Origin of the sequence: Yersinia sp. FDAARGOS_228 (assembly GCF_002073315.2) — a bacterium.
Lineage (GTDB): Bacteria > Pseudomonadota > Gammaproteobacteria > Enterobacterales > Enterobacteriaceae > Yersinia > Yersinia intermedia.
Genome location: NZ_CP020409.2, coordinates 2,076,176 through 2,133,846, shown reverse-complemented (window position 1 = coordinate 2,133,846; position 57,671 = coordinate 2,076,176). Strand labels below are relative to the sequence as shown.

Below are 57,671 nucleotides of genomic sequence, written 5' to 3'. Positions count from 1 at the left end.
TCGATATATTGATTGAAACGCATGGAGCAGTGATAACACTGGAGCAACTCGCGGCCATTTTAAGTAGAAAACCAGAAGGTCTAAGAATGGCGTTATTGCAACCCAAAGAGCCTTGGGCCAAGAAGTTAAATGACAAGAAATTTTATGTCGGTAGAAGAATGTATTTCCCAACAGAAACAGTTTCAGAGGTAATTTCAGGCGACTTTCTATCACCATGAAAAGTTAAATTACGATATATCGTTTGCTCATATTTATATCTTATTTAATTTTCTTGGATATATCCTGGATTAATCTTGATTTCATCTTGGTTCTATCTCGGTTTTATCTTGCTCGAATCTTGGTTTTATCTTGATTGAGAAATATGTCTTGAAAACAAACTGGCAGATACGAGGGCAAGATAGGTGAAGTTAGCTAACCAGCAAGCTGGTTATCAATCTTCACTCTCCCTTATTCGCACCTTCGGCGCTCAACGGGGATCTTGCTCTGCGAGGCAAAAGTATTGGGCCTGTTATCTCCCGACACATGCCCTCATCACAGCGGAGAAAAATATGCATTGCACTAAGTTAGCGATAGCAACCAAGTTCACATTAGTCATCTTCATGGCGTCAACTGCCGTTTTCCCTGTTTCAGAAATTCAAGCGGCAGGGGCGGGTATCCCAGTGATGGATGTCACCAACCTCTCGCAAAACATCATGACCGCGATGGAAAGCGTGGCTCAAACGCTAAAACAAATTGAGCAATATAAAACCCAATTACAGCAGTACGAAAACATGCTGCAAAACACCGCAGCACCTGCGGCATATATCTGGGATCAGGCCAACAGCACCATCAACCAGTTGATGGGCGCAATTGATACTCTGAGTTACTACAAACAGCAGGTCGGCAACATTGATGCTTACTTGGCTAAATACCAGAACATCAATTTTTACCGAACATCCCCCTGCTTCAGCAGCAATAGCTGCACACCCGAACAGATGCAAATCATGCTGAATTCGCAAACCTATGGCTCAGAAGCACAAAAGAGGGCCAATGATGCAGTGCTTCGTGGTGTAGATCAGCAGCAAACCGCCTTACAAAATGATGCACGCCAATTAGTCCACTTACAGCAACAAGCTCAGGGCGCGACTGGACAGATGGCTGCAATCCAGTACGCCAATCAGTTAGCCAGTGCCCAAACTAATCAATTACTGCAAATCAGGGGGCTGTTAGTCGCCCAACAAAATGCTGATGCCACCCGTTCCGCAGTTATTACAGATAGGGAAGCCCAGCAAGCAGCTGCTTCCCTTCATCTACGCAGAGGCTCATTTAAGAAAAGCCCCCCTGGAAGCTGGTGAGGACAACACGATGATCATAAAAATCGGTTTTGCCGTTGCGGTATTAGTCCTTAGCGGATGCGATAACTCAAAAAACAATCAGTCATGCAGTGATGTGCGCCACATGGAGGACTCCCCCCAACGTCGGGAGCTAGCTTCCAAATGTCTTCGTAAGGGCGAATTCAAGAAAAGCCCTTCCCAAAGTTGGTAATGGAGCAAATAAAATGAAAGTGAAAATATGTTCTAAATGGATGTTAGCGTTAGCCAGTTTCCTCATGTGGTATTCCGTTAACGCCACAGCAGCAATTGATAACTCAGGGATAATGAATACGGTATTAGACCGCTTTCAGAGCGCCGCCAGTGGTTGGGGGGCTGTCATGGTTCAATACGCTTCATGGTTATTCTGGGGAATGGCTTTATTAAGCATGGTTTGGACTTTTGGCATGATGGCATTAAGAAAAGCAGATATTCAGGAGTTCTTCGCAGAAGCATTACGTTTTCTGTCCGCCACTGGCTTCTTTTTCTGGATATTGGTTAATGCCCCTTCGATAGCAATGTCGATCATTAAATCGACTCAAATGATCGGAGCTGAAGCCGCTGGCTTAGGTAGCCAACTACAGCCCTACGATATTGTTGATATGGGGTTTGATATTCTCTTTCGTGCGTTTGATCAGTCAACTTTTTGGGCACCAGTCGATGCAACCTGCGCCATTCTTTTCTCGCTAGCGACATTACTGATTTTAACGCTAATAGGTGTACAAATGCTGCTACTGCTCGTGACCAGTTGGATACTTGCATACGCCGGTATTTTTCTGCTGGGTTTCGGTGGTAGTCGGTGGACATCAGATATCGCCATTAACTACTACAAAACAGTCGTGGGAGTCGGGATACAGCTAATGATGATGATTTTACTGGTTGGTATTGGCAAAACATTTCTGGATGAATATTACGTCAAGTTGAGTGATACCATCAGTTTAAAAGAAATGGCCGTAATGCTGGTTGTCACGGTCATTTTATATGCGCTCATCAACAAAATCCCAACGCTACTGGCTGGGATAGTCGGCGCAGGTGCGATACAAAGTGGTATCGGCACTTTTGGGGCCGGGGCTGTAATGGGAGCCGCAAGCATGGCCGCTGCCGCAGTTTCTACAGCTGCATCAGGTGCAATGTCGGCGGCTACCAGTGCCGCAGGTGGCACATCAGCGCTTCAGGCAGCATTTGAATCAGCGCAACAAAGCATGGACGCTGGCAGTAGCCCTAGTGGTGAAGGACATAGCTCTTCAGGTGGCAGCTTTTCAGAAGCAATGGGAAGAACGGGCAGTTTTGCTAAGTCGATGGGATCAAGCCTTGCCGATGCTGCCCGTGATGTTGCTCAAGAAAAAGCTGGAGCTATAAAAGACTCTATTCAGGAAAGAGTCTCTGAAACCACTGGTGGAAAAATGGCTTACTCGATCCGTGAAAGTAGCGGAATGAATAATGGAAATGATAGCAGTCAATTTGATAGTGATGGTCTAGGGGCTGGAAACAATGCGGGAAGTTGCGCTTCTGCACCAGAAACCGACGAAGAAATGATCGATAACTTTGTTAATAAAACGCCAAGGGATGATAGCTAATGAACAACTCACAACCAATCAAGCAGGTTGAAAATTTCATACCCTTTTTAAATGAGTTAATAACAATTATCGCTACACCAGCTGAAAACACTCAGCCAAAAAGCCAAGCCATAGCTTTTGCAGACCTACTGGTTGATATCAGTGTTATGTTGCACTGCCACCTTATCGGTGGCCCTGTGATATCAGCACTACAAATTGACGAGCTAAAAGCTGATGCCAGGAAAATTATAAGATAGTCGAGTAAAAAGATTATTCAGCAAATCCAGCGTAGCAATCAGACGCTGGTTTTTTTATTTCGTAATACCCACCGCTCATGGTTATCCTGGACGTTAAACCAAAACTCGGGATTAGTATCGAAGAATGCTGCTAGCAGAGATATTTCCTTAGCATTTATCTGTATTAGTTCAAACTCGACCTGACAGTTTTCTCGGAAAGAACACAATCAAGTCTGACAGTCGGTTGCGAGCGAGGAAGGGATGTTCGTTTTCGGGTAACATAATCCATATGCAAGAGGATCTCTAAAAGAGAATGGGGCGTCTAAGCGGGATACTTACAACGATTCTTGCCGTATTCACAGCAAGCACTCTGTTTGGCGTATTTTTATTCAAATAGCAAACACCAATAAAGGGAATTTTCATGAACAATATTCCATCTATGCCGCAGTTAGGGATTTATGTCTCAAAAATCGATCCCACCCTTCGCATCACTGTAACCGACGTTGATATTGTTGATGGCGATGATGACTCTCCTGATGATGAATTGTTTTATTTAGTCCGCTGGATCGAGGGGGAAGATGAAAGTGATATGTCTGCGATGGAATTTGAGCTAGATCCAGTCGAGTGGCAGGCTTTCGTTGAGTCTGAGCAATTAGTGTTTGAGCGCGATCCGTACATGGATTCAGTCCCCGAAAATTCAAACCTTGCGAAAATTCGGGATTTACTCATGAAGACTAAACAGAATGACCGTTCGTAAGCACCCATCAGGAAAGAGGCTTAGCGAGTGTTATCTATTTGGAGCAAACGACAAACGAATTCGCAAGCAATTTGCCACCAAAGGTGAAGCACTTTCACATGAATGCTGTTTAATAAATAACGCGTCTGACCTGCTCCCCGTTGATCAACTCAGACTGTTGTTAGCAACGTCCGCTTCAGGTACCGAGCGGACTGGGACTGAGGGTCCGCTTTGAGCGAACAGCAGACGTCAGTGACCGTAATGGCCCCTGCGGCAGGGCAGGATCCGATCTTATTACGTATCACCTCGATTCAGGCCAGCAGCCACTGCCAAAAGTAAGGCTGCAGTCGCTAACCCACAGGCCAGCCAGAGTGTATCTGTCAGGGCCAACATATCTACGATCTGACCCCCGATCCATGATCCCAGCGCAATCCCTGTATTGAATACCCCGACATAAAGCGCTGCAGCGATCTCCACGGCACGGGGTGCGGCTTTCATCATCCAGGTCATCAGTCCGACCGAAAGCCCACCGTAAGCCAGCCCCCAGAAGATGAGGACACCACCACCACCTGTGACCGATTGCCCGGTGGTAATGAACAGTAACGGCGTTAACACAAGACCTGTCGCAATCACAATCAGAGTGAATGTCGTATAGCGTGCTGCAGTGATGCCCGCCAGAAAGTTACCAGTGATACCGGCGACACCGTAGGCAAACAAGATGGCACCTATCCACTGCGCATCAAATCCCGACACTGAGATCAGTAGCGGGCGCACAAAGGTAAACGCTACGAAATGACTTGTTACGAGCAGCAACGTCAGGAATAAGCCCGCTTGTATTTTGCGGTTGCCAAGTTGGGCAGTGAACTGGCTAATGTTAGCCGAACCCGTAACGGGCAACGCCGGAATGACCGCAAGGTGGAATACCAGCACCAATGCGCTGAAAATTGCCATGATTCCAAATGCCCAGCGCCAGCCGATGACATCGCCAATAAACGCCCCCAGGGGCACACCCAATACCGATGCAGCAGCAACACCACCGAAGATAATGGAGGTTGCCAGGCCAATAGCATTCTCCGGAACCAGACGTGAGGCAAGACCGCCCGCGATTGCCCATATTCCCCCCATGCAGAAGCCAACCAGAATCCGGGCTGCGAGCATTAAGATCAGATTTGGTGCCAGCGCGGAGGCAAGATTTGCTATAACCAGCAACGCCAGCAGGCCACACAGTATCCATCGGCGATCTATTCCACCCGATGCAATGACGACGAATGGCGCGAATAAAGCTGCCAGCAATGCTGGCAGGGAAATCATCAGACCTGCGCTTCCGGTGGTAATGTAGAGTGTTCCGGCTATGGATGTCAGCAAGCCCACCGGGAGCATTTCTGTTGTGACAACAGAGAAAGTCGCCAGACCGACAGCAATAACTGCTGTCCAAGAGTTGCGAACAGATTTCATGGTAGAAAATGTATTCATCATTCAGATCCTGGAGAACGCACCGAGCTCAGGCGCGATTATCCTGCTTGTGCAGGGTTAAATGACTTAAAAGTGCCATGAGCAGTACCAGGATTCCGGCACATAAGGCGACGTAGAATCCAACCCGTGATCCACTGCTATCAACAACCTGACCGGCGATTGCGGCGCCCAGCGCAACGCCCACATTCAGCCCGGCCAGCAGCCAGGTCATGCCCTCTGTTAACTGGCTTTCAGAAACCAGGCGTTCAATGAGCGACATGGCCACGATCATGGTTGGGGCGAAAAAGAGTCCCGCCACCAAGACGGCTGCCGCCAGCGCGGTAAGATTTGTGACCAGTATCAGTGGGACAGTGGTTGTGGCAGTTGCCAGCCCGCCCAACCACAACAGCTGATGGAGTGGTGTTTTCAGTTTGAGTGAGCCATAGAGTAATCCGGATAGACACGAACCAACGGCATACGCTGATAAAACCAGGCTGGCAGCTGCCGGGTGCCCCAGTTGTCCGGCGTAGGCGACACTCACGATATCAACAGTGCCGACAATGACGCCCATCGCCACCATCAGCAGCGCCAACAGCCGTACGCTTGCCATACGAATGACCGAACCAGAGCCAATTTTGCAGCAGGAGAGCGCCATAATCGGAGGTTCCGTGCCGCGCTGTATCACCAGTGCAAACACGCCTAAAAACAGCAAAAATGCTGTGAGCAGCAGACCCGCTTGGGGAAACAGCGCGATGGAAAGGCCAATCGAGAGGGGCGGGCCAACAATAAACGTCAGCTCATCGAGCACCGTTTCAAGCGAATAGGCTGTCTGCAAACTCGGCTGGCCCCGGTACAGCGCCGTCCAGCGTGCCCGTACCATGGCAGACATACTGGGCATAAACCCCGCCAGGAATGCGCCGAAAAACAGGGCCCAGTTGGCAACATTCCAATGGGAGCAGGCTATGAGGATGAGAAAGCCGGTGACACTGATAGCCGTAGCCGCAGGCAAAACCCGGTATTGCCCATAAAGATCCACATATCGGGAGATCCGCGGTGACAGCAGGGCGTAGGTCAGAACAAAGGTCGCGGAAATTGCTCCGGCCAGCCCATAGCCACCGCACTGCTGCGAAAATAGAGTGATAATCCCGATGCCTGCCATCGGCAATGGGATCCGCGCAAGCAGACCAGCAACGGCAAAATGTCCCGTGCCAGGGACAGAAAAAAGGTCTCGATACAGATTAGCCATCATAATCTCCGGTAGCATTTGCTTGCCACAATGAGGTGACACAGCGACAATACATACAACGCGTATGAATCCAATCCTATATTCATACGGAGTGTTTGTAAATAATCATTCATGTCGTATGTAAGGAGAAAATTATGGTTCGCCGAACCCGCGCTGAGATGGAAGAGACAAGAGCCACATTGTTAGCAACTGCCCGTAAGGTTTTTTGCGAATATGGCTACGCTGAAACCTCGATGGATGACCTGACTGCGCAGGTAGGGCTGACCCGTGGTGCGCTTTATCATCATTTTGGTGACAAAAAAGGATTGCTGGCGGCAGTTGTGGAGCAGATCGATGACGAGATGGATCAACGCCTGCAGGCGATTTCCAGTAATGCGGCGGATCCGTGGGAGGGCTTTTGCAACCGCTGTCGAACCTACCTCAAGATGGCGCTGGAACCTGAATTTCAGCGCATTGTGTTGCGTGATGCAAAAGCGGTACTGGGCGGTTCTTCACCTGAATCGCAACATCATTGCGTGGAATCCATGCGGTGTCTGATTCGCAATCTGATTCAGCAAGGTGTCGTTGATGACGTCGATCCGGAGGGATTGGCTTCGCTGATTTACGGTAGCCTGGCAGAAGCGGCATTCTGGATTGCCGACGGTGATGAAAGCGAGATGCGGCTGACAAAAGCCATTACCGCGCTGAACCTGCTACTTCGCGGATTGCGACGTACTGGCTGATACTCATGTCGGCACTCGATGGTAGGGGGTGTCCGCTACTGACACTTACCTGCCTCTCGAAAATCTCGGTCTGCTCAGAGCAAAATGCGGACATCAGAACCTGATGCCATAGGGAATGTACGTCATTATTCATTGGTTCTTAAGGGTGTATAACAGCCTGCTACTTATGCCAAAATGATTCAAATTTAGTGATTAGTGGAGACTTACTGAAATGGCTGTTGTATTCATCCCGTCACTTGTTGCGTTGCTTGAAGCAAAAGAGAAAGAGGCCGGTCGTGAACTACTGAGGCATGAGGTTGAGGCGATACGAGATAATGCTACCGCTATTGAATTACCGACACAAATTGCCAGAGACATGACTAAAAGCCGGGGCTATCAAGATATTGATGCGGAGCATGTCTGGAACGAATGGTTAACCCTCAAAAAAAATAAATCATGAAAAATATCCTAGAGTTACGCGCAGAACTTCTCAAAATCGGTGAAAGAATTGGAGGGGGAATAAGACCCAATTATTACTTCACCATCCCTGACAGATCTGATGGTATGGCGACTCCATATCTGGAAATTCATGGCAAAGAATATCATTTCATTGTCAATGAAAGAGGTGCCGAAATAGCGCGTAAAGTGACCCTCAGTGATGATGAGATTCTTTATTGGTTTGTTGAGTGTGGTGTGGTTGGGCTGGCTACAGAGTATGCAGCTATGAATAGCTCACCTGAAACGGAATTCAGGTATGTTTATTTTCGAAAACAATATAGTTTAATGCTCTCCATCAAACCTGAGTGGGCAACAAGGAAGCGCAGAGAATTTACAGAAATCCTGAGTGGACAGGTTTAAAAAGGTTATATAATTTTTCAGAAACGTCGTTATCATCAGTTTGATTCGAGCATCACTGTTCCCACCACTCAGCATCCAACTTCCGCTTCTGGCACAGAGCAGCCTGTCAGATTAGGTATAGATCTGTGATATAATAGTGTCAGGTCGAGTTTGAGCTAATACAATTTATCCGATCAGTTCCTTCACAGATCGCCCTAACCAGCTCAATAGAAAGTCCAAGCCCTTCAGCAAGCATAGGCTGACTAATATTGGTTGGGTTCATAAACTCCTCAACCAGCATGACAGCCAAAGTTGTCGGCTCTCGTGAAATAGTATCCATATCGCTCCTATCGGCTTGTATTTATACTAAACAGTGCTAGGTTAGTATTTATTAACCTTCAAGGGAGAACAATATGGCAAAGTCTATTATCGACCTAATTGGCAGAGAAGAAGCCAACAGGCTGATGGCCGCAGCTGTAGCCAAGGCAGCTCAAGAGAATAGAGATCTTGGATTGCCGGAACCGGTGAAGGTTAATGGGGTGTGGGTTAAAAAATATCCAGATGGAAGCACGCGAAAAATATAATGATGGGGTAGACTCTATCTACTTATTTGGATTCAAAAAATAAATTAAGATAGGGCCAGATAACTGGCCCATCCCAATCTAAGGCAAGTAGTGTGTCTTAATCAAAGGTGATTTTCAAGTTTATCGCGCTACCTAAAAATATCCTTTTCAAAAGCCAACGATTGCTCGTCGTAATTCGGTCCATCAAAAAAATTGATAATACCTTCGCAGCCTTAAGATTTAATAATTTTAACGCTACTCATACGGAGTACGCAACTCTTTTCTATATAAAACTTGCTCTAAATCAGTGTAACCATACCAGTTAAAGAAAAAAAATTCTCATTGTAATAATTAATTATTTCATCTATATTTATATTTGGTGTTGGTTTTTTCTTACTATCATTAAAAAAAATTCTATATATTTTTCTTTTGAATTCCCTATCAAGAACAGGGCAAGACATTGAATCCATAAATATCAGAGTTTTTTCACAATCATTAAATTATTTATCTTTGTTCGCCATCCTTAACTCTATTGTATCCGTGAGGATTTTCATTATCCCTTTATATTCCACATTATCACCAATGTAATATAGGAGACTACATATATGAAAATAGCTGAGTTCATCATCGCATTCTTCATTAATGTTAAGCAAACTAAGTAAATACTCTTCACTCAATGAATACTCATCACCTAACTCTTTGAGACATATTAATAAGTTAGAGAATTCGACTTGTTCACCATCTGAGAGTCTAGTCATTCCTTTAAGGGATATAATAACCTCATCAAGAACATTTTTCTTTAAAACTTCAGAAATTTCTCCGCTCTGTTTTTTAGCAAAGGAATTAATCTCCAAAATTATTTGACATATTAAATATGTCGGTCTAACTCTATTATCCATTGAGTAAACAAAAAATACCACTTCTAAAAAAATAGAAAAAAATCTAATAACGGAATTTTTATGGTTTTCTTCAAACTCAAACTCAAACTCAAACACACTCACTGATTTTATTATTTTAAATAGTTTATTCTTCAATGCGGTTAGTAAATAAGACGAAACATAGTCAAAACTTATTGAGTTTCTTTTAACAATCATCTTTATTGACTTTATAAATTCATTAGCCTCCACTCTCTTGTTTCTAATTCTCCTTAGTGGAAAGAGTAATGTTATATCAACTTCATCTCCAGTGATTTTTTTCTTAGAAAAAAATTCATCATTTATTATTTTAACTTTGTCAACATCAACAAGTTGTTCATATATTTCTTGAACGGCAGTTCTTATTTCTGACTTTGCAATTGTTGTCCCTGTAATAAACGGCCTGTCCATTATTTCTTTTTTTGATTCATTTAGATAAAGCTTATATTTCTCTAACTCAGTGGAAACCACTTTTTCTATTTTATCTAGATTTATATTATCCGTTGAAAAAACAAAAAAATCATCTACATAGCGTCTAATTGAATAATCCTTTTCTAATTCAAGTTCGAACACGTCAGAAAGTTTATTTATTATATTTAGATCTATTCGTTGAAATATTGTTTCCGCAAATATTCTAGACACCTCAGGCCCGATCAAAATGCCATTAGTTTCTCCATAGTTTGAGTTTTGGAAAATCTTATCAAATAGCCCCTCAAAGTGGTTATAACTAGTATTTTTCTTAGCGTATTCTTTAGACTTTACAGCCCAAGATATACTATGCGTATAAATATGGCCAAAACACTTAGAAATATCCAACTTCATCAATTTGCTAAATTTTCTTTCCAATCGATGAAATTCATATGACTCATAAAATTTATAAACAAATGGGTACTTTTTATATGAAAAGTGAGAGGATGAAGTCTGACTTTGCACTTCAAATCCATCACGATTAAACTCAACAACCCCCTCTTTGAATGAAACTCTATTGCTAGAGAAATCTTTTTCATAATAATAGTTTCCAACTCTATTTGGATATCTTAATGATAATGGACTTTTTGTGCATGAGTGTATCATTACATGTTCATATTTTTTATAAAAATCACATATTTTCACCTGATAAATTGGATGTATAATACTTAATGTTCGGAAACTATTTTCTCCTTTCCTTATTCTATAATTATATGGGATTGTTACCACAATATTTTCATTAAAGAAGAAGTTTTTTATTTTCACTGGCAATTCTCTATCTTGTAAAATACCATGAAAATAATCATTATTAAATAATATTGGCACTTCATAAGGAAGTGTGTCAGTTAATAAAACTCTATAATAATCATCTTTTTTTATTTTTATTTTCATATCATCACCAACACGCAGAGATTAATTTCAATTCAGCATATGTGAATTTTGTTTTTCTTCTATTATTATAACCACTCAAGAAAGAATATTTTCTTAAAGATTTCAAATCGGTCTGATTGCAAGAAATTAATCCTTTACCTAAACTTCCTCGTTTTGAAAACAAACACTTACTCTTAAAACCATCCAATTCCAGTAATTGGGTGTACTCTGTTAGATGTATATAATTATAATATATCCCACTATAAAGAGCCCCTCTTTCTTCATCATTTTTATTTTGTTTTTTTTCTATTGCAATATTTGCAGTTAAATATTTAAACCTCTTCCTAGCTAGTTCAACATCTTTGTTTTTTGCATAACTTTTAAGGGTTAAAATTATCCTTTTCTTTAATTTTTTAATTTTTTACTCAGCAATTTTTAATGATAAATCTCTATTATTTTTATCCGTAAAACCATTTTTTACTGTGAAGTTGTATCCTAAATAACTAAATGATTGTGAGGAATTCTTAGATTTTTCATTGTGAATAATAATTTCCCGACATTTATCTTTATTTAAACTCAAACTACCAGGTAATAATTTTTCAAAAAAAGCAATAAAGTCATCAATTTTTTTATGACTAAATATAATTACGTCATCAACATATCTAGAGTAGTAATATATATTGCTATTTATCTTTATAATTTTATCAAAACCCTCCAGAAATAACTCTGACAAAGTTGCACTTAAGCCAACACCTCGTGGCAATCCATTAATATTTTTAATTTCATCAGTTTCAAAGAATTTATTTATAACTCTCTTGGTTCTATAAGAGACTAATGAATTAGAATATATCTTTTTTAGGATAAAACCTCTGTCAATACTTTCATAAAAACTTTTTATATCTAGCTTATATATATAAAATGGTATGGGCTCAGATAGCATTATTTTTACACGAGTAACAATGTCATTTCTATCTGCTTGTTTTATACTAAATATTCTTTTAATATTATCATTAGCTTTCCTTATAGAAATCAAGTCTACAAACTCTTTTAAAATAAATATATTTTTCCCATTTATTTTTGACTGATGACATCCCGAGAATAAATAGGCGTCTTCATTTATTCTATCTGCGCATTGTTTTAAATTTATAATGTACTCATCACTATTTCTACCAATCCTAAATTTTCTCGGATCATCTTTATTCAATAGCCTAATCAAATTACTACTAGAAAATGTTTGATTTAACATTGCTTCTCAAAATCCTTTAGTTAGTAAGAAGTTGATATTTCAAGAATTTGGTTTACGTATAAAAATAGACACAAGAGAAATAGTTACATCTCGGTATTAAGTGACTCAATGAGACGTCATTCAAGCTTTATTAAAATTCTCTGCTAATCGTTTGTCCGGTTGAAATGTAACTAAGTATTTATTACACATAGGTCAATAATATTCAAGGGAACTATACAATTCTGAACTATAGTAACTTCTTAGCCAAATCCTCTGCCCTAGGATGATAGTATCTCATCAACATTCTAGGGTCTTTGTGGCCAGTTATTTTTGTGAGTTCGTGCATGGGAAAGATTTCAGCCAGGCGTGATGTGGCTTCATGGCGTAAATCGTGGAATCGCAAATCCAGTAAATAATCCGAGTTGGCTTTCTTTCCTGAAGCAGCACATTCTTGCTCATACAACTTACGAGCGCGCTTTCTGGCTCTATCGAATGCACAGCTTATTGCGTCAACTCGGGCTTTAAATACCCGATCATCAGTTGAATTCTCGTCCTCTTCCCTGACCTCCGCGATAACCTTTAACTTTTCTAATGCTGCCACCGCCTTTGAAGAAAGCGGCACATCACGCGAATCACCATTTTTTGTTTTGGGCAGATGAGCGACACGCAGCTTTAAATCGACATATTTCCAGCGTAACCCAACAATTTCACCACGTCGCATAGCCGTTTCCAACGCCAGGCAAACCGCTGATGGCAATATCGGAGATTGAGTATTGGTAATAATTCGCTCGATTTCGTCCTGAGCGGTATTTCTTGGCGTTTTAACCTCATTACCCGATTCATCTACGGCTTGAATAGCTTCAACAGCTATACGCCGTGTACGTGCATTATCGGGTTGGGGTTTGCGGATCAGATCAACAGGATTAATCAGGCTTTCCATTCCCCACTCTTTGCGGGAAATATTAAATAAGTGGGAAAGCAGAGATAAGCGACGTAGCACCGTAGCCGGCGCATAGTCTTTTAGCCATTAGTCTCTTAATTTGGCGACATCGGCACTACGAATACTGGCCATATAACATCTGGCTAATGGTTGCCGTTTAAAGATACGGATAATAGACCTATCTTGCACCGCACCCTTTTTGTTGGCGACAATTTCATTTTCATAACGCACAAGCGAGTCATATAGCGTTGTCGATTCCGATTCGCTACGACTAAGCCACACGCCGCGAGCCATTTCCGACTCAACCATTTTTGCCCAGGCATCAGCCTCGGCTTTGGTATTAAACGTTTTAGTTTGTGACGGGAAGCCACGTTTACGGATTTGAGTTTCCCATTGATAGGCACCACGCTTGCGGATCGTCGCCATTCTGCACTCTTTTATTTCTAACTGTGGCAAGAGTGTGGCAAAAAAGATTTTATTTATCTATGCGCATAGATAAGTTATGGCAAATAAGGTCGATTTGAGGAGAGAAAAACAGCTGGAAACAGAAAAATTGGTGGCTGAAATTTTTTAGATAAAGGCTGGAATCACCTTATCTGTTGCTCGGTCATTTCAGCCAGTGGCGCTATCGAATCAAAAGTGAATTTAAAATCAATATCCTTTAAATTCAACCAATTAAACCCTCAATACTCCTGATCCACAATCAGTCGTTTGCCCAGCATAATCGTGTCTTGGGTTTCGTAATCCAGCTTTTCATACATGCCGATCACCGCATCATTGTCTTCGCGCACCATGATATTCAGCTTCGGGCAGCCACGGGCAATTAATTTCTTTTCCAGGCGGCTGATCAGCGCATTGGCAAAGCCACGACCACGGAAATCAGGATGGACCCCCAGATAATAAGCCGAGCCACGGTGACCGTCGTAACCGCCCATGATTGAACCCACAATGGCACCGCTCACTTCCGCCACTAAAAACAGTTCGGGCGAGTGATTCAACTTACGCTCAATATCCATTTCTGGATCATTCCAAGGCCGCAGCAAGTCGCAATGCTCCCACAGCAGAATCACTTCTTCAAAATCGTCTTGCTGAAATACGCGGATTTCCATGGATGTTCGCACCCTTGAGTAATATGGATATTCTGATTATCGTGGCAATATTATATCACGCAATATTAAAGTGATATTTCCCACTGTGATAGTGAGTAATGATATTTGAGAAGAAGCAGATAAATCTTGCCGATCTTGCGGCTTAATACCCGCGAATCCACACAGAAAGTACAATAATGGCGGCGAATCGAGGTATACTTGGCCCCTAAATATTTGCAAGCTAATAGAACCCCCGCTGATGAATTCACCCGATATCGCTCAAATCAAAACCTACCTGCTGGCTTTGCAGGATAAAATCTGTGCCGCACTGACACATGCCGATGGCCGGGCGACCTTCACAGAAGAGACCTGGACCCGCGAAGAAGGTGGCGGTGGGCGCAGCCGAGTATTGGTTAATGGAGCAGTATTTGAGCAGGCAGGGGTGAATTTCTCTCATGTGTCAGGTGCAGCATTACCCGCATCCGCTACCGCACATCGCCCCGAATTGGCCGGTCGTAGTTTTCAGGCATTGGGGGTGTCGCTGGTGATTCATCCGCTAAGCCCTTATCTGCCCACCAGCCATGCCAATGTGCGTTTCTTTATTGCTGAGAAACCCGGCGAAGATCCAGTATGGTGGTTTGGTGGCGGTTTCGATTTAACCCCTTACTACGGCTTTGAAGAAGATGCTATTCACTGGCATCAGACCGCCCATCAGTTATGCCAACCTTTCGGCAAAGAAGTCTACCCGCGCTATAAAAAATGGTGTGACGATTACTTTTATATCAAGCACCGTAATGAAGCGCGTGGCATTGGCGGCCTGTTTTACGATGACTTGAATAGCCCTGATTTTGATACCTGTTTCCGCTTCACTCAGGCGGTGGGCGATGGTTTCCTTGACGCTTATATGCCAATTGTTGCACGGCGCAAAGCATTGAGTTGGGGTGAGCAGGAGCGCCAGTTCCAGCTTTATCGCCGTGGGCGTTATGTAGAATTTAATCTGGTGTGGGACCGCGGCACCTTGTTCGGTTTGCAAACCGGTGGTCGTACCGAATCTATTTTAATGTCTCTGCCACCATTGGTGCGCTGGGAATATAACTATCAGCCGGCAGAAGATAGCGCTGAAGCGGCGTTGTATCGCGATTTTCTGCCAGTAAAAGAGTGGCTAGCGATCGGAGAACAACACTGATGCAAATTTGGGTTGATGCGGACGCCTGTCCGAATGTGATTAAAGAGGTGTTATTCCGTGCCGCAGATCGTACCGGCATGATGGTCACGCTGGTGGCTAATCAGCCATTGAAAACCCCGCCATCAAAATTTATCCGTACCCTGCAAGTCGCCTCCGGTTTTGATGTTGCCGATAACGAAATTGTGCAGCGGGTGGAGAAAAATGATCTGGTGATAACCGCAGATATCCCGTTGGCGGCAGAGGTGATAGAGAAAGGCGGTATCGCCCTGAATCCACGGGGTGAGCGCTATACGCCAGATACCATCCGTGAACGGCTGAATATGCGTGACTTTATGGATACCATGCGCGCCAGCGGTATCCAAACCGGTGGGCCTAACACTTTAAATCAGCGTGACCGCCAGCAATTTGCCAACGAACTGGATAAGTGGTTACAGCAAGCGGCCAGAAGCCTATAAGCAAAAACCCGCCGAAGCGGGTTGAGGTAAGTAATTCGGGTGAGCATTGCCGCTAACAACGCGGCAATGCTAAGGACAAAGCGTATTTATAAAGGTTCGGTCTGCGCTTCAACCACCGCTAACGCCACCATATTCACGATCCGGCGCACCGAAGCAATTGGCGTCAAAATATGCACCGGTTTCGCCACGCCCATCAGCACAGGCCCAACCGTTACCCCTTCCGATGATGTCACCCGCAGCAGGTTGTAACTGATACGTGCCGCTTCCATATTCGGCATAATCAACACGTTGGCAGCACCTTTCAATGGGCTGTCTGGCATCAGGTTATGGCGAATACTTTCCACCAGCGCGGCATCACCGTGCATTTCACCGTCAATTTCCAGCTCTGGCGCCATCTGATTAACCAACTCCAACGTGCGGCGCATTTTACGTGCGGCTGGGCAGTCTGAGGTGCCAAAACTTGAATGAGATAACAGTGCCACTTTCGGTTCAATCCCGAAGCGACGCACGGTTTCAGCAGCCATTAAGGTAATCTCAGCCAACTGCTCAGGTGTCGGATCATCGTTGACATAAGTATCTGCAATAAAGGTGTTACCGGTGGGTAGCAACAGTGCATTCATCGCACCCGCCACATGAGCACCTTCACGGAAACCGAACACTTTCTCTACCACATCGTAATGTTCATGATAGGTACCGATAGTGCCACAAATCATCGCATCAGCTTCACCACGGTGCACCATGATCGAACCAATCAACGTTGGATTACCAATCACGGCGCGGCGGGCTTGCTCTTGCGAAACGCCACGGCGTTTCATGATTTGATAATACTCTTGCCAGTATTCGTTAAAACGCGGATCGGATTCGTTGTTAACCACTTCAAAGTCTTTACCCGCTGTAATTTGTAGGCCCAACTTCTTCAGTCGGGTCTCAATCACACTCGGGCGACCAATCAGAATAGGATAAGCCAACCCCTGCGAGATCAACTCCTGAGTGGCATGCAGCACCCGCTCTTCTTCCCCTTCCGCCAATACCACCCGTTTCATCTCTTTCTTCGCCTGCGAGAAGATAGGTTTCATAAACAGGTTAGTTTTGTAGACAAATTCAGACAGCTTTTCGATGTAAGCACTGAAATCTGCGATTGGCCGGGTTGCCACACCAGAGTCCATCGCCGCTTTAGCCACTGCCGGTGCAATTTTTACAATCAGGCGTGGGTCGAATGGTTTAGGAATTATGTACTCAGGGCCAAAGGACAGATCTTGCTCACCATAAGCGGAGGCCACAACATCGCTCTGTTCAGCCAGCGCCAGATCCGCAATGGCATGGACACAAGCCAGTTTCATCTCTTCATTAATAGTGGTGGCCCCGACATCCAGCGCGCCACGGAAGATGAACGGGAAGCACAGTACGTTGTTAACCTGATTCGGATAATCCGAGCGGCCAGTGCAAATAATCGCATCAGGGCGCACCGCTTTCGCCAACGGCGGCAGGATTTCGGGTTCCGGGTTCGCCAGTGCCAAAATCAGTGGGTTAGGTGCCATGGTTTTCACCATGTCCTGAGTTAAAACGCCCGGACCAGAACAGCCGAGGAAGATGTCCGCACCTGGCATCGCATCACCCAGTGTACGCTGACCATTATCTTCAATCGCATACGCCGCTTTGGTTTGTGCCATATTGGCTTCACGGCCTTTATAAATCACACCTTTGGAATCGCATGCAGTGATATTGTGATGCTTTAATCCCAGCGCCACCAGCAGGTTTAAACAGGCAATCGATGCCGCCCCTGCCCCGGACACCACCAGTTTCACATCGCCGATATCTTTCTTCACCACCCGCAGACCATTGAGTACCGCAGCGGTACAGATAATCGCCGTGCCATGCTGATCATCGTGAAATACCGGGATCTTCATGCGTTCACGCAATTTCTGCTCAATATAAAAACATTCCGGCGCTTTGATATCTTCCAGATTAATGCCACCGAATGTCGGTTCCAGAGACGCGATAATATCAATCAGTTTGTCTGGATCGAGTTCATCCACTTCAATGTCAAACACGTCAATACCTGAAAATTTCTTAAACAGCACGCCCTTGCCTTCCATGACCGGTTTACCGGCCAATGCGCCGATATTACCCAGCCCCAGCACCGCAGTACCATTGGAAATCACAGCGACCAAATTACCGCGAGCCGTGTATTTGTAAGCAGCCAAAGGATCAGCGGCAATTTCCAAACACGGTGCTGCCACTCCAGGCGAGTAGGCCAGCGCCAAATCCCGTTGGGTTGCTAGCGGTTTGGTTGGCGACACCTGAATTTTCCCTGGGGTTGGATATTGGTGAAAATCAAGCGCACTCTGTTTCAACTGTTCGTCCATTGTAGGTTCCCTTTGCTTTTATTATTCAAGGTTATACCCAAGGAACTTGAAATCGCAGGCAGGCAGCAAGCAAACGAATCCCGATAATCTTACTCAGGTAAGTGATTCGGGTGAATAAACGTCGCTAACACCACAGCGACTTCAAGGTCGAAGGGTATATATGACCAATAACAGAACCAGTATAGTGAGTGATTTATCACAATCTATGAAGCAGGCCATACTCTGCATAACATTTTTGCTTCAATTGAAGAATTTACTTATCAATCAGAGAGGATGGTCAACAATAGGGGGAATAAATGCCGCTAATAACACGGCAATATCGGTAAGAAAGGTATTTATTTGAACCAATTATGAATTTGGGCGTATTGCAATAGCATGATCGTCTTACCATCTTTAATGCGGCCATCAGCAATCATGGCAATGGCTTCGCTGAACGGCAATTCAACCACGTCGATCACCTCATCCTCCACGCCGACATCATCAGTGATTTTCTGATCTGGATGATATTCCGCCGCAAAGAAATAGACGATTTCAGTCACGCCACCCGGCGACATATAAGCTTCAAACAGCTTCTGCACCTTATCAACCTGGTAGCCGGTCTCTTCCATCGCTTCACGGCGGATACACTCTTCCGGTGAGTCGTTATCCAGTAAACCGGCACAGGCTTCCAGCAACATGCCACCAGGATTGCCATTCACATAGGTTGGCATGCGAAATTGCTCAATCAGCACCACGGTGCCCTTCTGGCGGTTATACAGCAAGATGGTTGCGCCGTTACCCCGGTCATACACTTCGCGAACCTGTTGTACTGACTTTCCGTTATCGGTAATTAAATTAAAAGTGTATTTGTGTAGCTGGAACCAGTTCTTGGATAATAATTCGCTCTGAATATTTTCAATTTTGACTGACATAAACCCTTCTTTAATCTGGTTAATAGTCATTAGCGTAATCGGTCACTTGCAAGGTTATACACCTCGCTACGATCTCTTTTTCCTACTGCAACCACAGCAACGATCAACACATCATCGATAACTTCATACACTAATCGAAATCCAGAGGATCGTAATTTAATTTTGTAGCAGTTTTTCATACCACGTAGTTTAGCGCTTTCAATATGCGGATTATCGCTGCACTTTTTTAATTTCTTGGCAAATTGCTGTTGTATCGTCTTATCCAGTTTGTGCCATTCCTTTAGCGCTTCTTCTCTGAACTTAACGGCATAGGTCATAGATAGCTATCCAAATCGATATCAAGCAAGGGTTGATGGCGCCGCCTGTTAACCAACTCAGCTAATTCGTGATCATCAAGCGCTTCCATTATTTGTTCATATAGTTCTGCGGGTACACAATAGAATGCGGGTTGATTGCGGTTCAGGATAGCTACGGGGAAACCGGCCCCAGCGTTCACTGTTGCCATTGGATTTTTTTTCAGTTCGCTCACGCTGGCACTGGTATCAGTCAAAATTATACTTGGCATAGGCACCTCAAAAAGACCTGTTAACAGGTCTCATTATGCGAGCAGTGACACAATAAAGCAATAAAAATGCCCTGTCGACACAACGTCAACAGGGCATCTCAACAGCGAAAAGTACGACGAAAGAGGTCGGTTAGAAGCCGGTAGGAACATCCTTCATATCCGGCAACTTATGAGCGATCCCTTTGTGGCAGTCGATACAGGTTTTCCCTTCGGTTATCGCCTGACTGTGCATTTTTGCCGCCACCGTTTTTTGGGCGGTGAAATCCATATTGTCGAAATTATGGCAATTGCGGCATTCTTGCGAGCCATTGGCTTTCATCCGCGCCCACTCATTTTCGGCCATGGTCAGGCGGTGAGCTTCAAACTTCTGCGGGGTATCAATTAAACCAAAGGCCTTGGCATACAGCTCTTTACTCGCTTTGATCTTACGCAGCATCTTTGGCCCCCACTCATGGGGAACATGGCAATCCGGGCAGGTCGCCTTCACACCACTGCGGTTGCTGTAATGGATGGTCCCCATATATTCCTGATAAACGTTATCTTTCATCTCATGGCAGCTAATACAGAATTTCTCAGTATTCGCCATCTCCATACCGGTGTTAAATCCACCCCAGAAAATGATGCCACTGACAAAGCCAATCAGCAGTAAAGTCCCGAGCGCCAGCCGGCTTGGCCTGCGCCACCACTGCCATGTACGTCTGATAACACCGGGCTTTTTAGTTTCGCTCATAACTTATCTCGCTTATCGCTCATTTCGGTTATTGGCCAAAGCCAGGGGCTGGCTGGAAGCTGTTACCGACAATCGGCGCGGCATCGGTTTGTGGCACATGGCATTGCAGACAGAAATAGCGACGTGGTGAGACTTCGCTCGATACTTTGCCATCACGGTCAATAAAGTGAGTTGGGCTGACACGCGGTGCTCCAGTGGTGCGATAGTGCTCCACACCATGGCATTGCAGGCAACGGTTGGTATTTTTACTGATTTGATAGCCATCCACGCTATGCGGGATAAGCGGGGGTTGGTTAACATAGTTCAATGCCATGCGCTGTTGCTGTTTCGGCATTTTCACTTTGCCTTCAGCCGTGCCAGAGACTTCTGGTGATTGAGTCAAGTCCATCTCAACATTGCTGGCAGCAGTGGCTGCACCGGCGATCACCAACACCACCAGCAGCGATATGACTGACAAAAACCGGCGGTTTAATGATTTAAAAATCGTGTTATTCATTATTTTCTCCTGAGTACACCGTCTTTTCCTGAGCATCCCTGGATAAGGGTTATAACTGGCTGCTCATGCCCACCCCGCAGGGCAGGCAATCTCAATTACGCCACTACCCGCGCCAATTTCACTGCACATTTTTTGAAGTCAGTTTCTTTGGATAACGGATCGGTGGCATCCAGCGTCAGGTTATTGACCAATTGTGCAGCATCGAAGAACGGCATATACACCAGTCCTTGCGGTGGGCGGTTACGGCCACGGGTTTCCACCAATGAGATAACTTCACCACGGCGTGAAATCACTTTCACTTTGTCACCACGCCGCAAATCGCGGGCTTTGGCATCCAGTGGGTGAATGAATAGCACCGCTTCAGGGAAAGCGCGGTGTAACTCAGGGACGCGACGGGTCATTGAACCGGTATGCCAATGCTCCAGCACACGGCCGGTAGAGAGCCACAGGTCATATTCCTGATCCGGGCTTTCAGCCGCAGGCTCGTAGGGCAGCGCAAAAATTACTGCCTTGCCATCAGGTTTACCGTAGAAACGCACGTCTTCGCCTTTCGGCACGAAAGGATCGAACCCCTCACGGTAACGCCAGAGCGTTTCTTTACCATTGACTACCGGCCAGCGCAGACCGCGCTCTTGGTGATAACGGTCAAACGGCGCTAAATCATGGCCGTGTCCGCGACCAAAATCGGCATACTCTTCAAACAGCCCTTTCTGAATGTAGAAGCCGAAATCGCGTGCTTCGTCATTCAATTGATCGGCAGGGATTTCACTCAGCGGGTATTTGCTTACCACATCGTTGGCAAACAACACGTCATACAGCGTCTTACCGCGATATTCTGGTTTCTTATCGACCAACTCAGCAGGCCAAACCTCTTCAACCTTAAAGCGTTTGGCGAACTCAATAATCTGCCATAAGTCAGATTTCGCCTCGCCCGGTGCCGGGACTTGCTGACGCCAGAATTGGGTGCGCCGTTCAGCATTACCATAAGCGCCTTCTTTTTCCACCCACATTGCCGTCGGTAGAATCAGATCAGCAGCCAGCGCACTGACCGTGGGATAGGGATCAGAAACCACAATAAAGTTGCGTGGATCACGCCAACCCGGCATGCGCTCTTCATTGATATTCGGACCCGCTTGCATGTTGTTATTACACATTACCCAGTAAGCATTAAGGGTACCGTCTTTCAGCGCGCGGTCTTGCGCCACTGCATGCAACCCCACTTTCTCAGGGATAGTACCGGCAGGCAGTTGCCACTTGGTTTCAGCAATCTGGCGATGTTTTTCGTTGGTAACTACCATATCTGCCGGTAGGCGATGGGAGAAGGTTCCCACTTCACGGGCCGTGCCACAAGCAGAAGGCTGGCCGGTCAGAGAGAATGGACCAGACCCCGGTTTAGAGATTTTGCCGGTTAACAGGTGCAGGTTGTAGCACATGTTGTTGGCCCAAACTCCACGGGTGTGTTGGTTAAAGCCCATAGTCCAGTAGGAGACTAATTTTACTTTCGGATCGGCATACAACTGCGCCAAAGACACCAGTTGGTCCTCCGGCACACCGCTCATTTTAGCGGTTTTCTCTAGGGTATATTCGGCGACAAACGCTTTGAAATCATCAAAACTCATCGGCTCGGAGGCATCACTACCCGGATTCTTGGCAGCTTTTTCCAATGGATGGGTTGGGCGCAGGCCATAACCGATATCGGTGGCACCACGGCGGAAATTCACATGGCGGTCGAGGAAGCCCTGATCAACGGCATTATTCTGGATAATGTAATTGGCAATGTAATTCATGATGGCCAGATCGGTCTGCGGTGTGAAAACGATCGGGTTATCTGCCAGTTCAAAACTACGGTGTTCGAAGGTGGAAAGGACAGCGATTCTGACATTGTCATCGGTCAGGCGACGGCTGGTCATGCGCGACCACAAAATCGGGTGCATTTCCGCCATATTGGAACCCCAGAGCACGAATGCATCTGCTTCTTCAATATCATCGAAGCAACCCATAGGTTCATCCATACCAAAGGTACGCATAAAACCTACCACCGAAGAGGCCATACAATGACGCGCGTTTGGATCCAGGTTGTTGGAGCGGAAGCCTGCTTTCAGCAACTTGGAAGCCGCATAGCCCTCCCATACCGTCCATTGGCCGGAGCCGAACATCCCCACCGAGGTTGGGCCTTTTTCTTTTAGCGCATTTTTGAATTTCAGCTCCATGATATCAAAGGCTTTCTCCCAACTGATCGGAGTAAAATCACCTTCTTTATCATACTGACCGTCTTTCATGCGCAGCAGCGGTTGAGTCAGGCGGTCTTTGCCATACATGATTTTCGGCAGGAAATAGCCTTTGACGCAGTTCAGCCCACGGTTAACCGGTGAGTCCGGGTCCCCTTGCGACGCCACAATGCGGCCATTTTGTGTTCCGACCAATACACCGCAGCCAGTACCACAGAATCGGCAAGGTGCTTTATCCCATTTTATTGCATTTGTGGTCTCACCCACGACGGCTTTAGCGACTGTAGGTATGGTCAATCCGGCGGCTGCGGCTGCGGCTACTGCAGCATTGGCCTTCATAAAATCCCGGCGGCTGAGTTTCATGGTATTTCCTCACCTTGGCTTTCCTGCTGGTGATAAACCAGCGATACGGCCAGCACACCATCCAGATTACGTGCTGACTCAATATGATTCAGGAGCACGTCTGAGCGCGCTGCCTGCATAACCACCACCAATTTGCCCAGAGCAGCATCACTGGTGGGTATTTCTGTTCCCGGAATAGCCAACAGGTCGTCGATCAGTTGTGCAATTCGCGCCGGTTTGGCTTGCAGCACCAATCCACAGACATGCCATTCGTTATCGTCCATCTTCACTCCGGGTAAGGGTTACTGCCTGAACTGGGCAACTGGATACACAGGCACCACATCCGTTACAAGCAGGGAGGTCTAATTCGGGCTGAGCAATGCCGTTTAAGCGCGGACGAAATAGAATTGCCCGGGTCTCACAGCTATCCTGACAGCTACGGCATTCAATATTGTGAAAAGGTAAACAGTGCGCTGAAATGTTGATTTTAAACTGCCACGGCACGCGATCTGTCGCGGTAAACACCCCCGCTTCACATACCTGCACACAGGCTTGGCAAAAACTACATTCAGCACGTTGGAAATCTATTTCGGGGAATCCACCACTGCCCACCCCTAATACACCGGTTTCACAGGCAGTCACACAGGCATGACAACGGGTACAGCCAGCAATAAAATCCGCTTCCATCACCGACCAGGGGGGTCTATGCGCTGAAAGTTCTCGTTTATCTGCTTGCCAAAAGCCAGTCAGCAATTTACGCCGTGATAAATCAGTCATACTGATATCCTTAACATCTACTGGCGCGCCCGCATGTGCGATAGAGAAAGCTCAGATGCCCACACTCTGAATGATAATAATTCTTATTTTTATTAAAAAGATTCCCCAGTGTTGGGGTATTAGATACAGAATAATGAGTAATAAAATAATTACTCTTTAGGGTTAATCAGTAGTAGATATTGAGCAAGATCAATTAATTTAGTGGTTATTTACGCAGTTTGTCGCTGTTAAATCTATTTGCGTTATTACCTTTTTTATATAACGATTTACCTAATGAGAATGGCTATCAAATAAAATGCGTTTTTGGTAATTAATTCTTCAGGTAAACTCTTGCGGTTAAATGAGTTTGGCCTCAGTTTTGAGGTACACTTAGATCGCAGTTTTACTAACAATAATGGATAACGTAGCCAGCTAAATTGGCTATCGAAAATAATCTGTATTCAACAACCAAATATTCAACGTCTATGCCCAATAGATTGCAAAATGCAGGAAGGCGGCAAGCAAGCAATAAATCGGTCGGGAGCAGATTTGCTCACCGTTTACAGGGCGAGTAACGCCAACCGCCAACGCCGCTGCAATTTGTAAGATGAGAGGTATATATCGGTTACAGGGACATTACTTATATGACCAATAGTTACACTATTATGATCGTTGATGACCATCCACTGATGCGCCGTGGTATCAGGCAATTACTTGAGATGGACCACAGCTTTGATGTCGTTGCTGAAGCCAACTGCGGCAGTGAGGCCATTACCGAAGCGGCCAAATGTCAGCCGGATGTGATTCTGCTCGACCTAAATATGAAGGGAATGTCCGGGCTGGATACACTCAAAGCATTGCGACATGACGGGATTGATGCGCGGATTATCGTGCTGACGGTTTCTGATGCTCGCAGCGATGTATATGCCATGATTGATGCCGGTGCTGATGGTTATCTGCTCAAAGACAGCGAACCGGAAATATTACTGGAAAATATCCGCCGGGCAGCACATGGCGAGAATGTATTCAGCAATGAGGTTGCACAGTATTTATCTTCCCGCCATGAAGAAATTAATCCTTTCGCTGAGTTAACTGAGCGCGAATTAGATGTGTTGCAAGAAGTGGCGCGCGGGATGTCCAATAAGCAGGTGGCGTTTGAGTTACACATTTCAGAAGAAACCGTAAAAGTGCATATCCGCAATTTATTACGTAAGTTAAATGTACGTTCGCGAGTGGCGGCAACCATCATGTTTTTGGAAAATAAAAAGTACTAACCACCACCCTATTATTTAATAGCGACCAAACTATTCGCTATCTGTAAGGCTACTCAATGGCTGCTAAAATAAAATCATGGTTGTCATATATCCATTTTTTGTTCAGTGGTCCCCAGTTATCCAACTGGTAGTAGCCTGCGTTATTGCGCACCCCATGTTGTACAAAAGTCAGAGTGATGCCCAAACCGGGCAGCGCCTTCAAGACATCCTGCAAGGTTCGCCGTGGCCAACCTGTCAATTCCATCAAACGCGGCACATTAAGCGAGTCACCACTGCTGATTAACCAGCAGAGATAGAGACGACGGGCAAATACCGGATTTAGCTCCATAAAAATTCCTATTTTGAGTGACTGCTATTCCCTGCTTATTTAACATTGCAACCGGGCTGCCACGCTAAATTCTTGGGATATAATCAGTTTACCTGATGTCAGAGAAAACACCTGTTTATCACTATTTTCTACACAGAGGCGGATTAACTCAGCTTTATTGAGGTTTTTTACAGCTTCTCCATATTTTCTTCACGTTTCCCCCCGCATTCCCGCGTAAAGTGCACAGTAGATTCTGCTGTATCTGATTTTTTATTTATAGAGGCTGGCACTGCATGGCAAACTTTTTCATCGACCGCCCGATCTTTGCCTGGGTATTGGCGATAATTTTGTGTCTTACCGGGGCATTAGCAATCTCAACACTGCCTGTTGAGCAATACCCGAATCTGGCTCCGCCCAATGTTCGCATCAGCGCCTCATATCCAGGAGCCTCGGCACAAACACTGGAAAATACCGTCACGCAGGTTATCGAACAGAGCATGACCGGCCTTGATAAACTGCTGTATATGTCGTCGCAGAGCAGCAACTCCGGCAGTGCATCAATAACCCTGACGTTCCAGGCCGGAACTGATCCTAACGAAGCCATGCAACAAGTACAGAATCAGTTGCAATCTGCCATCAAAAAACTACCACAAGACGTACAACAGCAAGGCGTTTCAGTCTCAAAATCCGGTGATAATACCTTGATGATGCTGGCCTTTGTCTCCACCGATGGCAGTATGGATAAACAAGATATTGCCGACTATGTCGCCAGTAATCTGCAAGACCCACTCAGCCGTATCGAAGGGGTCGGCAGTATTGATGCTTTCGGTTCACAATATGCGATGCGTATCTGGTTGGACCCCAACAAACTCAATAATTATCAACTGACTACGCAAGATGTTGTCAGTGCTATCCAATCGCAAAATAGCCAGATAGCAGTGGGCCAATTAGGCGGTACCCCTTCAGTCGATAATCAAGCCTTGAATGCCACGATTAATGCTCAATCTCAATTACAAACACCGGAGCAATTTAGAGCGATCACGCTGCGCGTCAATCAGGACGGATCGCTGGTCACGCTAGGTGATGTGGCTAAAATTGAGATGGGTGCCGAAAGATATGATTACCTGAGCCGCTTTAATGGGCAGGCCGCCTCTGGGATGAGTATCAAGCTGGCCTCCGGGGCCAATGAACTGCAAACCGATGAGTTGGTTAAGGCCCGGATAGCAGAACTGGCACCGTTCTTCCCGCACGGGCTTGAAGCTAAAATTGCTTATGAAACCACCCCGTTCGTTAAAGCCTCAATCAAAGATGTGGTAAAAACACTGTTGGAAGCCATTTTATTGGTTTTCCTGGTGATGTATCTATTTTTGCAGAATTTCCGCGCCACTCTTATCCCAACAATCGCCGTCCCTGTAGTGCTATTGGGTACGTTCGCTGTACTGTCGGCGTTCGGATTCAGTATTAATACCCTAACTATGTTCGCCATAGTATTGGCTATCGGGTTGTTAGTTGATGATGCCATCGTGGTGGTGGAAAACGTCGAACGAGTGATGAGCGAGGAAGGGCTAGACCCACGCGAAGCGACGCGTAAATCCATGGGGCAAATTCAGGGCGCATTGGTGGGTATAGCGCTGGTACTGTCTGCCGTGTTTATCCCGATGGCATTCTTCGGTGGCACCACCGGGGCCATCTACCGCCAATTCTCCATTACCATCGTTTCCGCCATGGTGCTTTCGGTGCTGGTAGCCTTGATTCTAACCCCGGCACTTTGCGCTACCATGCTCAAACCCATTCAGCCGGGGCATCATCACGCCAAGCGCGGCTTTTTCGGCTGGTTTAACCGCATGTTCGATCGTAATACTCACCGTTACGAGAAAGGCGTGGCTCAGGTGTTACATCATAGTTTGCGCTATATGTTGCTCTATTTTCTGCTGTTGGGCGGGCTGGCTCTGTTGTTTATCAAGTTACCAACGTCGTTCTTACCATTGGAAGACCGTGGTGTGTTTATGGCCCAAGTCCAACTTCCGGTGGGATCAACCCAGCAACAGACACTGAAAGTGGTTGAAAAAGTGGAGAACTATTTCCTGACGGAAGAAAAAAATAATGTGTTATCGGTATTCTCAACGGTGGGATCCGGCCCAGGCGGTAACGGCCAAAATGTGGCGCGCCTCTTCATTCGGCTGTCTGATTGGGAGCAGCGTAAAGAGAGTAATAATTCTTCTTTTGCCATTATTGAACGCGCCACCAAAGTATTTAATAAAATTGCCGAAGCCAGAGTGTCGGTCAGTAGCCCACCGGCCATTTCAGGCTTGGGTGGTTCCTCTGGTTTTGATATGGAATTACAAGATCACGGCGGTCTGGGCCATGACAAATTGATGGCTGCTCGCGATCAGTTATTACAGATGGCCGCTCAAGAGCCCGTACTGACCCGAGTGCGACATAATGGATTGGACGATAGTCCGCAGTTGCAGATAGATATCGATCAGCGCAAAGCACAAGCGTTGGGCGTAGCGCTGGATGATATTAACAACACGCTGAAAACGGCTTGGGGTTCAACTTATGTTAACGACTTTGTTGATCGCGGGCGGGTGAAGAAAGTTTATGTACAGTCTGAGGCCACCGCCCGTATGCTGCCGGAAGACGTTAACAAATGGTATGTCCGTAATAAAAGCGGCAGCATGGTGCCCTTCTCGGCGTTCTCTACCACCCGCTGGGAATATGGCTCACCACGATTGGAGCGCTATAACGGTTATTCTGCACTGGAAATTGTCGGTGAGGCGGCACCGGGTATCAGTACCGGTACTGCAATGGATGTCATGGAGAAGCTGGTCAAACAACTACCAAATGGTTTTGGGTTGGAGTGGACAGGCATGTCTTATCAGGAGCGGCTATCGGGTTCACAGGCCCCAGCGCTCTATGCTATCTCGTTATTGGTGGTGTTTTTGTGTTTGGCAGCATTGTATGAGAGCTGGTCAATACCCTTCTCTGTGATGTTGGTGGTGCCACTCGGGGTGATAGGTGCGGTGGCAGCCACCTGGATGCGCGGGTTGGAGAATGACGTTTATTTCCAGGTCGGGTTGCTGACCATTATTGGATTGTCGGCCAAAAATGCCATTTTAATCGTCGAATTTGCCAGTGAATTAAACAATAAAGGCAAAGATTTAGTCGAAGCCACTCTTGAGGCTTCCCGCCAGCGGTTGCGGCCTATTTTGATGACCTCACTGGCATTTATCTTTGGTGTGTTACCCATGGCTATCAGCCAGGGTGCAGGCTCTGGCAGCCAACACGCAGTCGGTACTGGCGTGATGGGAGGGATGATTTCAGCTACCGTGCTGGCGATTTTCTTTGTACCGTTGTTCTTTGTTCTGGTGCGTCGCCGCTTCCCAGGCAGGCCACCGCGCGCGAAAGAGTAGATTTCAAGCTGTAGGAAGACGGCAAGCAAGAGAATCCCTATGAGCTGACATCAAGTCAGTGATTCGGGTGAATGAGAGCAGCCAACACACCTACGGTTTGAAAGATGACGCCTGATTATGCCCAATAGATTTCAAGCTGTAGGAAGACGGCAAGCAAGAGAATCCCGATGAGCTGACATCAAGTCAGTGATTCGGGTGAATGAGAGCCGCCAACACACCTACGGTTTGAAAGATGACGGGCATAAAAAAGGCAGAGCCAACATGGTCTCTGCCTTTCTGACGAGCGATTTTTCGCCCCTGGGTGTTGATAAGTCAATCGTTAAAACAACAAAAAGATAGTTACTCTTACTGCCGGTTTATTCGCTTATGCCTTGCGCAGCATAGCATCGATAAACTCTTTCCACGTACTTAACTCAAATTCAACCATAACATCCTCTCTAATTATCGCGGTTCATTATACGCCTGTTTTTTGAACAGTCAAAATTGAAAGCAAGCTATCTATCTGTTGAAATGGGATCTGTAGCAGAGATCTTGAATTTTGCCCTGTTGCTGAGTCTTATGGGTAAGCATTACATCGCTTGCCTGTTTTATCATTCGAGAGTAGCGTGCTCAGATATATAGGGGTAAACGCCGTTTTTGACAAAACCCGTTATTGGCAAAAGACAGAGCACAACCATGAAACACTCCATCGACTCATTAAAAGAGCTGGGCCGTTATGATGATGCGGTGGCACTGGCGCTAGACTTACTGCGTCGCTCACCCGATAACGCCAGCCTGCTATATAAGATTGCCTCACTGTATGATGTGCAGGGGTTGGAGTTGCAGGCAATCCCTTTCTACCGTGCCGCGATTGAGCACAATCTGGTAGGTAAAGAGTTGCAGGAGGCCTATCTGGGGCTGGGCAGCACTTATCGCGCTCTGGGGCTATATCAAGAGTCGCTGGACACATTTGACCGCGCGTTAGCTCATTTCCCGCAAGCGAAAGAGATAACCTTATTCCGTACCATGACGCTGTATAACCTCGGTGAAACCAAAGAGGCCGTCGCTGCATTATTGATATTGCTGGCTGAAACCTCAAACTATCAGGATATCAGCCTCTACCAAAAAGCGATTCGCCACTATGCCGCTGACCTTGACCGTATTGGTTAAATCAACAGCTCAGTTCTGATTACCACCGCGCTAAACTACGCATAGCCGTCTGGATTCAAATCACATTTTCCCGCATTATGGGCAAATTGCCCCCTTGCTCCGGGCAGCCGTCTACGCGGCTGGCCTGATTTGCCATTCTAGCCGAGGTATTATTTTTCCATGTCAGATAGCCCAGCCACCCCATCATTGCGCCTTTATGGCATTAAAAATTGCGATACCATAAAAAAGGCCCGCCGCTGGCTGGAAGAGCAAGGTATTGCCTATCAGTTTCACGATTATCGTGTGGACGGATTGAGTGACGAACGCCTGCAAGGTTTTATCGATAAACTGGGTTGGGAGCCATTGCTCAATACGCGCGGTACCACCTGGCGTAAATTGCCGCAGGCCCAGCGTGATGCAATCACCGATGCTCTGGCCGCCAAAGCGCTGATGCTAGAACAACCAGCCATAATTAAACGCCCGCTGCTGGAAGCCACCAATGGCGAGATGCTGCTGGGCTTCAAAATTGAAAGCTATCAACTATTCATTCAACAACATATTATTAAACAACACGTTATCGAGGTGCAATAACATGATCTGTCCGGTAATCGAACTGGCTCAACAATTAATTAAACGCCCGTCGCTCAGCCCTTCTGATGCGGGCTGCCAGGCGATCATGATTAAGCGCTTAGAAGCTATCGGTTTTACGGTAGAGCCCATGAATTTTGGCGATACCCTTAATTTCTGGGCATGGCGCGGCGAAGGTGAAACACTGGCATTTGCCGGTCATACCGATGTGGTTCCCACCGGTGATGAAAGCCATTGGAGCAGCCCACCGTTTGAACCGACCATTCGTGATGGCATGCTGTATGGCCGTGGTGCCGCCGATATGAAAGGCTCACTGGCCGCGATGGTGGTCGCCGCCGAACGTTTTGTTGCCGTTCATCCAGACCATAAAGGCCGGTTGGCATTTATGATTACCTCCGATGAAGAAGCCAAAGCCATTAACGGTACGGTCAAAGTCGTTAATGCGTTGATGGCACGCAATGAGCGGTTGGATTACTGTCTGGTTGGCGAACCCTCCAGTACTGACCGGGTCGGGGATGTGGTGAAGAATGGCCGCCGAGGTTCTATTACCGCCAACTTGCGTATCCATGGAATTCAAGGGCATGTGGCCTACCCTCATTTAGCAGATAATCCGGTTCATCGTGCCATGCCAGCCCTGAATGAACTGGTTGCTACGCAATGGGATGAAGGCAATGAGTTCTTCCCTGCCACCAGTATGCAAATTGCTAATTTACATGCCGGCACCGGCAGCAATAACGTGATTCCTGGTGAGTTCTATGTGCAGTTCAACTTCCGTTTCAGTACGGAACTGACCGACAGCATGATTAAGCAGCGAGTAGAGGCGCTGTTGGAACGCCATCAACTGAATTATACCCTCGAGTGGGTGTTGTCTGGTCAACCCTTCCTTACCGCAAGGGGCGCGCTGGTCGATGCAGTGGTGAATGCTGTTGAGCACTACACTGAAATCACTCCGCAATTGTTAACCACCGGTGGTACCTCTGATGGTCGTTTTATCGCTTTAATGGGCGCTCAAGTGGTGGAATTAGGACCAGTTAATGCCACTATCCATAAAGTGAATGAATGTGTTCACGCCGCTGACTTGCAACTACTGAGCCGGATGTATCAGCGAGTTATGGAGCAGCTCATCGCATGACAACTAATACATTAACACCACAGATGCTTACCGGCCGTTCAACCGATCATCTGGCGGTGTTAAGCGGCAACCATCGTTTGCAACCACAGGCTGTTGCCGCTTTTCAAGCCATGCAGCAAGCCGCTGCGCGGGCGGGGTTCGATTTACAGCCTGCCAGCACTTTTCGCGATTTTGACCGCCAATTAGCGATCTGGAATGGTAAATTTCGCGGCGAGCGACCAGTATTAGATAAAGACAGCCAGCCGATGGACATTCGCCAACTTGATGCTCAGGCCCGCTGTGAAGCTATTTTGCGCTGGTCTGCCCTGCCAGGGGCCAGCCGCCACCACTGGGGCAGTGATCTGGATATTTACGATCCCTCCCTGTTGCCCGCAGAAACAAAATTACAACTGGAGCCATGGGAATACGATACTGGCGGCTATTTTTATCCGTTGACCCAATGGTTGGATGTTCATATGGCTGAATTTGGTTTTTACCGGCCATTTAGCGAAGACAACGGCGGTATTGCAGCAGAACCTTGGCACCTGAGTTATCGCCCGTTAGCTGCTGCGGCAGAACATTTACTGACACCCAACATTCTACTAGAAGCTTGGCAATCACAGGATGTGGCAGGTAGTGAGTGGCTGGCAAGCCATTTACCCATTATTTTTTCACGATTTATTCATACGCTATAGATTTCAAGATGCAGGAAGGCGGCAAACTTAGGCAGCCAACACCGGCAGTTTGAAAGATGACGGGTATATCAACGGAAGGAACTTAACCATGCACTGGTTAGCAGATTATTGGTGGATCATACTTATCCTGCTTGCGGGGATTATCTTAAACGGTATCAAGGAATTACGCCGCCTTGATCATAAACGTTTTTTAAAAAACAAACCGGAATTACCGCCTCATCGCGATAACAATGCGCAGTGGGACGACGATGACGACTGGCCGGATAAGAACAAGAAAAATAAGTAAAGCTCGACTCATATCTCAAACGAAGGGGCCAGCCCCCTTCGTCAGGGTGAATTACCTCGCAGCAATATCATCACGCAAATGGTCGATAGCCAGTTTGAGCATTGGTTGATTAATACCATGCCCAGTATTGGCATCCAGATTCAATGTTACGCGACTGCCCAAAACCAGTAAGCTACTGGTTGCCGCTTTGGCATACCCCATAGGAATCACGCCATCCTGCTCACCATGAATAAAATGGATCACCACGTCAGCGATGGGTTGTTGTGGTAACGTCGCAAAACGCCCACTGAACGCAATAACCTGCCCGGCTAACTGCGGCTGAGCTTTCACACCCTCTAGTGACATAATTGTGCCCTGCGAAAAACCGACCAGAGTGGTCTGTGGTGCCCCAAGGCCACTCTTCTGTTGCCAATGACGTACAATATCAATGAATTGCGACATCACGGCGTCAACACGTTCCTGGCGACTATCCTCAGTAATACCTTGCACTGAGAACCACTGACGTCCACTCCCCATGCCACTGGCGAATGTACCATCAATACTGACTACCAGCGCCTGAGGAAAGGCTTGTGCAAAATGGCTACCAACCGGTGCCATTCCAGCGGCGCTATCACCAACACCATGAAACAACAGTATTAATTGTTCTGGCGTTGCAGGTTGCTGCACTACGATAGAAGTCTGATTCATCAAGCGGCCTTTAATCATTAAATGACAATAGCAATACTATACGCCGCTGGTTTCGGAGAGATATTGGGTTTTATTGATGGAGTTGGTGGGAATTATTGAAGGTAACGGCAGATGCGGGATCTGACTCGATGGGTAATCGATTTACTCGAATAATTTCCTATCAACAAAACAGGCCAATTAGCCTGTTTTCATTATCATTATAAAGAGATGAGATCAAAGCGGTTTTACTATCACTTCGCCTTTGCGCTCAGCAACTTCTTTAGCGGCCATAAATCGTTTGAACATTTCGACTTTGCCATCATGAATCGCTTTAAAATCAATTTTACCCTTCGTGTGGGTAGTGCCGCGTTCGTATCGCATAACAAGCTCCATCATTTAGGTAGGTGAGATTACGCTCTCTGGCAAACCGCTTAACATACCTTGGATATATCGTATTTAAGGCTTCGTTCTCGGCAGAGAAATACAGAAGTTGTGTGCTTTCAATGTCAGCCACCCTGAGCATGAAGTCAACTAACGCGCTATAGAGATAATGTAACTCATGTAGCAGTAGATCAATTGAGCCTTCAGGCTTTGCAAATATCTGTGTCGGGTTTAGCTCTTCCTGCTGCCTATTGTAAAAACTGACAACAAAAACGAGTAATCCTCTGATTTTTTTACCAATCATACTGTGCATAGTGGCTGCCGCCACAGGATCTAAAGAGGGGGGACAGAACATTAGCCTCACGGTGATGGAACGTTTTTCATCTCCCGCAAAAACAAATTCAATATCAATGTACCCCATGCCATCTTCAATTTTTACTAATCCTTCAGTGACCAATCTGTGCGTGTGCATCTAGCCTGGTATCCTCGCTATACTCATCCTGAATATGGCGAATACCTTACCTTAAGAGCCTCTTCGACACATCATGAGAAATTGAGTTTTAAGACAATAAAAGATAACTGTCATCAACCCTCTGCCATCCCCTCGGCTGCCTCTTGCCGCCAGCGCGCCACTAATGCTTTTCGCCCGGTGAGGGCTAGATTGTTAACAATCTGCGCGGGCGAAATACCCTGTTGTAAATAATACCTTAATGCGGGAAGGGGTAATTGACTGCGTAATAACAAACGCTGTAGAGCGGGTAAGCTCGCTTCTAACGGCCGAAAAGCAAAGGCAAAACCAGCCAATTCACGCCAGTCGTCGTCATTTAAGGAAATGTCAGGTTGTTGAGGCGGGGATAACGATAAGGGCGTTGGGATGTCTACCCATTGTTGCAACCAATACCAATCACGCTCTAATTGCTGCCGTGCTGCCTCACAGAGCGATTGCCCCGCCGGACTCAAGGGTGATACCGCCATTGCCGCGTAACAGCCGCTACTGGCTTCCTTATGGCTACCAATACGCACCAGATGAAAGCCGCAGGCACGCCAGAAGCATTCTAATTCGGGGGTATAACCAAAACTGACTGAAATATAATCAAGCCTCTCGCGCTGCCCACACGCAAGCTCGGCGGCAATCATCTGCCGGGCTATCCCCTGCCGCCGCCACGATGGCGCGACGGCGACTCGACTGATACGCCGCGACAGTAGGGTTGGTGCATGCCATTGACCACTATGAGCAGCCAGTGATTGAGCCACCAAACTCCCCTTTGGCCGCCGTTTCCCTGCCCAAACGGCATGGGCTAATGCACTGCTAAGCCCCCCCTCATCCACCAGCCACAGAGCACCAATGACTGAATCAGCCACCTTAGCCGCAGAAAAATGCATCCCTGGCGCATCCATCAAACGCCGCAAATCAAGGGGGGTGGTACGATAATGCGCACTGGCAAGCAAACCATAAAAACGTCGCAGCAATTCGGGGTGGTGCAACCAATCGCGCTGCTTACAGGGTATAATATCGACTGGTGCTGAGAGAGATTCGCGGTGTGGTAGCTCATCGTCAAATAGCATAACTTCATCCACGATGCGCTCTAGCGGATCACCGCTGGCCCAACGAATAGGGTCTGTTAGCGTCAGAGGATGCCAATCGTGTAGTGTTGTACAGAATTTCAATAAGAAACCGCGCCCGGTGCCTTCGTAGCCCTGCACCGTGGTGGTTAATAGTGCCCGTGGGAAATACACCAATAACGCCGATAGTAGTGCGGCAGGGATAGCCGCGGCCTCATCGATCAATAGCCAGTCAACCCCGCTAACGTCGTTTAACCGGCAGTAGTCTAACAGTGCATCTGGTGCCCAGAAACGTGCCCGCTCTCCTGCCCGCTCGCTCAGTACTTGTGTGGCAGCTTTACCCGGCCCAGTAACCCAGCAGCTACCGGGCCATTGTGCCACCAGCATACCTGCCAGCGTCGATTTACCACGCCCACGGGCTGCCGTCAGCACCCAAGTCCCTCGGTCTGCCTGCATCAGGCGTTGAAGGATAGTTTGCTGCTCCGTGGTAGGGGAACCGTCGGGCTGCTGCCAGTCCGGGCGAGAGTACGCCATAGGTATAGATAGCGGCTGATTCTGTTGCCACAAAATAACATCGGGATCAGCCTGAAGTTGACGTTGGAGATGGCGAATAAAATTCGGCGTGGTGATGGGGGTGAGTTGCTCGCTCCAGCGCAAGCTATCAGCGTCTGGTAAACATGGCCACCTGTCCCACTGCGGCACTAATAGCACCAGCCAGCTCCCAGCTTGCAATACGCCAGCCAGCACCGCCAGCGCCTCGCTATTCAGACCCTCTGTGGCATCAAATACACCATGTAACCCTTCCTGCCCAAGTAAGGTTTTAGCCGCTGTCGGGGGAATTGCGTTGCAAGTGTCAGGTGCCTGTTCTGCTATCCATAACCAATCACCTGGCAGTTGCTGACGCAGATTTAATGCCTGCTGGCGCGACCAATCTGCGCAGCCACTGAGGACCAGTAAACGCCGTATCCCCTGCCGCGCCATCAGCGGCTGACTGACCACAATCTCATTGATCACGCTACGATTTACCGATCACCAGTGAAAGCAAGCCCGCAGCAATCAATGGCCCAACCGGTACCCCTTTGAACAATGCAACACCCAGCACCGTTCCGACCAATAACCCTGCCACCACTGACGGTTGGTGAACCATCAACGACACGCCCCGGCCACCTAACCAAGAGACCGCGACCCCAACCACAATGGCTAATATCGATTTCCACTGCACAAAGGAGTGCAGCACCTCGCTGGCGCTAATTTTGCCGCTGGCAATCGGTGCCATAACCCCAATGGTCAGAATCAGTATGCCGATGGTTAAGCCATACTTTTCTATCCAAGGGAAAAACTGATTTAACGGAGTAATACGGATGGCAAGTAGTGTCAGAATAGCTAATGTGACGGTCATGTTGTGGCTAATGATACCTAGCGCAGCCAACGCCAATAGAATCAATAAAGTTGGATCAAGAGCGGCCATGGTTATCCCTGCCTTGCAATAAATGCCGGCAGCTAGCGTGCCGGTAAGAGGAAAGTGGTCTTATGATAATCTATTTATACTTTTCGTACCTGACGCTACAGCGCTGTTCGCTGTAACGCCGATGATTTTAGCTGATCAATTTAACGGGTTGAGAACGTGTTGCAGCTATTGGGATCACCGCTATCGAAGCCACGTTTAAACCAAGTATAACGCTGTTGTGATGTGCCATGAGTGAAGCTATCGGGGACGACACGCCCTTGCCTTTGCTGCTGTAAGCGATCATCCCCAATCGCCTGTGCTGCATTTAGTGCCGCTTGTAAGTCACCCACTTCCAACACCTGCTGGTCTTCCATGGCTTTGCCCCACACGCCAGCAAAACAGTCTGCCTGTAATTCCATTTTGACCGAGAGGCGATTAGCTTCAGCCTGAGATGCACCCTGTTGCTGCTGACGCACTTTAGTATCAATACCCATCAAATGCTGCACATGGTGGCCAACTTCGTGAGCAATCACATAGGCCTGAGCAAAGTCCCCTCCTGCTCCCAGTTTATTCTTCATATCTTCATAGAAAGATAAATCGATATAAACCGTGCTGTCCGCCGGGCAATAAAACGGCCCCATAACGGACTGACCGGTGCCGCACCCCGTACGCGTTGCACCACGATACATCACCAATTTAGGCTCCTGATAGGTGCGCCCCATTTTTTGGAAAATAGGTTTCCAAGCGTCTTCTGTATCCGCCAAAACGACTGATGTGAATTTGGCATATTGATCATCTTTGGTGCTGACTGAGCTTGGGGAACGTGGCTGTGTTTGAGTTTGTGACATCGGATCACCGCCATTTAACAGCGGGGTCAAGTCAAGCCCGTAGTAACCCGCCACCAACACTACAATCAGGATAACAATACCGCCCTTACCGCCAATCGGAGGGCGGAACCCGCCACCACCACCGGATGCGTCCCCGCGTCTGTCTTCTACATTGTCACTTTCACGACGACCTTGCCAACGCATAGCGATACTCCCAGATATTTTCCTTACATATTATCGTAGGAAATCTGTTTAGCTAATACCATTAAAAGCTTAACTGATTGGTGCTATTCGGGGAATTTGGCATTCACATACATGCTCAAAGTACTTAGCGGTACAATCAGGTGGCAAGTGAGAGACAAATCTGTCTGGAGCCTACCTGAATGCGGTTTGCAGCGGCCTCGCAGCAGAGATGGGCCGAGAGGTGAGCATAGCTAACAACGCGGTGGCGTTGAGTAAGAACAATGAGGGGAGATAACAGCTATCTCCCCTGCGCCAGACAAACGTAATCGATTGCGCGGTTAGTCTAATTTTACGCCGATACGGTGTGCAACTTCTTCGTAGGCTTCAATCAAACCACCCAGGCTCTGGCGGTAACGGTCTTTATCCATCTTGTTCAAGGTTTTCTTATCCCACAAACGGCTACCATCGGGAGAGAACTCATCACCCAACACCACTTCGCCATTGAACAGGCCGAATTCCAACTTGAAGTCCACCAGGATTAAACCGGCATCATCAAACAGCTTACTCAGCACATCATTAGCCAAATAGCTCAGTTCTTTCATGCGCGCCAATTGTGCTTCAGTTGCCCAACCGAAGGTTTTGCAATAAGTCTCATTGACCATCGGGTCATGCATGGCATCGTTTTTCAAAAACAGGTCGAACAGTGGTGGGTTCAGTTGCAAACCTTCTTCTATTCCTAAGCGTTTTACCAACGAGCCCGCTGCACGGTTACGGATAACACACTCAACTGGGATCATTTCCAGTTTTTTGACCAACACTTCGGTATCTGACAACAAGCGTTCCATTTGCGTTGGAATACCGGCGTCTTCCAATTTAGTCATAATGAAATGGTTAAATTTGTTATTTACCATCCCTTTACGATCGAATTGTTCAATGCGCTGACCATCCAGTGCTGACGTATCGTTGCGGAACTCCAATACCAATAGGTCAGGATTTTCGGTGGTATAGACGGTCTTCGCCTTCCCACGATACAACTCAGCTAGCTTTTGCATCTTAATTACTCCAGTAATGTGAAAATATAACTCGCCATAAAATGACTAAACCCTAAATAATTCGAGTTGCAGGAAGGCGGCAAGTGAATGACAAATTGGTTATAAACCATTTTGAACAGCGCCTGCGCTGACCTGTAGGGTGAGCCTTTGATGAGGCTCATAATCCCGATGAGCTTACTGTGTTGTAAGTGATTCGGGTGATTGAACGTAGCCAACACACATGCAGCTTGAAGTATGACGGGTTTAAAGGGGCCGAAGCCCCTTTGGTTTTATTTGGTACTTGTAGCACCAGTTTGGCTAAATGCTGCCTGGAACACCGCGACCAGAGCATCGTTCTGAGACTGAGTCAGAGTGTGCCCTTTCGGACCGATGAACTGTAAGCTACTGCGGTTATCGAGATCACCGACCTGTAACTTATAATCGCCTTCTGGCAATTCAGGGTCTTTGGCCCCCAACGCATCCCAACCACTGCTACTCATGGATTTATTGGTAACGTTAATCGAGCCTTGCGGACGACTACGATCATTAACCTTCATGCCGATCTTCTCAAGGGCGGCTGGCAGACGTTCCCACAACACAGCATAAGGGGCACGTACAATCAGTTGCGGTAAACCAGTATCATCGCTGCCGCTTTGCACATCCAGCGTGCCGACTTTACGGGAAGCCTGACTGCTTTCGCTATCAGAACGCACTTTATCCAGACCTTCGATAATGGCATTCAGCATTGCGCCGTTGTAGCGCTGGATTTCGGTATAGCTGGTGACCGGTTGCCCACCTTGCTGTAACGCAAGGGATTTCACCACTAACACCAACTGATAACCTTGTTCCTGCACACTTATCTGATAACGGCCTTCAAACTGCACGTCTTCATCTGCACGGTTCCATTTGACCCAGTCAGTTGTCAACGTTTGGCTGGCATCCTGACGGCTGGCTATCGTCCAGTTTTTATCCTGAAGAACGCGAGTAACTTGTGCCCAAAGGTTACGATTTTGCGGGCTATTTTCTAACAATAGCTTGCTGGTATCGTTAGCATTTTCAGCGCGAGAACCGCTAAGCAATGCCAGTGGTTGTACCGGAGGACGGATGTCCAACTGTTTACCCACTGCGCCTTGAGAGTTGACGGAACGGATATCAAACTCACCATTCTGCACTGGCAGAATCATTCCTGCCGGTGAGTTAAGCGGCTTTAGCCCAGGAGCTTCAAGATAAGACTCGTCACCGCCAACCTGGCGTTTGTAGCGTTGGTCAGTGGAGCAACCTGCCAGCAGCATTGCCAGCGAAACACCCACAACCGTTACCACCGTCGACTTTTGCAATGTTATTGCCATCAAATTTCCCTAAGAGTTACAGCAAACCTGCGCTTTTCAGCGCGTCTTCCACAACCCGTTTAGCCGGGTCAGTCAGTGGGGTCATTGGCAGACGCAGAGTGTCATTCGCCATTAATCCCAGCTTCTTCGCGGCCCATTTCACCGGAATTGGGTTTGCTTCTACAAATAAATGCTGATGCAACGGCATCAAGCGCTGATTCAAACGGCGTGCCTCTGCAAAGTTACCCTGTGCCGCCAAGGCACAAAGTTCGGCCATTTCGCGCGCAGCAATGTTTGCCGTCACCGAAATAACACCTTTGCCGCCCAGTTGCATAAAGTCCAGTCCGCTCGCATCGTCACCACTGAGCAGGATGAAATCTTCATCATCAACCAGCACTTGGATCTGACTAACCCGACTTAAGTTCCCTGTTGCTTCTTTAACAGCAACAATATTTTTAATCTTAGCTAAGCGAGCAATGGTCGGCGGTAACATATCGCAACCGGTACGCGAAGGCACATTATAGAGAATTTGGGGTAAATCGGTACTTTCAGCAATCGCTTTGAAGTGTTGATACAACCCTTCCTGCATTGGCCGATTATAATATGGCGTGACAGTCAAACACCCCACTACGCCGGTATTATTAAACCGTTGTGTGAGAGAAATTGCTTCGGAGGTGGCATTAGCGCCGGTTCCGGCAATAACTGGGATGCGGCCATCGGCCAATTCGAGCGTCTGCATGACCACATCAACATGTTCGTCATGGTTCAGTGTTGCAGACTCACCCGTTGTGCCCACGGAGACAATCGCCGCCGTACCACTGGCCACATGGTAATCAATAAGTTTCTTCAGGCTTGCACGATCGACCACACCTTGGTCGTCCATCGGCGTTACCAGTGCAACTATGCTTCCTGTAAACATTGGACTTCCCGTAAACATTGCCCACCCCCTCCTTAAACAAGTTACTCATGGTACTTTTGACCTCTATCCAAAAGCAAGCAAACAACTGTGTTGTAAGCGCTTGGCAGCAGGTTTTTTTTATGTTTACCATGGTAACCCCAAAGAGCATGACAGGAAGAGCGATTTTGCCGCAGCTTGATGAACATTATCTGGTCATTACCGCACTGGGTGCTGACCGCCCAGGAATCGTGAATACCATCACCCGCCATGTCAGTAGCTGCGGTTGTAATATTGAAGATAGCCGGCTGGCAATGTTCGGTGAGGAGTTCACATTTATTATGCTGCTTTCAGGCAGTTGGAATGCGATTACCCTACTGGAGTCGACCTTGCCACAACGAGGGGCAGAGCTTGATTTGCTGATTGTGATGAAGCGCACCAACGCTCAGGGCCAAAAAGCGATGCCTGCCACGGTATGGGTAAAAGTTGAAGTCAATGACTCCCCCCATATTATCGAACGGTTTACCAACTTGTTCCATTGCCACAATATGAATATTGCAGAGTTGGTTTCCAAGACTCAACCGGCTGAAGGCGGCAATCCCCCTCGGTTACATATCCAGATTAGTGCGCACAGTCCCGCCAGCCAAAACAGTTCGATAATTGAACACGCTTTTTATCAGCTATGTACAGAACTCAACGCACAAGGCAGTATTAGCGTTGTGAACTATCCACAGCATGACTCACGAATGGAGAGTTAATAATGAGCCCATTGAAAGCCGGTGATATAGCGCCGAAGTTTAGTTTGCCAGACCAGGATGGCGAGCACATTAGTTTGGCCGACTTCCAGGGACAACGTGTCTTGGTCTACTTCTACCCTAAAGCCATGACACCTGGCTGTACTGTTCAGGCCTGTGGTCTGCGCGACAACATGGATGAATTGAAGAAAGCAGGTGTCGAAGTGCTCGGTATTAGCACCGATAAACCTGAAAAGCTGTCACGTTTTGCCGAAAAAGAGCTACTGAATTTCACATTGTTGTCTGATGAAGATCATCAGGTCGCAGAGCAATTTGGTGTCTGGGGCGAAAAAAGCTTTATGGGTAAAACCTATGACGGTATCCACCGTATCAGTTTCTTAATTGATGCGGACGGTAAGGTGGAGCATGTATTTGATAATTTCAAAACCACCAACCACCACGAAATTGTAATGGATTACTTGCGCCAAAGTGCCTGAGTCATCACACACTGGCCTTGGCCGAAAGTTGCAAAAAAAGAGCGCTCAAGCGCTCTTTTTTATTCGTCATATCTTCATATACTCTAAATAATTCGAGTTGCAGGAAGGCGGCAACTAAGTGAAGCCCCAAGAGCTTACATAAGTAAGTGACTGGGGTGAACGAAGGCAGCCAACGCAGATGCAGCTTGAAGTATGACGAGTATAAGTTAATCTGCGTCGGGGATAAACTCCTCCGGCCAGGCATGAATAACCGCTTTCACCAGCGTAGCTAACGGGATAGCAAAAAATACCCCCCAAAAGCCCCACATGCCGCCAAAAATGATCACTGACAGAATAATCACCAATGGATGCAGGTTTACGGCCTCTGAGAACAGTACCGGCACCAGCAAGTTGCCATCCAGCCCTTGTACTACCAGATAGGCGATAAAAAGTGTCCAGAAATCCGCCCCAACCCCCCACTGGAATAATGCCACCAGCACTACTGGAATAGTGACAATCACGGCACCAATATAAGGAATCAGTACCGAGAAGCCGACTAACACCGCCAATAACAGCGCGTAATTCATACCCATAACAAAGAACACTAAATACGTGGCGATGCCAACAATCACCATCTCCAATACTTTGCCACGAATATAGTTGGTTATCTGCTGGTTCATTTCCAGCCAGACTTGCCCAGCCAGACCACGATTACGTGGTAAAATACGCCGCACCGCATTCAGCATCTGCTCTTTATCTTTGAGCAGGAAAAACAGCATCAGTGGCACCAGAATCAGATAAATTGCTAATGTCAGTAAACCTATCAATGAAGCAAGAGAGATTTTAACCACTGACTCCCCCATCCCCGACAGCTTGCTTCGCAGATTTTCCGCCATCATATCGACAATGCCAGCATCCACCAGCGCGGGGTAACGCGAAGGCAACGTCTGAGCAAATGCATTGAATTTATTGAGCATTTTCGGCATATCTGATATCAGATTATTGCCCTGTTGCCACACCGTAGGCGCCACAACAAATACAGCCAGGAGTGTGATACCACCGAAAATCACCAGCACGATACTGGCAGCCCAAGGACGCGAACAACCAATACGCTGTAATCGGGCGGTTGGCCATTCTAACAAATACGCCAACACGATCGCCGCCAGCAGAGGAGCCAAAATGCCACTAAAGAAGTAGAGAATGCAGAATCCAACCAACAGAATAACCAATAAAGCGATAACCTGCGGGTCGGTAAAACGCCGACGATACCACTGTAACAACAGCTCTAGCATCCGTAATTGCTCCTTAAGTACCATGAGAGAACGACAAATTGGTCGTCCCCTTTAACCGCCCCGACACGCAGGGACATAACCCGAAGGTAAATTGTTCTCGTCAGACGTTCCCTTATCTCCCCATGCTGGCTAAGATAGTTGCGAGCCTCAGCAACGGATGTTGAGCTTAACCTTTGACGTATTTGATGCTATTTATGAGATCTTACCCAATAGATTTCAAGATGCGGGAAGGCGGCAAGCAAGAGAACCCCGATGAGCTTACACCTGCAATTTGAAAGATGACGGGTATAACCCGCTTTCGTGATGATTGTACTGGAGAGCAGAGCAAGGAAGAAGAACTCTTACACATCTCGGAGTCTAATTGTCATTACATTAGCAAGGGCAGCCTCATTTATGACTTATCGGTTAACTAAAACAGGTCGGTTAAGTAAGACAATGATCGCCACACTACTCAGTAGCTTGCTGCTCACTGGCACTATACCAGCCAGCGCTGAGACGCAAGATCTGCTGCCCGATATTGGCACCTCTGCGGGTGCCACACTGAGTATCGATCAGGAAAATGCAATGGGGGATTTTTATGTCCGCCAAATGCGCGCCAGCACACCGCTGATTTATGATCCGCTATTGACCCAATATATCAATACGCTGGGTAATCGGCTGGTCGCCAATGCCTACTCGGTACGAACCCCGTTTCATTTCTATTTAGTGAATAACGATCAGATTAACGCCTTTGCTTTCTTCGGTGGCAATGTGGTGCTCCACTCTGCCCTGTTCCGCTATACCGAGAACGAAAGTGAATTGGCATCCGTATTAGCGCATGAAATATCCCATGTGACTCAACGCCATCTGGCGCGCGCGATGGAAGAGCAGCAACGAATGGCGCCGCTGACGTGGGTCGGGGTATTAGGTTCTATTCTGTTAACCATGGCCAGCCCACAAGCGGGGATGGCAGGTTTGAGCGGCACGTTAGCAGGCGCTCAACAGGGCGTCATCAGCTTTACTCAAGGCAACGAACAGGAAGCTGACCGTATAGGTATTCAGGTATTGCAACGCTCCGGGTTTGATCCGCAGGCCATGCCTAATTTCCTGCAAAAACTGGCCGATCAGTCACGATATGCGTCAAAGCCACCGGAAATGCTGCTAACTCACCCCTTACCGGATAGCCGTTTATCTGATGCGCGTAACCGCGCTAATCAGATGAAACCGCACCCTATCACGTCATCACAAGATTACTTATTCGCCAAAGTTCGTATTCTGGGCATGTATGGTTCAACTGAAAACAGCCTCACACCAGACCTGCTGGAAAAATTGAGTAAAGGCACAGTGCGCGAGCAACTGGCGGCTAAATACGGTCAAGCCATTTTGTGGTACCAGGCCAAAAAGTACGATGAAGCTCGCAATCAGTTACAACCCCTGTTAGCGCAGCAACCAGGCAATATTTGGTTCCTTGATTTGATGACTGATATCGATCTGGGGCAAAACAAAACAGCCGCCGCCATTGCCCGCCTGCAAGCGGCAGCCGCTAAACAAAATGATGAGCCGGTGTTGCAATTGAATCTGGCCAACGCGTATGTTCAGGGCGGGCAACCGGCGGCAGCGGTCAAGATACTCAACCGTTACACCTTTGCTAATCCAAACGACCCTAATGGTTGGGATTTGTTAGCCCAGGCGGCCGCTGCACTGGGTTTACGCGATCAGGAGCTGGCTGCTCGGGCAGAGAGCCTGGCCTTGAGTGGTAAATTGCCGCAGGCCATTGGCCTGCTCAGCGATGCCAGCGCCCGGGTGAAATTGGGGAGCCTGGAACAAGCGCGTTATGATGCACGCATTGACCAGTTGCGCCAGCTAGATAAGCGCTTCCAGAAATACCAGAAGTCTTAAGGAAATTTATCATGAAAGATGTCACGTTTTATCATAACCCACGCTGCTCCAAAAGTCGGGAAACACTCGCACTGGTTGAACAGCAGGGTATTCAACCACAGGTCATATTATATTTAGACCACCCACCGTCAGTAGCGGGGTTAAAAGTGTTACTGCAACAACTCGGCTTTCATGACGCCCGGCAGCTTATGCGTACCAAAGAAGATCTCTACAAAACACTGAATTTGGCAGATGAGGCACTAACGCAGGATCAGTTGCTACAAGCAATGAGCGATAACCCAAAACTGATCGAGCGCCCGATTGTAGTTTATAACGGCCAGGCACGCATCGGCCGTCCGCCAGAGCAGGTACTTGAGATTTTACAGTAACTTGATTGCACCCCATGATTGAACGCTGCGTATCGAAGCGAGGCCAATGGATGGGCCGGGTAACCCACGCAGCGCCCCCTACCACTTGGCAAAGGAAGGGGATTAAAGGCTAAGGGTTTCTTTTACAAAAGGAATGGTGAGCTTACGCTGGGCGGTGATAGAGGCCCGATCAAGTTGATCCAGGGTCATAAATAGTGTGCGCATTTCCCGATCCAACCGTTTTAGCAAGAAACGGCCAACGTCCTCAGGTAATTCAAAACCACGTAATTTGGCACGTAACTGTAATGCCTGCAATTTCTCATCATCTGACAACGGCTGCAATTTATAGATCTGCCCCCAATCCAGGCGCGAGGCCAAATCAGGCAAACCGAGATTTAACTGCCGTGGTGGGCGATCACCGGTAATCAATAAACGGGTACGGCCAGTTTCAACAATGCGGTTATAGAGATTAAATATCGCCATTTCCCACTGCTCATCACCCGCAATACACTCAATGTTATCAATACACACCAGCGCCAATTGCTCCATACCATCCAGCACTTCGGGCACAAAATAAGCGCGTTTATCAAGCGGGACGTAGCCTACCGCCTCACCTTTTTGCGATAACTCTGCACAAGCGGCATGTAATAGATGGCTCCGGCCACCGCCTTCGCGCGACCAAAAATAGATATAACTGCCGTGGGACTGATGAACCGTGGACTGGATCGCCGCTAACAGGGACGGGTTCTCCCCCGGATAAAAACTGGCGAAAGTTTCATCATCGGGAAGATAGAGTGGCAGTGAAAGCTGTGCCGGCGTATTCAGAAGCACCTCAACCAACAAAACGGGCGGGAAAACGTGGCAAGCTTACCACAAAAATTAACAACAGCATAAAAACCTGATCTAGAGCGAAAAACTGGCCGAACCCACAATAACCGCGCGGCCAGATATCACTTTTTATTGCGCCGATATTAACGCGCGGACTCGTCTTCCTGAGCGTCAATAATCTCTTCTTCAGGGCGAATCAGACTGATCACTTTAAACAGCAGACTCAAGCCAATCCCCACAACCGTTGCCAAAGCCATGCCTTTCAGTTCGGTTGCGCCAATGTTCACTTTCGCGCCACTCACCCCGATGATCAGGATAACAGAGGTTAAGATCAGGTTTTGTGCTTTGTTATAGTCAACTTTTGACTCAATCAACACACGGATACCTGATGCGGCAATAACACCGTACAACAGCAGTGAGACACCGCCCATTACCGGCACCGGCACCGCTTGGATCGCAGCGGCCAATTTACCGATACAAGACAGCATGATCGCCAGAATCGCAGCACCACCGATCACCCAAGTACTGTAAACACGGGTGATCGCCATAACACCGATATTCTCACCATACGTGGTATTGGGGGTTGAGCCAAAGAAGCCGGAAATCACCGTCGAAATACCATTGGCAAACATCGAGCGATGCAAACCAGGGTCACGAATCAAATCTTTTTTCACGATATTAGCAGTGACCACCAAGTGACCGATATGTTCAGCAATAACCACCAGCGCCGCAGGCAAGATGGTCAAAATAGCGAACCATTCAAAACGTGGGGTATAAAACGTCGGTAAGGCAAACCAATGGGCCTGACTAATTGGGGTTAAATCAACCACCCCCATCACGAATGACAAAGCATAGCCAACCAACACACCAATCAAGATAGGGATAATGGCGAAGAAGCCACGGAACAGCACCGATCCCAGAATAGTTACCCCTAACGTCACCATTGAAATGATGATAGTGGTTGAATCTACTGTCACACCTTGGGCGGGCAATAATCCGGCCATACCCGCGGCAACGCCAGCTAACTCAAGGCCGATAACGGCAACAATCGCCCCCATCGCCGCGGGCGGGAACAGCACATTCAGCCAACCCGTCCCGGCTTTTTTCACAATCAGCGCCACCAGACAAAACAGCACGCCGCACATGATAAAGCCACCCAAGGCAACTTCGTATCCCAAAGGTAATAACAGCAGTACCGGTGAGATAAACGCAAAACTTGAACCGAGGTAAGCCGGGATCTTTCCCTTACAAATGAACAGATAGAGCAAGGTTCCGATACCGTTGAACAGCAGCACCGTCGCCGGGTTAATTTTAAACAGAATAGGAACTAAAACGGTGGCACCAAACATGGCGAACAAATGTTGAAAACTCAGGGGGATCGTCTGGAGCAGCGGTGGACGCTCGCTGACACCGATGGTGCGACGGCTCATTTCTCTATCCTCTTAATGGTGTGTTTAAAAATGATTTTGCTAAAAGTTATTCAAAAAAAAGCCGACTATCGAGTCGGCTATCATCAGTTATTTTGTTCCGAAAATCTTATCCCCGGCATCACCCAAACCAGGGATGATGTAACCGTGTTCGTTCAGGCACTGATCGATGGCGGCGGTATACAGCTCTACGTCTGGATGCGCTTCTTCCAGCGCTTTGATACCCTCCGGTGCGGCAACCAATACCAACACTTTAATGCTCTGGCAGCCCGCCTTCTTCAGCAAATCGATAGTCGCAATCATCGAACCACCGGTTGCCAGCATAGGGTCAACAACCAACGCCATACGTTCGTTGATATCGGCAACCAGTTTCTGGAAATACGGTACCGGTTTTAATGTTTCTTCATCACGATAGACACCCACCACGCTGATGCGGGCACTCGGTATGTTCTCCAACACCCCTTCCATCATACCTAAACCGGCACGTAGAATCGGCACCACCGTAATTTTCTTACCTTTAATCTGCTCAATCTCTACCGGCCCGTTCCAACCCTCGATGGTAACTTTCTCAGTTTCCAGATCGGCGGTTGCCACGTAAGTCAGCAAACTCCCTACTTCAGACGCTAACTCGCGAAAACGCTTCGTGCTGATATCATTCTCACGCATCAAACCAAGTTTATGTTTTACTAGCGGGTGTTTCACCTCAACGATCTTCATTATTTTTCTCCTGGTTAGGCGGTTGACGGCCAAAAAAATCGCGAGATTATACCGCCTTTTTTTTTGAACGCCACAATGAATAGCCTGATTCAGATCAATAGAAAATCAATCTTAAGTCAAGAAAGCTAAAAATCAGCGTGATATCACAAGCTACTCGCAAACGTTTGCCTGCGCTGTTAGAATTATCGCGTTTTATTCCTAATACCCAAAATAATTGGAGTTGCAGGTAGGCAGCAAGCGAACACATCTCGATAAGCTCACTCAAGTAAGTGATTCGAGTAAGTGAACGGTGCTAACCCTGCGGCTTCAAGGATGAAGGGATAAGCTCAAACAGCCAACCGCCGTGGGGACCTCGCAGTGACCAACAAAACCTCTCTCAGCTATAAAGACGCAGGCGTAGATATCGATGCCGGTAATGACCTTGTTGATCGCATAAAAGGTGTGGTTAAACAGACTCGTCGCCCAGAAGTGATGGGTGGATTGGGCGGGTTCGGTGCCCTGTGTGCTTTGCCGCAAAAATACCGTGAACCTATTTTAGTCTCAGGCACCGACGGCGTGGGCACTAAGCTGCGCCTGGCGATGGACCTGAAACGTCACGATACCATTGGTATCGATTTAGTAGCTATGTGTGTCAATGACCTGGTGGTTCAGGGTGCTGAACCGCTGTTCTTCCTTGACTACTTTGCTACCGGTAAACTGGATGTGGAGACTGCCGCCAGTGTGATTACCGGTATCGCCGAAGGGTGTAAACAATCAGGTTGTGCACTGGTTGGCGGCGAAACCGCAGAAATGCCGGGGATGTACCACGGTGAAGATTATGACGTTGCCGGTTTCTGCGTTGGTGTAGTTGAAAAGTCTGAAATCATTGATGGCAGCAAAGTGACACCGGGTGATGCGTTGGTTGCCTTAGGTGCCAGCGGCCCACACTCCAATGGTTATTCACTGGTACGCAAAATTCTGGAAGTCAGCAATACCAATCCTGAGCAAACTCAGTTGGGCGGTAAATCACTGGCTGACCATTTGCTTGAACCGACCAAAATCTACGTTAAATCCATTCTCAGCCTGATTGAGCAGCTTGATATTCATGCTATTGCTCACCTGACTGGCGGCGGCTTCTGGGAAAACATCCCACGGGTATTACCCGCAGGGACTCAAGCGGTTATCGACGAAGCTAGCTGGCAGTGGCCCGCGGTATTTAGTTGGTTGCAGCAAACCGGCAATGTCAGCCGCCACGAAATGTATCGCACCTTTAACTGCGGTGTCGGCATGGTGGTTGTGCTCCCAGCAGAACTGGCTGATATTGCCGTTGAGTTACTGACTGCATCCGGTGAGAAAGCCTGGAAAATCGGTGTGATTGCTGCGGCGACTGACGGTGCAGAGCAAGTAATCATCAATCCATAACATTGCTGACTCAACCTGCAGCTTCAAGTACGAAGGGTATATGAAAAAGATCGTGGTTTTGCTCTCCGGCCAGGGCAGTAATCTACAAGCGTTGATCGACGCCCAACAACAAGGGCGTATTTCAGGCACCATCAGTGCCGTATTCAGTAATAACCCTGATGCTTATGGGTTGGAACGTGCTGAATTGGCGGGTATTCCCCACCATGCAGTGGATGCCAAGTCCTATGCTGACCGCGCCAGTTTTGATTTGGCATTGGCGCAAGCCATTGACCACTATCAACCTGATTTACTGGTGTTAGCCGGTTATATGCGCATTCTCAGTGCGGAGTTTGTTCAGCACTATGCTGGCCGGATGTTAAATATCCATCCGTCACTGTTGCCGAAATACCCTGGTCTGCACACTCATCGTCAGGCACTGGAAAACGGTGATCAAGAGCATGGCACCTCGGTGCATTTCGTTACTGAAGAGCTGGACGGCGGCCCGGTTATTCTGCAAGCCAAAGTACCGATTTTTAGTGAGGATAGCGAAGAGGATGTGGTCGAAAGAGTACAAACTCAGGAGCACAGTATTTATCCGTTGGTGGTGAGTTGGTTTACCGATGGCCGTCTTGCTATGCGTGATAATGCAGCTTGGCTGGATGGTAAACGCTTACCTGCGCAAGGCTACGCGGCTGAATAAAACAAGTTAATAAATATTGATTAAAGGCGCGGCCAGTTATGGTTAGCGCCTTTTTTAATTCCCCTGTGCTTACCTCTTGTGCTAATAGTATAATTTTTAAGGCAGCAACCGCTGTCGCCAATGAGGAATAAGCATGTCTACCACTAACAGCGTCAGGTTACGCCCACTAGAACGGGATGACTTGCCGTTTGTTCACCAGTTAGATAACAATGCCAGCGTGATGCGCTATTGGTTTGAAGAGCCTTACGAGGCCTTTGTTGAACTGTCTGATCTGTATGATAAACATATTCATGACCAGAGTGAGCGCCGCTTTATTATTGAAAGCCAGGGGACAAAAGTCGGTCTGGTTGAGTTAGTTGAAATTAACCATATTCACCGCCGTGCTGAGTTTCAGATAATTATCGACCCGGCTCATCAAGGTAAAGGCCATGCAGGTACCGCCGCAAGACTGGCGATGGAATATGGTTTTTCGGTACTGAATTTGTACAAACTTTATCTGATTGTTGATAAAGAAAATCAAAAAGCCATCCATATCTATACAAAATTAGGCTTTGAAATAGAGGGTGAATTAAAGCAAGAGTTCTTTATCAATGGTGAATACCGTACTGTAATTCGTATGTGCATTTTCCAGCCACAATATTTGGCTAAATATAAAACACCATCGATAAAGAGTGCTTAATCCGCTGGGGCCAGTTCAGTTGGCCCCAATATCAATTCAACATATTCAGATTGAATGATCGGTAACTGTTTCACTGGATAGCGCCCTATTAGGAACAGATAACAAACGACACAACCCGCCACTAAGTTAAACACGATTTCACGCCAACAACGATAATAATGAAAAATCTTCTTTTAGCACCCAAGCTATCACGTTTTGCTTAAATATATGGCTTGAGTTATCCGTGGATTCCCGGCACGCATGATAAGAATAGATAATACCAATCACGTCATCTTCGGTTAGCTCCCCATGGTGGCTGGCATAGGCTGAAATGAGTGCTTTCAAATAGAAGAAATCTATGGCTTGTAGATTAAATACCGTGACAGCCGCTTGATCATCCCCCATCGCCAATTGGTCATGATGAATGCGGAACATAAAATAATTGCGCCATACCGACGGGTGTTTGGTAAAAAAGGGCAAGGCATATTGTTGCCATGCATTGTTTAGTTGTTGTTTATTGTGATTTTGCCCAACCAAATCATTAGTGGCGTAGCTCAGCAACGGTTGAGCATAAGCCGCCAGCATATTTCGCCCCCGAATATCAGCCAGTTGTGCAATAAAATCAGCCAAATAATTTAATAGTTCATCACTGATAGCCGGAGCTATCTTCATCGCTGCCAGTTCATGGGCTGCTTGCCCTGCCGTCATAGTGGCGATAAGTTCAGTGCGCAGGTTGTCTATCTCAACCATTTTAATTTTATTCACGTCATCCCAGGCTTGATAGTTCTGTAAAAAACAATTTATCGCCCAAAGATTTTCTTCAATATTCGGTTGCTGACTGGCTGCAATTGCCGCGCAAGCGCGGTTAACCAACCGCTCTTCAATAACAATATCCGGCGCTTTGTAATAGTCATATTGGTTGATAGTAGAAAAACGCAACGTTAGCGCATCATCGGAAAATAGCACCTGCCGGGTTACCTCAGGGCAAGACAATGACATGCTTTTGATTTTCTGATTTTTATAAACATGCTCAACGCGGGGGAACGTTGCACAACTGTGACTCAACGCATGAGCACCGGCATGTTTGTGAATTTGACATAACCGTTGTTCATCAAGAAAGGGGCAATTCCCCTGACTATCTGGGTGAATATTGGCCCAAGAGGCAAGGCTGGCTTGAGTAACCGAAATCTGGTTAATGGCAATGCGTTTAATTTCTGCGTAAGGGCTTTTAATGTATTTTTGATAACGATTTCTATCAAGCGTGACATTTTGGCCTTTGCAGCAGTGTTCGCGACAGGCGGTGCCGACACAACTAAATGTTTCCATAAAATCAGGCTGAGTTATCAATAGCTCTTTCACTTAACGCTTCCATTCAATAGTCACCTAAATAACGAGCGGCACATGAAAGTGTAAACTTAAATCGCAATTGATAAATAAAGCGAACACCTTAGAAGCTGACTGTACTGACGCTAAATGCTCAACCGTAACGCCCGGTGATATAATCTTCCGTCCGGCGCTGGTGTGGCGACGTGAACAACGCATCGGTATCGTTATATTCCACCAGGCTCCCCTGATGAATGAAGGCGGTATAATCCGAGACCCGCGCCGCCTGCTGCATATTATGGGTAACCAGCACTACGGTATATTGCTGTTTGAGTGTGGTTATCAACTCTTCGATGGTTAGAGTGGATATTGGGTCCAGAGCGGATGTTGGCTCATCGAGCAATAACACCTCAGGTTCAATAGCAATGGCTCTGGCGATGACCAGGCGCTGCTGTTGACCACTGGAGAGACGAAAGGCATTTTCCCGCAACCGGTCCTTCACTTCATGCCACAATGCGGCAGCCCGCAATGAGCGCTCAACAGCATCATCAAGCACCCGACGGTCACGAATCCCCTGCAAACGCAGGCCATATACCACATTCTCATAAATTGATTTGGGGAATGGGTTGGGCCGCTGAAACACCATGCCAACCCGCCGACGCAATGCGGCAACGTCAGTGGTTTTATCGGTGATAATTTCACCACCGAGCCGGATTTCACCCTCAAAATGACAGCTATCCAGCAAATCATTCATGCGGTTAAAACAGCGCAATAATGTAGATTTACCACAACCGGACGGACCAATCAGCGCGGTAACACGGTGTTTAGGCACATTAAATGAAATATCGTGCAATACCTGTTTATCGCCATAAAACAAATTGAGCTTTTCGACTGCCAGCGCCGTTTGTTCATCGGTCAATTGCTGCACATTAAGCAGCGGCAGTGAATCCGGCGTCAAAAGTCCCATATTTCGTCCTGTGGGTTAAAAAGTTCAGTCACAACAATAAACCTCGGTATTTTTCACGCAAATGATGGCGAATACCAATAGCGGCTAAATTAAGCCCGACCACAATGATCACCAGCAGCAGAGCTGTGGCAAAGACTAATGGGCGAGCCGCTTCCACATTCGGGCTTTGAAATGCCATATCGTATATCTGGAAGCTCAAATGCATGAACTTACGTTCTAAATGCAAAAACGGGAAGATACCATCGACCGGCAAGACTGGCGCTGATTTCACCACCCCTACCAGCATCAGCGGTGCGGTTTCCCCCGCAGCACGTGCCACCGCCAAGATAAGCCCGGTTATCATCGCTGGTGCCGCCATCGGCAACACAATATGCCACAATGTCTCGGCCTTAGTGGCTCCCAGCGCTTGCGAGCCTTGCCGCAAGCTGGCCGGAATGCGCGATAGCCCCTCCTCGGTGGCAACAATCACCACTGGCAACGTCAGCAACGCTAGCGTTAACGCCGCCCACAACACCCCTGGAGTACCGAATGTCGGGTTGGGAAGCGCCTCAGGATAAAATAGCTTATCCAGTGAACCCCCTATCAGATAGACAAAGAAACCGAGGCCAAATACGCCATAAACAATCGAGGGCACCCCGGCCAAATTCACCACGGAAATACGAATCATGCGGGTCAGCCAGTTTTTACCTGCATATTCATGTAAATACACCGCTGCAATCACCCCTAATGGCATGACCACGATGGACATGAGTATCACCATCAATACCGTGCCAAAAATAGCCGGGAACACACCGCCCTCGGTATTGGCATTGCGCGGATTATCGGTCAAGAACTTCTGGGTTTGTGCCGCCCAATGGCGTAGTTTCTGCCCAAAAGTCATGTCATTGGGGTACCAGGCGTGGTTAATCTGGCTAAGTGATAGTGGATGAATTTGCCCATTCATATCCCGCAATAACAACGTGTAGCGGCTTTGCTCGGTTTGTAGCCCGCGTAATGTATCCATCATGGTTTGATGGCTACGTTGCAATTCGCCCCACTCCGCCGCGATACGGTCCTGTGATTTACTGTCCAGGTCGCCATGCATTTGCAGCCGTTTTTTCTCTAGCCGCAACGCCTCAAACTGTTGATTAAGCATATTCATCTGGCGGAACTGAATATCCTTCGACTGCCTGACCAGACTTTGTATCACAGGAATACGTTTTAGCAGTTCCTGAGCCAAATCATTGCCCACTAAAGGTTGGCCGTTATCCAACATGCCGGCGAGGAAGCCGTATGCCGTGCCATTGTTCTGGCGATCCAGCACCAGCAGATCTTTAGGCAAAGTGCGTTGCTGGATATCACTGTCCAGCAGGCGGTGGAAATCCTGGCCCTGAATCTCGCGGTTACCGGTTTTAATCAAATAGCGGGTTACGGTTTCACCGGCCTGCGGTGGCAACATCACTCCGGCTTGTTCTAATTGCTGACGTGACAACGTCTGCTGTTGATAAATTTCGCCAATCATGTTGACCGGCCCTGCTGCTGTTTGCTTAAGCTCAAACAGATAGACCGGGGCTGGCCAGAAATATCGCATCCCTTGGCCTGCCAACAATAATATGATCCCAAGCAACGCCAGCAGGCTGATACTGACAGCACCGGCGGTCAGCCAGATCCACGGGGAACCGGATGCCAACCACTTTTTGCTCACGCCAGAGACTTTAGGCTCAATGTTCATCACGCCGTCCGCTCCATCTGATAGCGTTCACGCAATCGCAGACGAATCGCCTCTGCCAGTGTATTGACCAAAAATGTGAAGCAAAACAGTACCAGTGCAGTCAGGAATAGCACCCGATAGTGGCCGCTCCCGACGACTGCTTCCGGCATCTCGATAGCGATATTGGCCGCCATTGCCCGTAACCCCTGAAAAATGCTGCCATCAATAATGGGTGTATTGCCGGTCGCCATGAGTACAATCATGGTTTCCCCCACTGCGCGGCCAAAACCAATCATCAGTGCAGAGAAAATACCGGCATAAGCTGAGGGCAAGACGACCCGAGTTAACGTCTGCCACGGGGTCGCCCCCAGTGCCAATGAGCCTTGGCTGAGTGACGGCGGCACACTGAATAGTGCATCTTCTGCCAGCGAAAAGATGACCGGGATCAGCGCAAACCCCATAGCAATCCCCACCACCAGCGCATTACGTTGGGAGTAGTTGTCACCCAACCACTCATGTAATGGTACCCCTAGCGCCCATACCGATAGCTGTGGGCCCAACCACAAGGCGAACCAACCGGTCAACAGGATAACTGGCAGTAACACAATCACGTCCCAGCCTGCAGGCAGCCGCCACTGTAGCATTGGCGCCAAACGAGCACTCCCCCAGCCACACAGTAAAATGGTCAACGCCAACAGCGGCGGAAGTAGCAAGATCCCCGTCAGATAATGTTCAATCACCGGTGCCAACCAAATACCGGCAATCAAACCTATCACCACTGTTGGAAATGCGCCCATCATCTCAATGGCCGGTTTAACCACCCGCCGCAAACCTGCCGACATAAAGTAGGCAGTATAAATTGCCCCAGCCAAGGCCAATGGAATAGCAAACAACATGGCATAGGCGGCCGCCTTTAGTGTGCCGAAAATAATCGGTACCAGGCTGAATTTAGCCTGATAGCTCTCTTCAGCCGAGCTGGATTGCCAAACATAGGCTGGCTCAGGGTAATTTTCATACCACACCCGTTGCCACAGGCTACGCCAGCTAATATCTGGATAGCGGTTGTCCAATTGGTAAGCAGACCAACCGGCAGCATTCTCAAGCAGCAAGCTATCGCCCCAAGGGGAGAATGCGGCGTGGGTAACACCCTTGGCTAATTTATGTTGCAGTAAAGGCATTGACTGGATACTGGAGAAGAGTGATAGCTCGCCTTGTGGCGATAGTGAGGCAAATACCCGACGCCCATTTTCAGTGGTCAGTAAGCCCTTACCCGCCGGAGTGAAACTGCGTATGCGCGTCAAGTGAAATTGATTGTCTGGTGCTTTGCGCACATCAAACCATTGGCTTATTACACCGTTTGGCAATTGTACGAGTAACGACTTGCCCCCCGACAATAAAGATAGAGTCAATGGCCCATCGGACGCATGCTGGTCATCCAGTAGCGACACAACCTCACGCAATTTTAATTCCGGGCCGAATTGATAGATAAACAACTGGTAACCGGATAACAGATAGATCAAACGCCCGTCTGGCGCTAATAACAGCTGATCGACTGTTTTCGGCACCCCCGTCAGTTCGGTGACCTGCTGCCCTTGGGCAGTAAACTCCCCTGCCAACAAGCGGCCATCATCGGTAACGGCGGCAATGGTAAACTGCTGTGATTGCGGTTCAGCCAGCACCAAATGCTGTAAGCGGTGACCTTTCAAATCCATAAAACGCGGCGACTCACCCAGCGGAAATTGCCAGCGTGGCGGTGTAGCTGAAAAATCGGGTTGCAGTAGTATCAGGCGACCATTGCTCAGGCCAACGCCATACAACGGTTGCCCACCGGCGGCCCGGCTGATTGAATCCGGTGGCGGCGACAATCGCTGTTCGCTTATCAGACTACCGGCGGGGGACGCCCCCTGCGCATTGA

Annotated in this window: 59 protein-coding genes and 2 pseudogenes (2 of these 61 running past the window's edge); 27 read left to right on the top strand and 34 right to left on the bottom strand. The window is 47.5% G+C overall.

The genetic code is table 11. The features are described 5' to 3' along the window. The 7 genes and pseudogenes from A6J67_RS09795 to A6J67_RS23675 form a co-directional block, all read left to right on the top strand. Positions 1-218, top strand: partial view of a hypothetical protein gene (locus tag A6J67_RS09795; protein WP_011815845.1) — the 3' portion only. Its footprint begins 13 nt before the window's first position; the window shows 218 of its 231 coding nt (coding positions 14-231); its start codon lies beyond the left edge, outside the window; it ends in the stop codon at positions 216-218. Between the two features lie 330 nt (positions 219-548). Continuing rightward, a complete protein-coding gene (gene trbJ / locus A6J67_RS09790) occupies positions 549-1,334 on the top strand; it encodes a P-type conjugative transfer protein TrbJ (protein ID WP_050881690.1) in 786 nt (261 codons plus the stop codon). Further along, positions 1,222-1,524, top strand: a complete 303-nt coding sequence (trbK, locus tag A6J67_RS23945; RefSeq protein WP_080608151.1) for an entry exclusion lipoprotein TrbK — start codon at positions 1,222-1,224, stop codon at positions 1,522-1,524. Before trbJ ends, trbK begins: the two co-directional genes overlap by 113 nt. A 13-nt stretch (positions 1,525-1,537) precedes the next feature. Further along, complete coding sequence (gene trbL / locus A6J67_RS09780; protein WP_050881689.1) at positions 1,538-2,926, top strand: P-type conjugative transfer protein TrbL; 1,389 nt, start codon at positions 1,538-1,540, stop codon at positions 2,924-2,926. Next, complete coding sequence (locus A6J67_RS09775) at positions 2,926-3,162, top strand: hypothetical protein (protein ID WP_050881688.1); 237 nt, start codon at positions 2,926-2,928, stop codon at positions 3,160-3,162. The genes trbL and A6J67_RS09775 overlap by 1 nt, the downstream gene beginning before the upstream one ends. 400 nt (positions 3,163-3,562) lie before the next feature. Then, on the top strand, positions 3,563-3,898 hold the full coding sequence (locus A6J67_RS09770; protein ID WP_050881687.1) for a hypothetical protein: 336 nt from the start codon (positions 3,563-3,565) through the stop codon (positions 3,896-3,898). After that, positions 3,885-4,019 (top strand): annotated as a pseudogene (locus A6J67_RS23675) (site-specific integrase); the annotation flags it as partial. The gene A6J67_RS09770 and the pseudogene A6J67_RS23675, both read left to right, overlap by 14 nt. Before the next feature lie 152 nt (positions 4,020-4,171). On the opposite strand, the gene A6J67_RS09760 reads toward A6J67_RS23675, so the two are convergent. Both A6J67_RS09760 and A6J67_RS09755 read right to left on the bottom strand, forming a co-directional pair. After that, a complete protein-coding gene (locus A6J67_RS09760; protein ID WP_080608150.1) occupies positions 4,172-5,350 on the bottom strand; it encodes an MFS transporter in 1,179 nt (392 codons plus the stop codon). A 28-nt stretch (positions 5,351-5,378) separates the two neighbouring features. Further along, a complete protein-coding gene (locus tag A6J67_RS09755; RefSeq protein WP_080608149.1) occupies positions 5,379-6,575 on the bottom strand; it encodes an MFS transporter in 1,197 nt (398 codons plus the stop codon). Between the two features lie 134 nt (positions 6,576-6,709). On the opposite strand from A6J67_RS09755, the gene A6J67_RS09750 reads away from it, so the two are divergent. The 3 genes from A6J67_RS09750 to A6J67_RS09740 all read left to right on the top strand — a co-directional run bounded on the left by A6J67_RS09750 (position 6,710) and on the right by A6J67_RS09740 (position 8,134). After that, positions 6,710-7,297 (top strand): TetR/AcrR family transcriptional regulator, encoded by a 588-nt coding sequence (locus tag A6J67_RS09750; protein ID WP_050883336.1) that lies wholly within the window; start codon positions 6,710-6,712, stop codon positions 7,295-7,297. A gap of 211 nt (positions 7,298-7,508) precedes the next feature. Further along, entirely contained in the window at positions 7,509-7,736 is a 228-nt protein-coding gene (locus tag A6J67_RS09745; RefSeq protein ID WP_050133773.1) for a hypothetical protein, read from the top strand. Continuing rightward, entirely contained in the window at positions 7,733-8,134 is a 402-nt protein-coding gene (locus tag A6J67_RS09740; protein WP_042569626.1) for an Imm63 family immunity protein, read from the top strand. Before A6J67_RS09745 ends, A6J67_RS09740 begins: the two co-directional genes overlap by 4 nt. A gap of 139 nt (positions 8,135-8,273) precedes the next feature. Here A6J67_RS09740 and A6J67_RS09735 read toward each other — a convergent pair whose 3' ends face one another. After that, complete coding sequence (locus A6J67_RS09735; RefSeq protein ID WP_050881681.1) at positions 8,274-8,453, bottom strand: hypothetical protein; 180 nt, start codon at positions 8,451-8,453, stop codon at positions 8,274-8,276. A 73-nt stretch (positions 8,454-8,526) separates the two neighbouring features. On the opposite strand from A6J67_RS09735, the gene A6J67_RS23460 reads away from it, so the two are divergent. Beyond that, on the top strand, positions 8,527-8,697 hold the full coding sequence (locus tag A6J67_RS23460; protein WP_155487599.1) for a hypothetical protein: 171 nt from the start codon (positions 8,527-8,529) through the stop codon (positions 8,695-8,697). 479 nt (positions 8,698-9,176) lie between these two features. Here the strand turns inward: A6J67_RS23460 and drt3b are convergent, their stop codons facing one another. From drt3b to A6J67_RS09715, 4 genes and pseudogenes are all read right to left on the bottom strand, one after another. Beyond that, on the bottom strand, positions 9,177-10,949 hold the full coding sequence (gene drt3b, locus A6J67_RS09730; protein ID WP_226967893.1) for an antiviral reverse transcriptase Drt3b: 1,773 nt from the start codon (positions 10,947-10,949) through the stop codon (positions 9,177-9,179). Positions 10,950-11,349: 400 nt separating this feature from the next. Beyond that, entirely contained in the window at positions 11,350-12,174 is an 825-nt protein-coding gene (gene drt3a / locus A6J67_RS09725; protein WP_192945369.1) for an antiviral reverse transcriptase Drt3a, read from the bottom strand. Positions 12,175-12,400: 226 nt separating this feature from the next. Further along, a pseudogene (locus A6J67_RS23865) lies at positions 12,401-13,519 on the bottom strand (site-specific integrase). A 257-nt stretch (positions 13,520-13,776) separates the two neighbouring features. Further along, positions 13,777-14,202: a GNAT family acetyltransferase gene (locus tag A6J67_RS09715; RefSeq protein WP_050073546.1), complete on the bottom strand. Its 426-nt coding sequence runs from the start codon at positions 14,200-14,202 to the stop codon at positions 13,777-13,779. Positions 14,203-14,440: 238 nt separating this feature from the next. On the opposite strand from A6J67_RS09715, the gene hemF reads away from it, so the two are divergent. Then, a complete protein-coding gene (hemF, locus tag A6J67_RS09710) occupies positions 14,441-15,367 on the top strand; it encodes an oxygen-dependent coproporphyrinogen oxidase (protein WP_005183819.1) in 927 nt (308 codons plus the stop codon). After that, a complete protein-coding gene (locus tag A6J67_RS09705; RefSeq protein ID WP_032905970.1) occupies positions 15,367-15,822 on the top strand; it encodes a YaiI/YqxD family protein in 456 nt (151 codons plus the stop codon). The genes hemF and A6J67_RS09705 overlap by 1 nt, the downstream gene beginning before the upstream one ends. A gap of 86 nt (positions 15,823-15,908) precedes the next feature. Here A6J67_RS09705 and maeB read toward each other — a convergent pair whose 3' ends face one another. The 9 genes from maeB to napF form a co-directional block, all read right to left on the bottom strand. Next, positions 15,909-18,188: an NADP-dependent oxaloacetate-decarboxylating malate dehydrogenase gene (gene maeB / locus A6J67_RS09700; RefSeq protein WP_005183822.1), complete on the bottom strand. Its 2,280-nt coding sequence runs from the start codon at positions 18,186-18,188 to the stop codon at positions 15,909-15,911. Between the two features lie 335 nt (positions 18,189-18,523). Further along, positions 18,524-19,099, bottom strand: coding sequence for a GDP-mannose pyrophosphatase NudK (nudK, locus tag A6J67_RS09695; protein ID WP_042570012.1), 576 nt, complete (start codon positions 19,097-19,099; stop codon positions 18,524-18,526). A 29-nt stretch (positions 19,100-19,128) separates the two neighbouring features. Next, the gene (locus A6J67_RS09690) at positions 19,129-19,416 is read right to left on the bottom strand and encodes a type II toxin-antitoxin system RelE family toxin (RefSeq protein WP_042568392.1); all 288 of its coding nucleotides are present in this window, start codon (positions 19,414-19,416) and stop codon (positions 19,129-19,131) included. Further along, complete coding sequence (locus A6J67_RS09685) at positions 19,413-19,664, bottom strand: type II toxin-antitoxin system Phd/YefM family antitoxin (protein WP_032905973.1); 252 nt, start codon at positions 19,662-19,664, stop codon at positions 19,413-19,415. Before A6J67_RS09685 ends, A6J67_RS09690 begins: the two co-directional genes overlap by 4 nt. A gap of 130 nt (positions 19,665-19,794) precedes the next feature. Beyond that, on the bottom strand, positions 19,795-20,394 hold the full coding sequence (gene napC / locus A6J67_RS09680; protein ID WP_042568393.1) for a cytochrome c-type protein NapC: 600 nt from the start codon (positions 20,392-20,394) through the stop codon (positions 19,795-19,797). A 28-nt stretch (positions 20,395-20,422) separates the two neighbouring features. Beyond that, on the bottom strand, positions 20,423-20,890 hold the full coding sequence (gene napB / locus A6J67_RS09675; protein ID WP_042568394.1) for a nitrate reductase cytochrome c-type subunit: 468 nt from the start codon (positions 20,888-20,890) through the stop codon (positions 20,423-20,425). A gap of 95 nt (positions 20,891-20,985) precedes the next feature. Further along, a complete protein-coding gene (napA, locus tag A6J67_RS09670) occupies positions 20,986-23,481 on the bottom strand; it encodes a nitrate reductase catalytic subunit NapA (RefSeq protein WP_032905975.1) in 2,496 nt (831 codons plus the stop codon). After that, positions 23,478-23,744 (bottom strand): chaperone NapD, encoded by a 267-nt coding sequence (napD, locus tag A6J67_RS09665; RefSeq protein WP_032905977.1) that lies wholly within the window; start codon positions 23,742-23,744, stop codon positions 23,478-23,480. Before napD ends, napA begins: the two co-directional genes overlap by 4 nt. Continuing rightward, the gene (napF, locus tag A6J67_RS09660; protein ID WP_042568395.1) at positions 23,734-24,237 is read right to left on the bottom strand and encodes a ferredoxin-type protein NapF; all 504 of its coding nucleotides are present in this window, start codon (positions 24,235-24,237) and stop codon (positions 23,734-23,736) included. The genes napD and napF overlap by 11 nt, the downstream gene beginning before the upstream one ends. A gap of 623 nt (positions 24,238-24,860) precedes the next feature. Here napF and narP point away from each other — a divergent pair. Then, entirely contained in the window at positions 24,861-25,490 is a 630-nt protein-coding gene (gene narP, locus A6J67_RS09655; RefSeq protein WP_032905981.1) for a nitrate/nitrite response regulator protein NarP, read from the top strand. A gap of 49 nt (positions 25,491-25,539) precedes the next feature. Here the strand turns inward: narP and A6J67_RS09650 are convergent, their stop codons facing one another. Further along, on the bottom strand, positions 25,540-25,818 hold the full coding sequence (locus tag A6J67_RS09650) for a winged helix-turn-helix domain-containing protein (protein WP_005183867.1): 279 nt from the start codon (positions 25,816-25,818) through the stop codon (positions 25,540-25,542). Between the two features lie 272 nt (positions 25,819-26,090). Here A6J67_RS09650 and acrD point away from each other — a divergent pair, with 272 nt between their 5' ends. From acrD to A6J67_RS09620, 6 genes are all read left to right on the top strand, one after another. Next, positions 26,091-29,210: a multidrug efflux RND transporter permease AcrD gene (gene acrD / locus A6J67_RS09645; protein ID WP_005183869.1), complete on the top strand. Its 3,120-nt coding sequence runs from the start codon at positions 26,091-26,093 to the stop codon at positions 29,208-29,210. A gap of 675 nt (positions 29,211-29,885) precedes the next feature. Continuing rightward, positions 29,886-30,359 carry a tetratricopeptide repeat protein gene (locus A6J67_RS09640; RefSeq protein WP_005183873.1) on the top strand — a complete coding sequence of 158 codons (474 nt, stop codon included), beginning with the start codon at positions 29,886-29,888 and terminating at the stop codon, positions 30,357-30,359. A 159-nt stretch (positions 30,360-30,518) separates the two neighbouring features. Then, complete coding sequence (locus A6J67_RS09635; protein WP_042568396.1) at positions 30,519-30,929, top strand: ArsC family reductase; 411 nt, start codon at positions 30,519-30,521, stop codon at positions 30,927-30,929. A 1-nt stretch (position 30,930) separates the two neighbouring features. After that, positions 30,931-32,058: a succinyl-diaminopimelate desuccinylase gene (gene dapE, locus A6J67_RS09630; protein WP_005183895.1), complete on the top strand. Its 1,128-nt coding sequence runs from the start codon at positions 30,931-30,933 to the stop codon at positions 32,056-32,058. Next, positions 32,055-32,732, top strand: coding sequence for a M15 family metallopeptidase (locus A6J67_RS09625; protein ID WP_032905984.1), 678 nt, complete (start codon positions 32,055-32,057; stop codon positions 32,730-32,732). Before dapE ends, A6J67_RS09625 begins: the two co-directional genes overlap by 4 nt. Before the next feature lie 88 nt (positions 32,733-32,820). Next, positions 32,821-33,018, top strand: a complete 198-nt coding sequence (locus A6J67_RS09620; protein ID WP_005183900.1) for a YpfN family protein — start codon at positions 32,821-32,823, stop codon at positions 33,016-33,018. A gap of 51 nt (positions 33,019-33,069) precedes the next feature. Here the strand turns inward: A6J67_RS09620 and ypfH are convergent, their stop codons facing one another. The 9 genes from ypfH to dapA form a co-directional block, all read right to left on the bottom strand. Continuing rightward, on the bottom strand, positions 33,070-33,705 hold the full coding sequence (ypfH, locus tag A6J67_RS09615) for an esterase (RefSeq protein ID WP_042570013.1): 636 nt from the start codon (positions 33,703-33,705) through the stop codon (positions 33,070-33,072). Positions 33,706-33,918: 213 nt separating this feature from the next. Beyond that, positions 33,919-34,065 (bottom strand): hypothetical protein, encoded by a 147-nt coding sequence (locus A6J67_RS23455; protein ID WP_005183905.1) that lies wholly within the window; start codon positions 34,063-34,065, stop codon positions 33,919-33,921. Further along, positions 34,028-34,537, bottom strand: coding sequence for a hypothetical protein (locus tag A6J67_RS09610; protein ID WP_032905986.1), 510 nt, complete (start codon positions 34,535-34,537; stop codon positions 34,028-34,030). The genes A6J67_RS23455 and A6J67_RS09610 overlap by 38 nt, the downstream gene beginning before the upstream one ends. Before the next feature lie 113 nt (positions 34,538-34,650). Then, a complete protein-coding gene (locus tag A6J67_RS09605) occupies positions 34,651-36,642 on the bottom strand; it encodes a tRNA(Met) cytidine acetyltransferase TmcA (RefSeq protein ID WP_050288368.1) in 1,992 nt (663 codons plus the stop codon). Between the two features lies 1 nt (position 36,643). Then, positions 36,644-37,096: a DUF441 domain-containing protein gene (locus tag A6J67_RS09600; RefSeq protein WP_005183907.1), complete on the bottom strand. Its 453-nt coding sequence runs from the start codon at positions 37,094-37,096 to the stop codon at positions 36,644-36,646. Positions 37,097-37,236: 140 nt separating this feature from the next. Beyond that, positions 37,237-38,106 carry a neutral zinc metallopeptidase gene (locus A6J67_RS09595; RefSeq protein ID WP_005183908.1) on the bottom strand — a complete coding sequence of 290 codons (870 nt, stop codon included), beginning with the start codon at positions 38,104-38,106 and terminating at the stop codon, positions 37,237-37,239. Between the two features lie 317 nt (positions 38,107-38,423). Further along, entirely contained in the window at positions 38,424-39,137 is a 714-nt protein-coding gene (gene purC, locus A6J67_RS09590; RefSeq protein ID WP_005183911.1) for a phosphoribosylaminoimidazolesuccinocarboxamide synthase, read from the bottom strand. Positions 39,138-39,406: 269 nt separating this feature from the next. Beyond that, on the bottom strand, positions 39,407-40,465 hold the full coding sequence (gene bamC, locus A6J67_RS09580; RefSeq protein WP_005183916.1) for an outer membrane protein assembly factor BamC: 1,059 nt from the start codon (positions 40,463-40,465) through the stop codon (positions 39,407-39,409). A 16-nt stretch (positions 40,466-40,481) separates the two neighbouring features. Beyond that, positions 40,482-41,363: a 4-hydroxy-tetrahydrodipicolinate synthase gene (dapA, locus tag A6J67_RS09575; protein ID WP_005183919.1), complete on the bottom strand. Its 882-nt coding sequence runs from the start codon at positions 41,361-41,363 to the stop codon at positions 40,482-40,484. A 164-nt stretch (positions 41,364-41,527) separates the two neighbouring features. On the opposite strand from dapA, the gene A6J67_RS09570 reads away from it, so the two are divergent. Both A6J67_RS09570 and bcp read left to right on the top strand, forming a co-directional pair. After that, on the top strand, positions 41,528-42,097 hold the full coding sequence (locus A6J67_RS09570; protein ID WP_032906018.1) for a glycine cleavage system transcriptional repressor: 570 nt from the start codon (positions 41,528-41,530) through the stop codon (positions 42,095-42,097). A 2-nt stretch (positions 42,098-42,099) separates the two neighbouring features. Beyond that, on the top strand, positions 42,100-42,570 hold the full coding sequence (bcp, locus tag A6J67_RS09565; RefSeq protein ID WP_005183922.1) for a thioredoxin-dependent thiol peroxidase: 471 nt from the start codon (positions 42,100-42,102) through the stop codon (positions 42,568-42,570). A gap of 206 nt (positions 42,571-42,776) precedes the next feature. On the opposite strand, the gene A6J67_RS09555 is transcribed toward bcp, so the two are convergent. Then, positions 42,777-43,841: an AI-2E family transporter gene (locus A6J67_RS09555; protein WP_032905988.1), complete on the bottom strand. Its 1,065-nt coding sequence runs from the start codon at positions 43,839-43,841 to the stop codon at positions 42,777-42,779. Positions 43,842-44,276: 435 nt separating this feature from the next. Here A6J67_RS09555 and A6J67_RS09550 point away from each other — a divergent pair, with 435 nt between their 5' ends. Both A6J67_RS09550 and arsC read left to right on the top strand, forming a co-directional pair. Beyond that, a complete protein-coding gene (locus tag A6J67_RS09550) occupies positions 44,277-45,719 on the top strand; it encodes a tetratricopeptide repeat protein (RefSeq protein ID WP_080608148.1) in 1,443 nt (480 codons plus the stop codon). Positions 45,720-45,730: 11 nt separating this feature from the next. After that, the gene (gene arsC, locus A6J67_RS09545) at positions 45,731-46,087 is read left to right on the top strand and encodes an arsenate reductase (glutaredoxin) (RefSeq protein ID WP_042568399.1); all 357 of its coding nucleotides are present in this window, start codon (positions 45,731-45,733) and stop codon (positions 46,085-46,087) included. Between the two features lie 102 nt (positions 46,088-46,189). Here arsC and hda read toward each other — a convergent pair whose 3' ends face one another. From hda to upp, 3 genes are all read right to left on the bottom strand, one after another. Continuing rightward, positions 46,190-46,897 (bottom strand): DnaA inactivator Hda, encoded by a 708-nt coding sequence (hda, locus tag A6J67_RS09540; protein ID WP_032906019.1) that lies wholly within the window; start codon positions 46,895-46,897, stop codon positions 46,190-46,192. Between the two features lie 140 nt (positions 46,898-47,037). Beyond that, positions 47,038-48,324 (bottom strand): uracil permease, encoded by a 1,287-nt coding sequence (uraA, locus tag A6J67_RS09535; protein WP_005183953.1) that lies wholly within the window; start codon positions 48,322-48,324, stop codon positions 47,038-47,040. 87 nt (positions 48,325-48,411) lie between these two features. Then, positions 48,412-49,038: a uracil phosphoribosyltransferase gene (gene upp, locus A6J67_RS09530; RefSeq protein WP_005183956.1), complete on the bottom strand. Its 627-nt coding sequence runs from the start codon at positions 49,036-49,038 to the stop codon at positions 48,412-48,414. 357 nt (positions 49,039-49,395) lie between these two features. Here upp and purM point away from each other — a divergent pair, with 357 nt between their 5' ends. The 3 genes from purM (at position 49,396) to speG (ending at position 51,797) form a co-directional block, all read left to right on the top strand. Continuing rightward, a complete protein-coding gene (gene purM, locus A6J67_RS09525) occupies positions 49,396-50,439 on the top strand; it encodes a phosphoribosylformylglycinamidine cyclo-ligase (protein WP_005183961.1) in 1,044 nt (347 codons plus the stop codon). A gap of 40 nt (positions 50,440-50,479) precedes the next feature. After that, positions 50,480-51,118 (top strand): phosphoribosylglycinamide formyltransferase, encoded by a 639-nt coding sequence (gene purN / locus A6J67_RS09520; protein ID WP_005183963.1) that lies wholly within the window; start codon positions 50,480-50,482, stop codon positions 51,116-51,118. A gap of 133 nt (positions 51,119-51,251) precedes the next feature. After that, positions 51,252-51,797, top strand: coding sequence for a spermidine N1-acetyltransferase (gene speG / locus A6J67_RS09515; RefSeq protein ID WP_005183966.1), 546 nt, complete (start codon positions 51,252-51,254; stop codon positions 51,795-51,797). Between the two features lie 138 nt (positions 51,798-51,935). On the opposite strand, the gene fliB is transcribed toward speG, so the two are convergent. The 4 genes from fliB to A6J67_RS09495 all read right to left on the bottom strand — a co-directional run. Then, positions 51,936-53,135 carry a flagellin lysine-N-methylase gene (gene fliB, locus A6J67_RS09510; protein ID WP_074010341.1) on the bottom strand — a complete coding sequence of 400 codons (1,200 nt, stop codon included), beginning with the start codon at positions 53,133-53,135 and terminating at the stop codon, positions 51,936-51,938. A 118-nt stretch (positions 53,136-53,253) separates the two neighbouring features. Then, complete coding sequence (gene pstB / locus A6J67_RS09505; protein WP_005183969.1) at positions 53,254-54,066, bottom strand: phosphate ABC transporter ATP-binding protein PstB; 813 nt, start codon at positions 54,064-54,066, stop codon at positions 53,254-53,256. Positions 54,067-54,094: 28 nt separating this feature from the next. Then, positions 54,095-55,777, bottom strand: coding sequence for a phosphate ABC transporter permease PstA (gene pstA / locus A6J67_RS09500; protein WP_050073531.1), 1,683 nt, complete (start codon positions 55,775-55,777; stop codon positions 54,095-54,097). Next, positions 55,777-57,671, bottom strand: partial view of an ABC transporter permease subunit gene (locus A6J67_RS09495; protein ID WP_080608147.1) — the 3' portion only. 292 nt of this gene lie beyond the right edge of the window; 1,895 of the gene's 2,187 nt are visible here — the last part of the coding sequence; the start codon falls outside the window, past its right edge; its stop codon occupies positions 55,777-55,779. The genes pstA and A6J67_RS09495 overlap by 1 nt, the downstream gene beginning before the upstream one ends.

Coding starts and splice junctions, on each gene's coding strand:
- speG (WP_005183966.1), top strand. CDS start 51,252: ATGTCTACCACTAACAGCGTCAGGTTACGCCCACTAGAACGGGATGAC.
- A6J67_RS09705 (WP_032905970.1), top strand. CDS start 15,367: ATGCAAATTTGGGTTGATGCGGACGCCTGTCCGAATGTGATTAAAGAG.
- drt3b (WP_226967893.1), bottom strand. CDS start 10,949: ATGAAAATAAAAATAAAAAAAGATGATTATTATAGAGTTTTATTAACT.
- A6J67_RS09750 (WP_050883336.1), top strand. CDS start 6,710: ATGGTTCGCCGAACCCGCGCTGAGATGGAAGAGACAAGAGCCACATTG.
- bamC (WP_005183916.1), bottom strand. CDS start 40,465: ATGGCAATAACATTGCAAAAGTCGACGGTGGTAACGGTTGTGGGTGTT.
- A6J67_RS09600 (WP_005183907.1), bottom strand. CDS start 37,096: ATGGCCGCTCTTGATCCAACTTTATTGATTCTATTGGCGTTGGCTGCG.
- A6J67_RS09635 (WP_042568396.1), top strand. CDS start 30,519: ATGTCAGATAGCCCAGCCACCCCATCATTGCGCCTTTATGGCATTAAA.
- arsC (WP_042568399.1), top strand. CDS start 45,731: ATGAAAGATGTCACGTTTTATCATAACCCACGCTGCTCCAAAAGTCGG.
- A6J67_RS09640 (WP_005183873.1), top strand. CDS start 29,886: ATGAAACACTCCATCGACTCATTAAAAGAGCTGGGCCGTTATGATGAT.
- dapE (WP_005183895.1), top strand. CDS start 30,931: ATGATCTGTCCGGTAATCGAACTGGCTCAACAATTAATTAAACGCCCG.
- napA (WP_032905975.1), bottom strand. CDS start 23,481: ATGAAACTCAGCCGCCGGGATTTTATGAAGGCCAATGCTGCAGTAGCC.
- acrD (WP_005183869.1), top strand. CDS start 26,091: ATGGCAAACTTTTTCATCGACCGCCCGATCTTTGCCTGGGTATTGGCG.
- A6J67_RS09740 (WP_042569626.1), top strand. CDS start 7,733: ATGAAAAATATCCTAGAGTTACGCGCAGAACTTCTCAAAATCGGTGAA.
- A6J67_RS09735 (WP_050881681.1), bottom strand. CDS start 8,453: ATGGATACTATTTCACGAGAGCCGACAACTTTGGCTGTCATGCTGGTT.
- A6J67_RS09610 (WP_032905986.1), bottom strand. CDS start 34,537: ATGCACACGCACAGATTGGTCACTGAAGGATTAGTAAAAATTGAAGAT.
- trbJ (WP_050881690.1), top strand. CDS start 549: ATGCATTGCACTAAGTTAGCGATAGCAACCAAGTTCACATTAGTCATC.
- A6J67_RS09760 (WP_080608150.1), bottom strand. CDS start 5,350: ATGAATACATTTTCTACCATGAAATCTGTTCGCAACTCTTGGACAGCA.
- A6J67_RS09755 (WP_080608149.1), bottom strand. CDS start 6,575: ATGGCTAATCTGTATCGAGACCTTTTTTCTGTCCCTGGCACGGGACAT.
- upp (WP_005183956.1), bottom strand. CDS start 49,038: ATGAAGATCGTTGAGGTGAAACACCCGCTAGTAAAACATAAACTTGGT.
- purC (WP_005183911.1), bottom strand. CDS start 39,137: ATGCAAAAGCTAGCTGAGTTGTATCGTGGGAAGGCGAAGACCGTCTAT.
- A6J67_RS09715 (WP_050073546.1), bottom strand. CDS start 14,202: ATGGAAATCCGCGTATTTCAGCAAGACGATTTTGAAGAAGTGATTCTG.
- narP (WP_032905981.1), top strand. CDS start 24,861: ATGACCAATAGTTACACTATTATGATCGTTGATGACCATCCACTGATG.
- A6J67_RS09775 (WP_050881688.1), top strand. CDS start 2,926: ATGAACAACTCACAACCAATCAAGCAGGTTGAAAATTTCATACCCTTT.
- trbK (WP_080608151.1), top strand. CDS start 1,222: ATGCTGATGCCACCCGTTCCGCAGTTATTACAGATAGGGAAGCCCAGC.
- maeB (WP_005183822.1), bottom strand. CDS start 18,188: ATGGACGAACAGTTGAAACAGAGTGCGCTTGATTTTCACCAATATCCA.
- A6J67_RS09690 (WP_042568392.1), bottom strand. CDS start 19,416: ATGACCTATGCCGTTAAGTTCAGAGAAGAAGCGCTAAAGGAATGGCAC.
- trbL (WP_050881689.1), top strand. CDS start 1,538: ATGAAAGTGAAAATATGTTCTAAATGGATGTTAGCGTTAGCCAGTTTC.
- napC (WP_042568393.1), bottom strand. CDS start 20,394: ATGAGCGAAACTAAAAAGCCCGGTGTTATCAGACGTACATGGCAGTGG.
- A6J67_RS09620 (WP_005183900.1), top strand. CDS start 32,821: ATGCACTGGTTAGCAGATTATTGGTGGATCATACTTATCCTGCTTGCG.
- napF (WP_042568395.1), bottom strand. CDS start 24,237: ATGACTGATTTATCACGGCGTAAATTGCTGACTGGCTTTTGGCAAGCA.
- A6J67_RS09650 (WP_005183867.1), bottom strand. CDS start 25,818: ATGGAGCTAAATCCGGTATTTGCCCGTCGTCTCTATCTCTGCTGGTTA.
- A6J67_RS09555 (WP_032905988.1), bottom strand. CDS start 43,841: ATGCTAGAGCTGTTGTTACAGTGGTATCGTCGGCGTTTTACCGACCCG.
- pstA (WP_050073531.1), bottom strand. CDS start 55,777: ATGAACATTGAGCCTAAAGTCTCTGGCGTGAGCAAAAAGTGGTTGGCA.
- A6J67_RS23455 (WP_005183905.1), bottom strand. CDS start 34,065: ATGCGATACGAACGCGGCACTACCCACACGAAGGGTAAAATTGATTTT.
- nudK (WP_042570012.1), bottom strand. CDS start 19,099: ATGTCAGTCAAAATTGAAAATATTCAGAGCGAATTATTATCCAAGAAC.
- A6J67_RS23460 (WP_155487599.1), top strand. CDS start 8,527: ATGGCAAAGTCTATTATCGACCTAATTGGCAGAGAAGAAGCCAACAGG.
- A6J67_RS09770 (WP_050881687.1), top strand. CDS start 3,563: ATGAACAATATTCCATCTATGCCGCAGTTAGGGATTTATGTCTCAAAA.
- A6J67_RS09745 (WP_050133773.1), top strand. CDS start 7,509: ATGGCTGTTGTATTCATCCCGTCACTTGTTGCGTTGCTTGAAGCAAAA.
- napD (WP_032905977.1), bottom strand. CDS start 23,744: ATGGACGATAACGAATGGCATGTCTGTGGATTGGTGCTGCAAGCCAAA.
- ypfH (WP_042570013.1), bottom strand. CDS start 33,705: ATGAATCAGACTTCTATCGTAGTGCAGCAACCTGCAACGCCAGAACAA.
- bcp (WP_005183922.1), top strand. CDS start 42,100: ATGAGCCCATTGAAAGCCGGTGATATAGCGCCGAAGTTTAGTTTGCCA.
- A6J67_RS09625 (WP_032905984.1), top strand. CDS start 32,055: ATGACAACTAATACATTAACACCACAGATGCTTACCGGCCGTTCAACC.
- A6J67_RS09550 (WP_080608148.1), top strand. CDS start 44,277: ATGATCGCCACACTACTCAGTAGCTTGCTGCTCACTGGCACTATACCA.
- uraA (WP_005183953.1), bottom strand. CDS start 48,324: ATGAGCCGTCGCACCATCGGTGTCAGCGAGCGTCCACCGCTGCTCCAG.
- purN (WP_005183963.1), top strand. CDS start 50,480: ATGAAAAAGATCGTGGTTTTGCTCTCCGGCCAGGGCAGTAATCTACAA.
- A6J67_RS09685 (WP_032905973.1), bottom strand. CDS start 19,664: ATGCCAAGTATAATTTTGACTGATACCAGTGCCAGCGTGAGCGAACTG.
- dapA (WP_005183919.1), bottom strand. CDS start 41,363: ATGTTTACAGGAAGCATAGTTGCACTGGTAACGCCGATGGACGACCAA.
- A6J67_RS09595 (WP_005183908.1), bottom strand. CDS start 38,106: ATGCGTTGGCAAGGTCGTCGTGAAAGTGACAATGTAGAAGACAGACGC.
- napB (WP_042568394.1), bottom strand. CDS start 20,890: ATGAATAACACGATTTTTAAATCATTAAACCGCCGGTTTTTGTCAGTC.
- pstB (WP_005183969.1), bottom strand. CDS start 54,066: ATGGGACTTTTGACGCCGGATTCACTGCCGCTGCTTAATGTGCAGCAA.
- drt3a (WP_192945369.1), bottom strand. CDS start 12,174: ATGTTAAATCAAACATTTTCTAGTAGTAATTTGATTAGGCTATTGAAT.
- hemF (WP_005183819.1), top strand. CDS start 14,441: ATGAATTCACCCGATATCGCTCAAATCAAAACCTACCTGCTGGCTTTG.